The organism is Stenotrophomonas sp., from assembly GCF_032099025.1.
Lineage (GTDB): Bacteria > Pseudomonadota > Gammaproteobacteria > Xanthomonadales > Xanthomonadaceae > Stenotrophomonas.
The window spans coordinates 1-55,313 of record NZ_DAMCID010000024.1 but is presented as its reverse complement, the minus strand read 5'-3'; the positions used below and the strand labels follow the sequence as shown (position 1 = coordinate 55,313).

Genomic DNA, 55,313 nt, shown 5'->3' with positions numbered 1-55,313 from the left:
GATCGAAACTGTCGGACATCACCACCTCACCGGTGGCCGCGTTGATCAGGCGCAGGGTGATGCGCCCGCCGCCCGAGTACGAGGTCACCTGGCGGTCGGACATGCGCAGGTTGCGCACGCTGCGCGGGTATTCGAAACGCTCGATGGTGGGAATCAGGATCAGGTCGGTGGCCAGCTGCTGGCCCAGCCGCGCGGTGTCCTGCAGGCGCACGTTGCCGCTGTTGATGTGGTCGATCTCGGCCTGCATCTCCTCGCCGAACTCGCGGTCGAGCACGATGAACCGCTTGGTCTGGGTCAGCGTGTCGTTCAGGCGCGCGCGGATCGCCGCGGCCACGTCATCGCTGGCCACGCGGCCATCGCCCACCGCGTAGGTGCCACTGCGCACGTGCGGCTGGGCCACCACGATCTTCGGGCGGCCCTGCTCGTCCGGCGCGCGGTACTTGGCAATCTCGGCGCGCACGCGCACCTTCCAGTAGCTGCGCATCGTACGGCGGTTGACATCGGATTCGAACGACTGCGCGCCGCGCTTGGCGTCCACGCTGGCCTGTTCCTTGTAGCTTTCCTTGATGCTGGCCGATGCGGAACCACCGCCACCGGAAGCCTCGGCCTGCGCCTGCGCCGAGCCACTGGCCGAGGCAGACGCCGAATAACTGTAGCCGGCGTCGCTGGCGCGCACGCGGGCAATCACTTCCTCATCCAGCTGGTTCACTTCTTCCTGCGAGAGGATCTCGTAACCCAGCACCGCGCCCTGCGACGCGGCAATCATCTGCTGGGCGAACGCGTCGGCGCGGATATCGCCGACGTGTTCCCCATCCACGTCCACATGCAGGCCTGCACGCAGGCTCTGCATCTGGCTGGCCACGCGCACGCCATTGACCTGTGCCACTGCCGACTGCAGCGCTGCCAGCACCGCCAGCTCCGGCGTACTGCCGATGCCGTCGGCCTCGCGCGCCACCTTGGTGGTGCCGCCGAAATCCGGCGCGCCGCGCAGCGGTTGGTCCGCCGCCGGTGCTTCCAGCTTCGATTCGGCCTTGGGGGCGGCTGCCTCAACCGGTGCCTCCTGCTTGCCGCAGGCGGCAAGCAGGGTCACGGTGAGGGCCAGGCTCAACAGTCGGTATGAGGTCTGCATGCGTGGCGTTCCTTGTCGATTACAGGCTGTCGAGCATCGACTCGGCGTTGCCCGGCACCTTGATCTTGCTGGCGCGGGCGAAGGTCAGCGCCGCCTTCGACGAGGAGTACAGACCCTTCAGGTAGCCCGGCGATTCCTTGGCAACCCATGCACCGGCCGCCAGCTTGCGGCCGACGGTGGCCAGCTGCGTGCCGCTCAGGTTCTTCATGCCGCTGGCGAAGTTGCTGGCTTCACCGCTCAGCTTCTGGCCTTCGGCAGCCGACGCGACCAGCGCGATCAGGCCCTGGGAGTAATGCTGCTTGGACTCGGCGCTGAGCTCCGGCTTGGCCGCCACGCGCTCATCGATCGCTGCCTGGGCGGCTTCGCTGACCGACACCGACTTCTTCATGGCATCGACGCTGACCGAACCCGACGACAGCGCCTGGCGCTCGGCTTCCAGCAGCTGCACCTGCTCGGCCAGGCCGAAGGCCTTGGCGAACGAGGACTGCGCGTCCAGCGAATGCGACTGCGAGGACACGAAACGACGCACCAGCGCTTCCTGCGCGGCTTCGTCCGGGGCACCGGCCGACGCGGCCGAGGCGCTGTTGCCGCCACCGGCCAGGTCCTTCAGCTTGCCGAACTGCGCCTGGGCGGGCGCGGCGAAGGTGGTGGCGATGGCCAGTGCGATGAGGGTCTTGCGGATCATGATGTGATTCCTTGTAGAAAAAACGGTAGGTACCGACCGTTGGCCGGTACGCATGACGGTCGTGCGCTTAACGCACGGCCTTGACGTTCAATTCGTTGATCATCTGCTGCGCACCCTTTTCGGCCGCGATCTGCAGCGCGTTGGTGCGGGCCACGGTCTCGTTCGGACCGGTGCCGGAGAACTGCACCGGACCCACCGACGACACCGTCTTCGGGAAGCGGCCGCTCACGTCCAGCACCTTGCCGGTGACGGTGACGAACACGCGGGTGTTGCCGCTGACCGGATCACGGTCGCGCATGCCCACGTCCAGCGTGCCAACCGCCAGGTACGGAATGTTGGCGGCCTTGATGCCGTTGGCGGTGTCGCGCAGGGTGGCCGGCGACAGATCGTTGCCGGTGCTGAAGTCCTTGCGGATGCGCTCGATGCTGAGCAGGCCGCGCGACTCGCCTTCCACGTATTCCGCTTCCACCACTTCATAGCCGGCCGCGCTGAAGGCGCCGGTCATGGCGGTGTTCACTTCATTGGCGTTGGCAACCTTCCAGCTGATGTTGTCACTGCGCGCGGTGGTGCTGCCACCGGAGGTGACCGACACCGACGCGTTCTGGTTGATGCTGCCGTTGGTGCTCACCGAGTTGCCACGGAAGCTGTCGCCTTCGCGGGTCTTCTCGTCATAGCTCTGGCTGGCGTCGACGCGGCGGTATTCCTTGTCCTGGAACGACTGCACGGTGTCCTGCGAGCGCGCCATGAACAGGAAGGTCAGCAGCGAACGCTCGTTGCTGCGCGCACCGGCCGTGGCCGAACCGGCGTCCAGCTTGGTCTGCAGCAGCGTGGTGTTGATTTCGGCGCGGACGCTGACGGTGTAGGTCTTGGCCTTCTTGTCTTCGGTGTCCGACAGCGGCACCGCCGACAGCACGTAGCGGTCGATCTCGCCAATGAACTCGGCGCGGCGCGCCTCGAACAGGCGCAGCTTGGCCGCACCGGATTCGGCGATGTACGCCTCCAGTGCATTGACCTTGGCCTTGTTCAGGGCCTGGGCGCGGGTGTCGGCACTCAGGCGCAGGCCATAGCTGGCCGAACCGGTGCCGCGGGAGCTGGCGGTCTGCGCCGCCACGGGCGCGGTAACCATCAGTGCAATGAGAATCAGCAGTACGGCACGAATCAACGGCATGACTTGATCAACTCCTGGAGGGCTTGGGTCTGTTGCTGCAGCGGCTTGCCGCCGGGCTTCTGTTCGTCCAGCCAGGCGCGCGAATCGGCACGCTTGGCGGCGGCGCCGGCGAAGGCGTCCAGCCCGGCCAGCACGGTTTCGTAGCTCGCCGACCACTGGTCCACATGCCACTGCGTCGCCGGGACCACCTTGGTGGCGCCCTTGCGCAGCGGCTGGTCGAAGAACACCTTGCCCGAGAACGGCTCCACCACCGTGGCCTGGAAGAACGCGCCGAACAGCATCGTCTTCATGGCCGGGGTTTCATTGATCACGCCGTTCTTCAGCGCATCCAGGCGCAGCTTCACCACGTAGTCCGGCTCGGGAATCTTCAGCTGGTAGACCTTGCCGTCGGCAAAGCGCGCGGCCATCGCCCCGCCGATCGCCTGGCCGCTGGCCGGCGGCAGCAGGCCGATCCCGGTGTTGGACGACAGCGTCTTGGACAGTTCATGGGCCAGCGTGGCGCGCAGCACCTTCGCATCCACCTCGTCAGGCAGTTTGGCCTGCACGGCATCGGACAGGGTCACCTCGCCCACCTGCAGGCGGCGGGTCGACGCAGCCGGCAGCTGCGCCTTGGCCAGCGTATCGGCCAGCACCTGCGGCAGGCCGGTAGCGGCCTTGCCATAGAGCAGGTCGGCAACGATCGCGTCGATATCGTCGTCGTCCGGCAGGTACTCCATCACGTCGATGCGCTGCAGCGTGATCGGGTAGGACGCCACCACCTGGCGTTCGCGGAAATCGAAGAACAGCGCCTGCAACGCCACTTCCACCAGCAACTTGTACTGGCCGCCGATCGGCTCCACCGAGACCAGCTCGCGGTCCAGGGCGGTGGCCAGCACCGTGGCGCTGGTGGTGCCATCGAGCATGGCCAGCGGCTGATCGATCAGCTGCAGGCTGGCCGGGGGCTGCGCCTTCAGGCGTGCCCACAGGGCCTGGTTGAGCGGGGCCAAGCCGCGGCTTTTCAGCACGGCGGCCGCACGCGGGGTGCTGGCTTCCGCTGCGCTCTGGTCAGCGGTGTAGGCAAAACCGGCCCAATAGGCCTGCTGCGACTTGTCGGCGGCCTGTGCGGTACCGGCGAAGGCGGCAGTACCGGCGAACACAAACGCGCACAGCAACAGCCACGCTCCACGCGCGGGCTTCTTCCCTGAAAACATCGTTCCCCGTTCCTTCTTGGCTGGACGCCGGCGGACGCCGAGTCACTTTTATGAATGCGCCACAATAGACCCTGATTGCGACTCAATCAAGTCAAAAGCGTCACTTCATCCCGGCGCGCGCCCGCAGCAGCAGCCGTTCCCGGGGGTTGGAGGTCAGCCGCGCGGCGCGTGCGAAAGCCTCGGCAGCTTCGGCGTGCCGCCCCAACTGCGACAACAGGTCGCCCTGCACCGCAGCCAGCGGCGCGTAGTCCCGCAGCCGGGCATCGTCGGCCAACTGCTCCACCAGCGGCCATGCCACCGCCGCACCTTCCGCACGCGACACCGCCACCGCACGGTTGAGTTCCACCACCGGCGAGGACTGCACCATCGCCAGCCGTGCATACAGCCCGGCCATGCGTTCCCAGTCGGTGTCTTCCGCGCGCCGCGCACTGGCATGGCAGTCGGCAATGGCCGCCTGCAACACGTAGCCATCATCGCTGCCGCCCAGCGCCACGGCCTGTTGCAGCGCCGCCTGGCCGCGCGCCACCTGCAGGTGGTCCCAGCGCGTGCGGTCCTGCTCGGGCAGCAGGATCGGGTTGCCCTGCGCGTCCACCCGCGCGGCCGCGCGCGAGGCCTGCAGTTCCATCAGCGCAAGCAGCCCGTGTACCTGCGGCCATGCGGGGAGACGCTGCTGCAGGACCCGGCCCAGCCGCAATGCCTCCTCGCACAGCGCCGGGCGCATCCAGTCATCCCCACTGCTGGCCGCATAGCCTTCATTGAAGATCAGGTAGACCACCGCCAGCACCGAGCCCAGCCGCTCGGGCAGTGCCGCCTGGCGTGGCACCTCGAACGGCACCTGCTTCGCTGCCAGGGTGCGCTTGGCACGCACGATGCGCTGGGCGATGGTGGGCTCCGGCTGCAGGAACGCGCGGGCGATCTCGTCGGTGCTCAGCCCTCCCAGCAGGCGCAGGGTGAGGGCCACCCGCGCATCGGCCGACAGCACCGGGTGGCAGGCCACGAACATGAGCCGCAGCAGGTCATCGCCGATGTCGTCCTGCAACGCATCGCTGTCGTCGGGCAACGGCAGCGGTTGCGGTTCCAGTTCGCTGCCCCACTGCGCATGCTGGCCGGTCACCCGCTGGTGCTGGCGCAGCACATCGATGGCACGATTGCGCGCAGTGGTCATCAACCACGCTCCCGGATTGTCCGGAACGCCCTGCTGTGGCCAGCGCTCCAGCGCGGCCAGCCAGGTGTCCTGGGCCAGTTCTTCGGCACGCCCGACATCGCCGCCCAGCATCCGCGCCAGGCGTGCGATCAGGACCGGCGACTCCATGCGCCAGAGGGTCTCCAGTCGTTGCGTCAGCGCGGCATCCATGCGGTGAATGAGAGCATCCGTGACCGCGCCGCACAAGCGGCGGTACGGTCCTGGGCGGCGGTTGACCGCCCTTGGTTGCCGGCCAGCGGCCGGCACTACGTCGGTTCGCCGTCCATGTGTGCCACTTCCCAGAGATGCCCGTCCGGGTCTTCGAAGCTGCGCTGGTACATGAAGCCGTAATCGCGGGCCGGCGTCGGCTCGCTGCCGCCGGCCGCCAGGACCTTCTCCAGGGTGGCGTCCACCGCGGCGCGGCTGGGCGAGGACAGCGCGAGGATCACCTGCGCCTGCCTGCGTGCGTCGCCGATGGGCCGGTTGATGAACGTGGCGAAGAACGGTTCCAGCAGCAGCATCAGCATGATGGTCTCGCTGATGTTGAAGGACGCGGCCTTGTCATCGGTGTAGGTCAGGTTGGGGGCGAACCCGAGCGCGGTGAAGAACGCCTTGCTCCTGTCCAGGTCGCGGACGGGCAGGTTCACGAAGATCATCTGGGGCGTATCGGACATGATGGGGTTCCTGTGCTCAATAGGGCTTCATGCAGTTGACCATCCACGGCTTGCCGTAGCGGTCTTCAAGCATGCCCCAGCGCTTGGCCCAGGACGTCTCGCCGATCGGGAACGTCACCTTGCCGCCTTCGGACAGCGCCTTGAATACGCGTTCGGCCTCTTCCTCGGTCTCCACGTCGATGTTGATGGTGGTGCTGCCCTGACCCGGAGACGGCGGGCCATCGGCCGCCATCAGGATCGCGCTGCCCACTTCCACCTGGCTGTGCGCGATCAGGTTCGGATCGGCCGGGCCGGGGTTGTCACCGCAACCCTCCATGCCCTCGCTGGGTGGCATGTCGCTGTACTTCGTTTCCGAGGTGACGGTGCCGCCCAGCACGCCGGCGTAGAACGCCATGGCCTCGTGGGTCTGGCCGCTGAAGCTCAGGAAGGGAATCAGTTTCATGGAATTCTCCAGGGGTGTGATCAAAGAGTCAGTCGGCCTGGCCGATCTGGTCGCGCAGACGTTGTTCCCGCGCACGTAATTCGGGCGTGAGGGCATCGCCATAATCGTCCACGGTGTAGAACGGACGGATCTCCACCACGTCGCCCGGAAGGAACGGGGCGCGCTTGAGCCATTCGGTGGCCTCATCCAGCGAACGCACCTGCCACAGCCAGAACCCGGCCACCAGCTCGCGGGTTTCGGCGAACGGGCCATCCATCACCTGCGGTGCCGCGCCGGTATAGGCGACCCGCCGGCCATGCCGGCTGGGCCGCAACCCATCGCCCGCCAGCATGATGCCGGCCTGCACCAGCTGCTCATTGAAGGCCCCCATGTCCCTGAACTGCGCCTCGGTGGGCAACTGCCCCGCCTCGGTGGCCTCGGTAGCCTTCACGATCACCATGACTTTCATCGGCATGTCCTGTCCACGGACCCGGTTGCCGGGCCCTTCACTGGTTACGACGCGCCAGTGGAATGGAAATCGACACGCCTGCCAAAAAATTTTCCGATGCCGACATCGGTTGGCAAGAACGGCCTGAACAGGCACGCGACGCTGCACTGCAACAGCCCCGTCGCGCGGGCTGGGGCATCATGGCGACCCCCGCCCCCGCTGGAACGGCCATGCAATTCCTGCTGCTCATCTACATCGACGAAGGCCTGCTGCAGGCCCTGCCGGCCGACGAATACGACACGCTGATGCGCGGCTGCCTGCAGCACGCCGACGCACTGCAGGCGCAAGGCACATTGGTCATCGCCCAGCAGCTGGAGCCGGTCACCCAGGCACGCACCTTGCGCACGCGCCAGTCGCAGGCCCGCATCACCGACGGCCCGTTCGCCGAGACCCGCGAGCTTCTCGCCGGCTTCAACCTCATCAACGCGGCCGACCACGACGAGGCCATGCGCATCGCCCAAGGGTTCCCGTGGTCCCGCTACGGCAGCATCGAAGTGCGCCCACTGGCCGACATGGACGCCGAGCGCCAGCGCGTCGGCGCGTAGGGGCGGGTGTAGCTCGAGCCATCAAGGCAACAAGGTGACCTTCAACTCGCGCACCCCCACCCCCTCGTTCCCGCTGTAATCGCGCACACTGGCGCGGATGATGTAGTCCCCTGCCGGCAACGCATCCGGCTGCCAGCGCCCGGTGTCCACCCGCCCATCGCGCACCGTATTGGTCGCCAGGTAGCGGAAGCGCGTCACCGCGCTGCCATGCACCGTGATGCCGCTGTCCGGCGCATACGCCACCACCGTGGCGCTGTTCTCGCGCGGCATCCGGTTGAACACGATGTTGAAGCGCGGCTGCTCATAGCCCGTCAGCGGCGTGCCCGCCGCATCCAGGATCTGGTACCCCACCTGGTACGCACCCAGGCGGCGGCGTGGCAGGTTGCGGTCCACCTGGTCCCACGCCTCCACCACGATCTGCACGCCCGGGCCCTGCCGCGGCACCGCCACGCGACCGTCTGCCCCTGGCGTCATGGGATGGTCCGCATCATCCAGCAGCGCCACCTCGGTGATGCGCGGCGCGAACGTATCGGCATATCCCACGAAGCCCAGCGCCACCGCGTTGCGCTGGAAGCCGCCGGCACCCACGCTCAGGTGCACGTGCGCCATGCGGTTGATGCTGCCCAGCGGTTCACCGGCCTTGAAGCGCGTGCCACGACGCACCCGCACGCGCTCCAGCTTGCCATCCAGGTCCCGCAGCTGCGGCCAGCGCGTATCGAACGCGCGGTCGCCCGCATCGCGGCCTACCTTCATATGGATGTAGCGCAAGCGATCCAGCGACAGTCCTTCGGCCTGCCCGCCGAGCGACCAGCTGGGGAGCGGGCTGCTGACCTTGCCATCGGCAATCGCCAGCACCGTCTGCCCCACATCGCCACGGATATCGAAGCCGTCATGCAGGTGGTGGCGGCTCTCGCCACTGAAGGTGCCGCGCACTTCGCCCAACGTGCCAACCACTTCATGCCAGCCCAGCTGCGGGGCAAGCGGCCAGCGCCCACCGGTATCGGGCAGCGCGGCATCGGGCGCGGGGCCGACCAGCGCCGGTGGCGGCACGGCACCGGCAGCCAGCGCGCGCAGCCGGTGCACGCGGTACGACGCCGCATCCGACAGGTACAGCCCGCCCTCCGCATCCAGCGCCAGCCCGCCCGGCCGCGAGAACCGCGGTTGCGACGCCACGCCGGTAAGGTCCAGCACGTGCCCAAGCGCGGACAGCTGCACCACCTTGCCGTCGAAATCGCTCACGTACACCACGTCGTCATGCGTGACCGCCAGCGCCAGCGGCCCGTTGATGACGCTGCCCTGGGCCAACAACGTATCCACCGTACCGTTCGGCGCGAGCCGCCGTATCGCCCCGTTGAACAGGTCGGCAACCAGCAGGTTGCCGTGCGAATCCAGCGCCAGTGCCACCGGTGTATCCAGCCGCGCCCCCACGCCCGCGCCGTCCACATTGCCGGGCGCGTCGCCACCGGCCAGCGTGCGCACCTGGCCATCGGGATCGATCACGCGGATGCGGTCGTTCCAGGTATCGGCCACGAACACGCGTCCGCCGGCATCCACCGCCACGCCCATCGGTCCGTTGAAGCGCGCCTGCGCCGCCGGGCCATCCGCAAAGCCGGCACTGCCATCGCCGGCAATCGTGCTCACCGTTCCGTCGGTGCCAATGCGGCGGATCACATGGTTGCCGGTGTCGGCCACGAACACCGTGCCCGCCGCGTCGATGGCGATCGCCGACGGCGTGTTGAACTGCGCCTGCAGCGCCGGCCCATCCCGCCAGCCCTCCCCCTGCCCGGCCAGCGTGTCCACGCGCCCGTCCGGGTAGACGCGGCGGATGCGGTTGTTGTCGCCGGCATCGGCCACGTACAGCACGCCTTGTCCATCCACGGCCAGCCCATACGGATCGGCAAAGCGTGCCTGCGCACCCGGACCGTCGCGCCAGCCACCCACGCCGTCGCCGGCCAGCAGGCTGATCTCCGGCGTCCAGCCCAGCGCCGTGGCGACCGGTCCCGGCGGCGCGGTCGGCGCGGCCGGCTCGCGCAGGAAGGTCCAGGCCAGTGCCGCCGCCATCAGCACGGCGACCAGCACCGCCATCGCCCATCGTCCACGCGTCATTGCTTTCCTTGCCTGCTACCTGTTCGGGACACGACCTTAATCGCTCGCCGCCGCGCTGCAAACCCTTGCGCGATGGGCGCCGCTTGTGCCGATCCGTCGTTCCGGTTTCAATCAACGCCTACGCCAAGGAAGGAAACACCGCATGCGCTGCCGTTCCGGTACTGCTTTGATCGTGTTGCTGTCGCTCTGTGCCGCGCCCATCGCCGGCGCCAACGCGGCCGGGCACGGCAGCGTCGATGTCGCCCAGGAAGCGGCCCTGGCCATCGGGGGTTACCAGGACGCACTGGATGCCGCCACCGAGCAATGGCATCTCGGCGACACCTCGGGCGCACTGATCGCCTTCGAGCGCCTTCTCGCCGATCCGCGCCTGTCCATGCTCGACCCCGCGCGGCGCAGCGACACCTGGCTATCGGCCGCCATCGTGGCCGGGCAGCAGAACCAGCAGGCACTGGCCGAAGAACGACTGCAGACCGCGCTGTCGATCAATCCGCGCAACGCATTGGCGCGTCTGACGCTGGCGGGCAATCAGCTCGGCGACAAGCAGGTCGATGCCGCTGCCGACAATGTCATCCTTGCCCTGGACAACACCGAGGGCACGGCCGAACTCGACAAGAACATGGTCTGGCATCTGGACCGGTCGTTGAAGGATTCCCCGGCAAGGCGCCGGGCGTTGCTGCAGGCCCTGTTCGACCACGGCTGGAAGAGCGACGGCATCGAGCCGGCATCCTTGTGGGTGGCCCTGGCCACGCTCCAGTTGGACGCCGGCCAGCAGGACAAGGTCGCGGCCACGCTGGAGCGCGTGGATGAACCCCTCGCGCTGGTGAAACTGCGCAGTGACAGGCGCTTCGACCGTTACGTGCAGCGCAGCCGGTCGCGCTTCGATCCCGAGGCGTCGGCACAGCGCCATATCGACCGGCTGCGGGTGGAAACGATGCTGTCGCCCGGCATCAATGACGTGGCGGTCCAGCTGAGCTACGCCCTGCTGGTTGCCGGTCAGCCACAGGAGGTCATCGGCATGACCCAGACGCTGGCCGATGTCGCAGCGAAGTCCACCACGCAGCCGAGCGAGGCGCAGGCACGCTCGGTGGGCTGGATGCTCGACGTCCGTGCCCGCGCCCAGCGCCAGCTCGGCCAGAGCGACGCGGCCGTCAACACCCAGATGCTGGCCGTCCGCATGGCCGAGCCAAGTGGCCTGTCCGACCAGCAGTTCGGCCTGGCCCATCTTTACATCTCACTGCATCGGCCGGCGCTCGCACGCCAGACCGTGAAGGACCTGGGCGACCTCAACGCCTACGGGGAAGCTGCCCGCCAGCTGATCGAACTGGTCGCCGCGCTGCAGCTCAAGGACGCCGCAGCCGCGCAGCGCGCGCGTGACGCCCTGTTCGCCCGCCGCGACGATGCCACCGCCCATTACATGGCCGCGCTGGTCGCCGATGGTCGTCTCGATGCGGCCGCTGCCGTGCTGGCCACCCGGCTGGCCGATCCTCTTGAGCGCGGCGACGCATTGCTGGAGCTTCAGGAATTGAGCATCTCACCGCTGCTGCCCGGCGAGCTTGAAACGCACGCCCGCTGGGAGCAGTTCGTGCAGCGTGCCGACGTCAAGGCGGCCGTGCGTCGGGTCGGCCGCATGGACAGCTATGCGCTGTACAACGAGTAGCGCGTGCGCCTGCGCCTAGCGCGCAGGCGTTTCCACCTTGAACCCCATCGCCTCGCGGTAGCGCACGTACAGCGCGCTCACTTTCTCCACGTAGGCCAGCGTTTCGGCATAGGGTGGCACGCCCTTGTAGCGCGTCACCGCACCGATGCCGGCGTTGTAGGCCGCTGCGGCCAGCGTGCGGTCGCCCTTGTAGCGTTTCAGCAGTGCCTGCAGGTAGCGCGCGCCGCCGTTGATCGACTGCTCGGCCGACAGCGGGTCGGCAACGCCCAGCTCGGTGGCCGTATCGGGCATCAGCTGCATCACGCCCTGCGCGCCCTTGGGCGACACCGCACCGGCGTCGAAGCCGCTTTCGGCATGGGCAATCGCGCGCAGCCAGGCGTCTTCCACCCCGGTGGCACGCGCGGCGGCCTTGAACTGTTTCGCATGGCGGTTGAGCTGCGGCGCGCCCACCTTGCCCAGCCCCTCGTGGGCCGGCTCGCCGGGCGGCGTGGACACCGTGAACTTCAGGAAGACCCGCGACCCGGGCAGGTTGCGCGTGGAGTAGACCAGCTCGCCATCCTGCTCACGCTCGTACAGCGTGCCGCTGAACACCCCCATGTTGCCCCACAGGTTGGGCGCCTGCACCGTGTTGTCATCCACCTGCTGCGGCGTGCATTTCGAGCCCGGCTCCGGCGCGGTGGCCAGGCTGACCGTGTTGCCCTGCACGCAGCGGTACACCGTGCGCGCCGCCGCCGTACCGGGCAGCAGCAACGGCAACAGGGCCAGCAAGGCAGGCAGGAAGGGCTTCATGGCTCCGGGGCCGCAGCGCGCGGCCAGATCGTGGGGTGGCGCGATCATCCGGCGCAGGGCGCGAACCGCAGGTGAATCCAGCCGGGGCCGGCGGCGCCGCCGCACGCCTCGTCGGCTTCACCTTGCCAATGCGACCTGATGCCGACACTGGGGAAAAGCCGACAGGAATCTACATGAAATCCTGTTCCCATTGGCCGGTCCAGATGGTGATATAGCGCTCACCCATGCATCGGCGGCCCTTCCTCGGTTGCCTGCCTCCCACGCCCAGCCAGGAATCGAGGTCAGCTTGAAGCGCGCCCGTACCATCGCCGCCATCGTGCTCGCCGCCCTGCTTGGGGCGGCATTGCCGATCCTGGTCGTGGTCTTTTTCACCTGGAGCCGCGGCCAGGATGCCGAACAGCAGCGCCTGCACCAGACCGCCGAACGCACCCTGCAGCGCGCGAACCGTGCCTACGAGGCCGGGCTGCTGGCGCTGCGCAAGCTCAACCAGGCCCCGGTGGCGGGGTGCTCGCCGGAGCACCTGCGGCTGATGCGGAGCCTGGCCCTGACCACCAACTCGGCCGAGCAGGTCGGTTACTTCGAGGACGGGCGCCTGCGCTGCACCTCGTGGGGCATGACCGAGGACGTCATCGCCGAGCCCTCCCCGGACCACGTCACCGCCGACGGCGCCACCCTCACCCTCGGGGTCCGCCCGGTCGCGGGTGACAACGCCTCCCTGCTCGCGCTGCAGCTGGGCCGCCACGACATCCTGATGGACCCGAACCGCTTCGTCGACGTCATCACCGATCCCAACGTCCGCCTTGCCGTGGCCACCCCTGACGGGCGGCTCATCGCCCAGCAAGCGCTGCCCGACCAGGACCTGTTGGAGGAGTTGCTGCGCGAGCCACACGACGGCAGCACCGCGCGCAGCCGGTATGCCACCGCGCAGGACCAGGAATGGCTGGCCATCGCCGTCGCCCCGCGCACCGGGCTGCTCACCAGCTTCCGGCAGCACGGCCTGCGGCTGCTGCCGCTGGGCGCGTTGGGCGCGGCGCTGGCCGTTGCCGCGGCCCTATGGTTGTCGCGCCGGCGCCTGTCGCTGCGCAACGAACTGGCCAGCGCCGTGCGTCGCCGCGAGTTCCGCATGGACTACCAGCCCATCATCGAGCTGGACACCGGCATCTGCGTAGGCGCCGAAGCCCTGGTGCGCTGGTCGCGCGCCGACGGCACCCAGGTGCGTCCGGACCTGTTCATTCCGGTGGCCGAGGAAACCGGCCTGATCGAAGCCCTGACCGACCACGTGATGGACCTGGTGCTCAACGACATGCGCGAACTGCTGGTCCACGACCGCAGCGCGCACATCGCCATCAATCTTTCCGCAGGTGATGTCAGCAGTGGTCGGGCCCTCAAGGTCCTGTCCGGCAAGCTCGTCGGCACCGGCATCCATCCACAGCAGCTCTGGCTGGAAGCCACCGAACGCGGCTTCATGGACATCCAGGGCGCCCGCACCTCGCTGGCCGCCGCACGCCGCGCCGGGCACTGCGTCGCCATCGACGACTTCGGCGTGGGCTACTCCAGCCTGCAGTACCTGCAGCAGCTGCCGCTGGATGCGCTGAAGATCGACAAGTCCTTCATCGATTCGATCGGTACCGACAGCGCCACCAGCCCGGTCACCTCGCACATCATCGACATGGCCAAGACGCTGGGCCTGTTCACCGTTGCCGAGGGCATCGAGACGTCGGCGCAGCTGGCCTACCTGCAGTCGCGGCAGGTTGAATTCGGCCAGGGCTGGTTGTTCTCCCGCCCCTTGCCGGCACCCGAATTCGTCGCCTTCCACGAGCTGCGCCGCAAGCAGTACGGCAAGGCCCCCGAAGACATGCGCAACCCCAACAGCATCGAAGAGTAGAGCCACCCCGCGCCCCATGACCATCGGGCGCCATTCCCCTGGACGCGTCGCCACGCGCCCGGGCCTGTCCGCATCGGCAAGGGGCATGGTTTTGTCGGGTGTCTGCTCTTCCATCAGACAGCGCAAGCCCGCCATCGAGACAGCCACCCATGGGGTGGCTCTACGCCGCAGGCGACGCGCTATTCAACCGTTCATCGCTCCACGCCACCCGCACCCTATACTCCCCCCGCGGCATCCAGCCGCCCCCGTGATGAGGTATGCCTGCATGCGCCATTGATGCCGCCGTCGTTTGACGGCCAGTCTCCTTCCCGCCCTGTCCGCAGGGGGAGTCGTTGGCATCCATGGAGGTCGCATGACCGCATTTTCCCTCACGCTCGACCGCGTGACGTCCACCCTGCCCGACGGCCGGGTGTTGTTCTCCGAGCTTTCCGCAACGTTCGACACCACCCGGGTTGGCCTGGTGGGCCGCAACGGCGTGGGCAAGAGCGTGCTCGCCCGCCTGCTCGCCGGGCACCTCGCACCTGCCGCTGGCCACGTGCAGCGGCAGGGCCACGTGCACCTGTTGGCCCAGCACAGCGGCGTCATTCCTGGACGTATCGCCGACCTGGCGGGAGTCGCCCCGCTGCTCGACGCACTGGCCCGGATTGAAGCCGGCCACGTCGACCCGGCCGACTTCGCCACGGTCGGCGATCGCTGGGATATCCGCGAACGGCTGCACGCGCAGTGGCAGCGCCTGGGTCTGCCGGCACTGGATCCGGCACAACCCGCCGCACGCCTGAGCGGCGGCCAGGCCATGCAGGTGGCATTGGCGGGTGCCTTGCTGTCCGACGCCGACGCACTCGTTCTGGACGAGCCCAGCAACCACCTGGATGCCGCGCATCGCCAGCGCCTGATCGACGCCCTCGCGCAGTGGCGCGGTGGCCTCATCGTGATCAGCCACGACCGTGCGCTGCTGCGCCAGATGCAACGCATCGTCGAACTCGGTCCCGCCGGGCTGCGCAGCTACGGCGGCAACTACGACCTGTATGCAGAACAGAAGCAGGCCGAGCAGAGCGCCGCCGAAGCAGCACTGCTCCTGCGCAAGCGCGAGCGTCGCCAGGAGCAGGCCGCGCTGCGCGAACAACGCGAGCGGCTGGAGCATCGCCAGTCACGTGCGCAGCGCGACGCGCGTACCGCCAACCAGGCGCCCATCCTGCTCGGTGGCATGAAGAACCGCGCCGAGCATAGCGCCGGACGCATGCAGGCCCAGCAACTCGCACGCCGTGCAGTGGCCGACCAGCGCGTGCGCGATGCAGCGGCAGACATCGACGACGCCGTCCAGATCGCCATGCTCGGGCCCCGGCTGGCCGCACCTGGCCCGCAGCAGGTCGCCGAGCTTTCCAGCGTGCAGCTGCCGTGGGTCCAGGCCCCGTGGCAGCACATCGACCTGCGCATCCAGCGGGGCGACCGCATCGGCGTGCGCGGCCGCAACGGCAGTGGCAAGTCCACCCTGCTGCGCGTACTGGCTGGCGAGCTGACGCCGCTGGCGGGCCAGGTCAACCGCGCGGCCAGCGTCGCCCTGCTCGACCAGCACCTGTCCGCGCTGCCTGCGCACGAGACTGCGCTCGGCCTGTTGCAGCGGGCCAACCCACCGGCCAGCGAAGCCAGCCTGCGCACCCAGCTGGCCCTGCTCGGGCTGGACGCCGACCGCAGTCTGCGTCCGCTGTCCACGCTCAGTGGCGGCGAGCGGGTCAAGGCCGCTCTGGCTGCAGTGCTGTACGCGCAGGCACCACCGCAGTTGCTGGTGCTCGACGAACCGGGGAACCATCTCGACCTGCCATCGCTCACCGCCTTGGAGCAGATGCTCAACCAGTACCCAGGCAGCGTAGTAATCGTCTCGCACGACCAGGCGCTGCTCGATGCCCTGCAGTTGACCCACCTGCTGGATGCAGACGAGGACGGCTGGCAGCTGCGCCGCCTGTGACACGGATGACGCCGATAACGCCGACGACGCCGGCGTCAGCATGCGGCCGACCCCCACCCTGTGGGGGTCGGCGGTGCAACTGCAGATGGTGCTCTCCCTGACGCCTGACGCCTGACGCCTGACGCCTGACGCCTGACGCCTGACGCCTGACGCCATCAACGCTGCGCGTGCTCCTTCGGCCCGGCAATCCCCCATCCAGTCAGGAAGGCGAAAGGTTCGACGCCCACTCAAATGTTACTCTATAACACTTCGAGTTCCTGACCCCCGCGCCCATGAAGACCACCTCCGCCCTGCTCGACGCCGGTGCCATTGCCCTTTCCAGCCTGTGCCTGCTGCACTGCCTGGCCCTGCCGCTGCTTGCGGCCGCATTGCCGCTGATGGGTGTCTGGGCCGAGGCCGAATGGGTCCATGTGCTGTTCGTCGCCATCGCCGCACCCACCACCGGCTTCGCCTTATGGCGCGCCCATCGCCAGCAGCGGCTCCCCGCCGCCGCGTTCCTCAGCGCAGCCACCGGCCTCCTGCTGCTCCTGGCAGGCGCCGCAGGGTGGCCCACCCACGACGCCGAAACCCCCATGACAGTGGCAGGCAGCCTGCTGCTGGCCGCCACCCACCTATGGAACGCCTGGCGCCGCCACCGCCACTGATCACTGACACATCCAGCCGTGCCGCGCTCTGCTTGGCCGAGGCGCCGACCATATGTTCGCTGGAGCAAAAGCAGCCACTCCCCAAGGATGTCGCTGGCAAACGCCGTCAGGATGCGCCGGCGATTCCCTCATCGAAATAGCGACAGCCGGTCCTGCGGCGTATTGCCTTACCAAAGATGGGACGACAAGCTCAACACTACGGGCGCACTGAAATCGTGCCAGTGTCGTACCCGCAAACCCTTGGAACGCAGGCATCCAGACGGCTTGAAAGGAAGCCAGGGCCGTGTGCAAGGCAAGCTACGCCGATGAAACGCTGGACGTTGAAGGCACCCCCAAAGTGATGCACCCAATCCAGGCGGCAGCGGTTGTCCACCACCAGGAACGCCTTGGCTGCTCCCGCCTGACTGCTGCGAAACTTGACTTGGCCGTGAGCCGAAAAATTGATACCTGAGGGGACAGAGCCGGAAGGTGCCGTAGCAATCACCGAGTCCAGTGTCCTCTCACCTGCAGCTTGACCACAGACCCATGCACTGGAAGCCCCTTCAAACGTGGTTTCCCCATCCTGATCGGGCTCCATGCCCAATGCGTTGCAGTAGGCCCAGTGATACGCCTTGGTATCTTCACTCTGCTCTGTGTACCTGTACCGATAGTTTGCGTCACCGATTCGATCGAGCCGCTGCTCTACGTCCACGAACCCTCCTTGAAAGTCGTCCAGCACGCTAGTTCTTACAACCACTTCGTTGCCGTAAAGGTCCCTTTCAAACCTATCCGCAGCCGCGTCCCGAGTTGCCGCGTGCGTGGAAAATGTAGCCACCATGGCTATCGCCAGCATTTTCATTTTCATCTTCCAGTTTCCTCGTACGAATGGAGTACGAAGCTTGCATCGGAGGAACCGGATCCGTTGTGCTTCACCTCAAGGTACGGACCTGCCCCTAATCATTGTTCTGATAGAAGCTGACGCAATTCGAAATTCCCACAAATCGCGGCAGAGCCGAGACAGCGTCACCGCAGGAGACGGCCACAGGGACAGCGCCCTGCTGAGCGTTGCCTGCCGGCAGCCTTTCAATCCACCGAACGCCTGTTCTCACCGAGCGGCATCCATTACGACCAGGCCATTGCCATCGCCGTCGTGGGCCTGGCTCTACGGCGACGGCAAACGCCTACCCAGGCGACGTCAACCACCTACTGCCTCACTGAGATCGTCCCACGGTCGCTTCCACAGAGACGCGGTACGCAGCCCTCCATACCCGTCGTCAGGAAGCGCGAATCATGCGCAATGCAGTTGACGCGTGCCTCGTGGTTTCCGGAGAAAGGGGTCGAGTAGTGCCTGGACACGTCGGTTCTGCATCGCTGATCCACATGTACGGAAACCTTCATGGAGCCCGCTTGGCTGCTTTGGTAGCTTACATACCCCATTGCGAGAAAATTGACCCCGATTTGCGTAGTGCCTGATGGGGCGCGAGCCGTTACGAAGTCCACGCTCCGATCCTGACCAGTCACCGAGGACTGGGCATCGGAAGGCTGTTCACCGACCTCATGCAGCTCAACGTTACTGCAGTGCCACCCCGCAGCCTCGGGCGTGAATGTGACCTCACCACCGACGAACGGGTCAAGCCCTGATTCCGCACAGTAAGACCGATGATAGGCTTTTGTCCTCTCGTCCTGCTCGTCGTACTCATACCGAAGGTTTCCATCTGCATCCACCTGGAACCTCTGTTCAACTTTCACCATGCCACTCTTCGACTCAGGCCATAGTGCGCTTCGCACAACGACCCTGCTCCCAGCGACGTCAAACTCCACCCTGTCTTGGAAAACTTCCTGCTCTTCAGCGTGCAACGAGAACGGGATGACCATTGCAATCATCAAGAAAGTGCCCTTCATCATCGGACTCAACCTGTAGCCATTGGAGACTTCAGCCTGGCTTGGTTTGATCGTCAGATCTGTGCTGCGGCTCTCCCAAGGGCGTCTTCAAGGAAGTTGTTTTCAATCGATACGGCACCATCGGTCCGTCGACCCAATCGCGGTCCGGTGCGGCGCCCCAAGCAAGCGGGTCGTCATGGCCTCGGAGCTTCGTTCGGCACCAGGCACCCTATCCCGATCTCACGCGGCGACTCGCTGGCAGGCACAGCGCGGCGCTGCGATGGGATTCTGATGCGTCAAAGCCGCAACAGCATCCCCGCTAGGAACAACAGCAGCGGCAGCGCACTGATGATCGCGCCCACGATGCCCACCCATGGCCAGCGCTCGCGGCGCACCCGCGAACCCATGGTCAGTAGCAGACCCAGCACCGAAGACGCCAACACGCCGACCGATACACCGGCGTTACCGACCAGCAGCCGGCCCACATCCGGCGAGGCCTGCGACGTTGCATACGCCATGGCCAGCAGCGCCGGCGCCACCAGCCAACTGCAGGCCCCCAACAACGGCCAGCGTTGGCCGGCAACGGTGGAAGCGGGTTTCGATGGGGGGTGAGCGGTGGGTTGCGACATGGTCGTGCTCCGTAGGTCGCCCAACCGTACACCCAACCCCACATGTACACACGGCCTCGGCACGCAGCGGCGCACCATGGCATCAGACCTGTCCCTGGGGGGATCCATCGATGCGTACCATTCCGTTCCTGTTGCTGCTGCCCGGCCTGCTGCTGCTCACCTCCTGCCGCGATCGCGACACCGGCCCCGGCGTGTTCTCGTCCGACCCGCTGCTCGGCTGCTACGCCACCCACCCACGCAAACCAGCCGAGTTCCGCATCGAGCAGGAGCAGGGCGTGTACTTCGTGTCCTTCAACCGCGACGAGCAATGGCAGCGCGACACGACGCCGCTGCAGGTGTCCTCGCGCGCCGACATCGCCCGCTTCTTCAACGACGATGCCGACCAGATCAACAAGGCGCTGGTTCGCCCCAACGGGGGCTTCGGCATCTTCCACTTCAATCCCGGCGCCACCCTCAAGGGCAAGGCCAAGGACAGCGACTACATGGCCTTGGTCCTCATCGGCGCCGGGCCGGTCTTCCAGGTCGGCTGCGGCTAAGCGCCGCACCCAGGGCACGTGCCTGCGGCGAGCCCCGAATGTGCAACTGCGGCCTTGGTTTCCCCGTCGGTGCGTACCCCCAACGCACCTCCTCCAAGACCGGCAGCGGTCCGCGCCAACGTGCGCATCCGCGTCCCACTCCCCCGTGCTGCCGGGCCCCGCAGGAAGCAGAGGCCCCCTGGGCATCCCGCGCAGCCCCAATGCGCACCGCGCCAGCCCCCGGCGCAGCCGTCGCCTGCAGCGCGCGCGGGCGGCCGCGTGCTGACGCGTGCGCGAGCGGGCGCAGCGTCCTGCGCCCCTGCAGCATCCACCCCAACCGCGTGCCGGCCATGCAGCATGCCCACCGCGGCACTCGCCTGCCGTATTTCAGCATGGCGATCCCTCCGTACCGTTGCGGCGGTGAATGGAGCTGTACGGCCACTCGGCGGCCTCGCGCACCAGCCCATGCTTCACCGGGTTCTGGTGCACATAGGCGATGTGGCGCTGCACGTCTTCGGCATCCACCAGCCGGTGCTCGCGGAAGTCGCTGTGCCAGAGCGGCCGCGCGCAGCGGTCGCGGCGCACCATGGCGCGCGGTGGCTGGCCGGGCAGCTGGCGATCGAACACGGCCTGGATCTGCAGCCAGCGGCGATGCCCATCCTCGTCGCCCGCCGGCAGCGTCCATACGCCGTGCAGGTGGTCGGGCAGCACCACGATGGCATTGACCCGGAACGGCCGGGCCTGCTGCGCCACCCGGAAGGCCAGGCGCAACACCTGGGCCTGTTCGACCAGCAGGCGGCTGTGGTGATCGCGCAGGTGCGCACTGAAGAAGTACGCGCTGCCGGGTTGCCAGGAGTGGTTGTCGGTGACCATGCGCGCAGTGTGCAAATCCGCGCAGATCGCTGCGATCAGCCCAACCCCTGCACAGACGTCGGACCGCAGCCCAATGAAGGGTCAGGTTCCCTTCGACGCCCGCCTGCAGTCCTGCACGGCCGCATGCTCAATCGTGCTGGCCAGCGCAGTTGACTCATCACGGCCCAGACGGATGGCGGCCGACGACGCAGGCGGCAACAGCCGCCGCAGCGCATCGCTCATCGGCACCGACCAGTTCTGCGGTGCACGCTCCCCCTGCGCCGGTTGCTCGCCCAGCACCCATGGCAGCATCAACAACTTCTGCGAGCTGGAGGTGATCACCTTGGGCGGCCCGGTGTCGTACTCGATCACCACCCGCATCGTCGGGTAGTCATCGGTCCAGAAGCCATGCACGTAGTAGTCATCCAACTGCGCACGCAGCGCGCCACCCTGCAGGCGCGAATGTATTCTGTTGCGAATCTGGTCCGCACTGCAGCCCGGCACGCGTTCGCGCGACACTCCGGACGCATGCGCCAACACGGAAGCGGGACGCACGCGGCGCGCCACCACCTGCACCGCGCGCTCGCGCGGCCACGCCGGGGCCGACAACGCCCACAGCAGTTCGCCGACGCGCTGCGCAGGGACCGTAGCAGTTGCAGGGCTCACGCCATCAAACGTCGTGCCGCTGGATGTGCGGGTGTAGGTACGCTGTGACGCACCGCGTTGCAGGCGATGCACCTCGTCCGTGTGGCCCCAGCCATCGTGTGTGTAGCGGATATCCACCGCGCGCACGTTATGTACCGATACCGGTGAGGCTGCACCCGGCGGTACCGTGCAGGCGGTCATCAACACGGCCGGGATCCAGGCCAGTACCCAGGTGATATGGCGAAGCAGGGTGTGAGCAAGTGCGGGCATGCACGCATTCTAGGCGCGCCCGGCAGTGACGTGCTCCGCAGTGTTGGCATCTTCAATGGCGCCGATCCCTGCGGCTGGAATGGCGCGCACGGCGCGGCGAGACGGGCGTGGCCAGACTGGCCGCCATCGCATCGACCGGAGTTCGCCATGTTCGCCCTGCTGCTGTACCTGTTGTCCACCGGCACGGGGGAGCCCTTCCCGCCAGGGTTCAGTGACCGCCCCGGAACGGGTGCGGACGGGATCCCGGTGGTGATCCGAACGGGGCTCTGGCCGGACTTCCAAGGCCGGCACGCCTGGGTGGAACAGGTGCTGCTGCCTAACCCGGACGGCTCCTTCACCTACCAGTTCGCGCGCCAGACGCGTGCCACCCGCATGTACCACGCCACCTGGTGCGGCTACCGCGGACTGCATGCCGACGAGGCCGAGCTGACCACCAGCGGGCCCGGCACCTACGGCGGCTGGAGCTGCGCGGCAACCACCCTGTCGCCTGCGCGGCGCGCCGCCGGGCTGGCCCACCCCACCGAGCCTCCCTGACTCAGCCCACCGCCCATCTCGGGTACGATGCCCACCCCTCCTGCCTGTCGGCCGGCTGCCCTGCAGCACGGCCCGCCCCGATCCCGTGCCCCATTACACCGGCCCCCTGCTTACCCGTTCCCTTGCCGAAGCCCTGGTCCGCGCGCGCGACAGCGGCGCGGGCGAATGGAGCGGCTCGCTCGACCTGGCGCGCTCCACCGGCACCGCCGTGCTGGGTGCGGAGCGCTGGCAGTGGAAGGGTGAAACCTACGCCTACCCGGGCAAGACCCGGGACCGCACCCTGTACTACTGGGATGGCGAGGAATTCTCGGCGGTGTCGCGGTTCGGCTCGGCGCTGATCAAGCTGGTGCCCACCGAGTGGGACGCGCCCACCTTCGAGATCGACGGCATCAAGATGCTGCCCAGCGCGCAGGTCTCGCCGTTCGAGGACGCGCGCCGCAAGGTGGCGCTGGTGGCACCGGCCGGCAAGACCGTCCTGGATACCTGCGGTGGGCTTGGCTACTTTGCCGCGTGTTGCCTGGAGGCCGGCGTGACCCGCATCCAGTCGTTCGAGAAGAATCCGGACGTGCTGTGGCTGCGCACGCTCAACCCGTGGTCGCCCGACCCGGACGCGGCCAGCAGCGGCGGCCGGCTGTCACTGACCCAAGGTGATGTATCCCAGGCCATCGAAGGTCTGGAACCCCGTTCGGTGGACGCCATCCTGCACGACCCGCCGCGCTTCGGCATTGCCGGCGAGCTGTACTCGCAGGTGTTCTACGACCAGCTGGCCCGGGTGATCCGCGCTGGCGGGCGCATGTTCCATTACACCGGCGCGCCCAACAAACTCACCAGCGGCCGCGACGTCCCGCGCGAAGTGGCCAAGCGCCTGGAGAAGGCCGGCTTCAAGGCGGAGCTGGCGCTGGACGGGGTGCTGGCCGTCAGGCGCTGACCCCGCGCGCAGATGAACCATGCGCAGCGCCTCCACCACGGCTTAACCAGCCTGCCAGGCGCCTGACCTAGGCTAGGCATCGGCCCCACGTTTTTCAGGAACCTGCATGAGTCCGAGCCCCCCCGCCGTCGACGAGAACGAACGCCAGCGCGCCCTGGATGCGCTGCACATCGTGGGCAGCCTGCCCGAGCCCGCCTACGACGACATCGTCAAAGTGGCCGCGGCCGTCTGCGGCACGCCGATGGCGCTGGTGACCCTGATCGACCGCGACCGCCAGTGGTTCAAGGCGCGCACCGGGCTGGAAGGTGTACAGACCGAACGCAACATGGCCGTCTGCGACCACGCCATCCGCGAGCCGTCGCGCTTGATGGAGGTCGGGGATCTGTCCCTGGACGACCGCTTCGTCGACAACCCGCTGCTCAAGGACATCGACGCCCGCTTCTATGCCGGCATGCCGCTGGTGACCGACACCGGCGCAGCTGTTGGCGCGGTGTGCGTGCTGGACGTCAACCCGCGCGAGCTCAGCCCGCTCCAGCGCGATGCACTGCAGGCGCTGGCCCGGTTGACCATGACCCTCATGGAGGGACGTGGCCGCGAGCGTGAGCAGGCCGTGGCGGCGATTCTGGAACAGGGCGTGTTGGAAGAGACCGCCGCCGCACCCGACGCGGCCGGCGCATACACCGTTGTGGTGCTGGAACTGCAGGATCTCTCCGCACTCGCCCAGCGCCTCGGCGACCGCGCCCTGGATCGACAGCTGCAGCAGCTCGACCAACAACTGGAGCAGTGCCTGCAGCCGGCGCGCGGCGACAGCATCAACCGCGTTACCGGCAGCGGCGAGTTCATTGCGGTGCTGGGCAGTTCCGATGCGGCCGACACCCTCGCCCGGTTCGAACAGGTGGCCCGTGAAACCAGCCAACGCCTGCAGGCCGCGCTGTTGCTGGGCGCGGCGTCGACCACCACGGCCGAGGCCACTACGGCCGTGTTCCTGCGCGCCGACCAGGCACTGAGTGCCGCCAAGGACGCGCTGCGCTGATCAGGCGTTGCGGCACCAACGAGCAACGATGCGGTGGGAATGCCACACCGCATCGCCTTCAGCATCAGTCGCCGCGCGGCAGCTTCGCCGCCCACATATTGTCCACCAGGTTCGGATACGCGCGCCCATTTTCCTCGGCGCGCTGCCGCGCTGCATCCTTCTGCAGCTGCGACAACGGCTGGCCCTTACCTGTCTTCTTCGGGTTGGGCTTCTTCCAAGGCGGAGCAGCCGTCTTACGCATGCAAGTTCTCATCGTTCCAATTGCGCGGCGCCACGCCCCACGTAGCCGTGACGCCGCGTGATACATGGCGGTAGAGCCACGCCATGCGTGGCTGACGGAGAAGGCGCCCGCCTACTTTGCCAGAAACGCCACCAGCGCCGCATTGAACTGCTCGGGGTGGCTGGCATTGCACCCATGCGGTGCGTCCTCCAGCACCACCACCTCGCTGCCGGCAATGGCGGCATGCGTGCGCTTGCCGGAGCCTTCGAACGGCACCGTACCATCGCTGTCACCGTGCAGTACCAGCGTCGGCACCGTCACCTTCTTCAGATCCTCGCGGAAGTCAGTGGTGCCGAACGCCTTCATGCAGCCCAGCGCAGCCGTCTGATCGGATTGCTCGCACAGCGCGATCGCTTCCTGGCGCTGCTTCTCGCTGACCTTCAGTTCGCCCTTGGCACTGAAGAAATCCGTGGTGAAACCATCGAAGAACGTGTCGCGATGATTCTGCAGGCCCAGGCGCATCTGCTCGGCCTTTTCCTCGGTGAGCGGGCCGTCGGGATTGTCAGCCGTCTTCAGCAGGTACGGCGGCACCGCAGCGGCAAAGACCACACTGCGCAGGCGCTGCTCGCCATGGTTGGCGATGTAGCGCGCCACTTCGCCGCCGCCCATCGAGAAGCCCACCAGCGTCGCATCACGCAGGTCCAGGTCTTCCAGCACACCGGCCAGATCGTTGGCCAGCGTGTCGTATTCGTAACCGTCGGCTGGCTTGTCCGAACGGCCGAAGCCGCGGCGGTCGTAGGACACCACGCGGTAGCCCGCGGCCTTCAGCACCGGTACCTGCGCCTTCCACGATTCGGCGGACAGCGGCCAACCATGGATAAGCACGACGGGGCGGCCGGTGCCGCCAGTGTCTTCAACATGCAGGCGAACGCGGGGTGCAGCCATGGGACAACCTCGAGTGTGCGAAAAGGAGCGTTGACCATAGACAAGCCGCTGCACCGCACCCGTGAAAATATCCGCCCCTGCGATGACGTCACGTGCACACCAAACCCGTGTGGCCGCGCAACCCGGCCTGCCACCGACGGCCCATTACTAATTACATAGTTGACACCCTGAACCCGGCGGGCGCAGGATGCGATCATCAACTAACGAACCAGTAGACAGCCCATGGCCCGCCCGCCCTCGCCCACTCTCACCGATTCCGAGCGCCGCATCCTCGAAGTGCTGTGGAAGAAGAAGGAGGCCTCCGTGCGCGAGGTGGCCGACGAGCTGTCCAGGAAGAAACCGGTGGCCTACACCACCGTGCTCACCATGTTCAAAGTGCTCGACAAGAAGGGCCTGGTGACCCATCGCAGCGAGGGCCGCGCCTTCATCTACAGCGCCGCCATCAGCCGTGGCGAAGCGCGCAAGCAGGCGCTGGAAAACCTGCTCAAGTCGTTCTTCAACGATTCCCCCAACGTGCTGGCCCAGCACCTCATCGACGAACACGCCATCGACGCCGACGAACTGCAGGCCCTGCAGAAGCGCGTGGAGGATGCCGCCCCCTCGAGGAAGCCCAAATGAGCGTGCACGGGACCGAACTGCTGGCCACCTTCGCGCTGCAGCACCTGTGGCACAGCGCCCTGTTGTTCGCACTTGCCGCACTGCTGGTAGCGCGCGCCCGGCTGAGTGCCGAAGTGCGCTCCTGGCTGCTGTGCGGCGCCTTCGCGCTCGCCACCCTTTCCCCGCTGCTGGTGCTGCTCCCCGCACCCCCGCACACGCTGGCCACCACCGTCGCACTGCCCGCGCAAACGGCGCCCACCACCCAACAGTCATCGCAAGCCGCGCCACCGGTAGCGCCGGCCGTTGGCCAGCCCTCCGCAACCCCAACGTCAACCTCGCTGCTGCAGCAAGGCGCCGCCCTGGTCTGGCTGCTCGGCACCGTGGTCGCCCTCCTGCAACTGCTCCGTGGCGCGTTGCAGGCCAACACCCTGCACCGCACATCCCGCCCCGCACCGGCCTTGAACGCCCTGCTGGGCCGCGAGCTGCCCTACGGCAGCACGGTGGCACTGTCCGACACCGCCTCCGGCCCCATGGTGGTCGGCCTGCTTGCCCCGCGCATCCTCGTCCCGACGCACCTGGCCACCGCACTGGCACCGGCCGCCCTGCGCGACCTGCTGCTGCACGAAGCGGCCCACATCCGCCGCAACGACCTGTGGATGGCGGCGGCACAGCGCGCGGTGCTGGCCGTGTACTGGTGGAGCCCGTTCCTGCGCCTGCTCGGCAAGCGCCTCGACCTGGCCCGCGAGATCGCGTGCGATGCCCGCGCCGCCGCACAGGGCGACAGCGGCCGCAGCTATGCAGATTCCCTGCTCACCGGCATCGCCGGGCTGATCAACACCCCGCCACGCGGTGCACCGTTGGCGGTGGCCATGTCGGGCAGCCGCAGCGGTCTGTCCCAGCGCATCGACAGCCTGCTGAGCCTCGACACCCGCACCACCGCCTGGACCACCCGCATCGCCTGGAGCGCGCTGTGTGGGCTGGCACTGGTTGCGCATGTCAGCGTCACCGTCGCCGCCACCCCGCGCCTGGGCACTGCTCCCGTACGCATCGTGGATGAAGAAGCTGCGCGCACGGTGTCGCCGCAGGCAGAGCGCCTGCTCGATGCCGCCGCCGCAGGCGACGTGGCCGAAGTGCAGCAGCTGGTGCAGGCCGGTGTCGCCGTGGACAGCGCCGTGCGCGGCGATGGCACCGCATTGATCAGCGCCGCACGCAACGGCCAGCTCGCTACCGTGGATGCCCTGCTCACCCTTGGCGCGCAGCCCGACCTGCAGGCCACCGGCGACGGCAACCCGCTCATCGCCGCCGCCCGCCGCGGTCACCTCCCGGTGGTGGAGCGGCTGGTGGCCGCCGGCGCCGACGTCAACCGCATCGTGCCCTTCGATGAAACGCCGCTGATCAACGCCGCCCGCTCCGGCGACGTGGCCACCGTGACCTTCCTCATCGACCACGGCGCCGACGTCAACCTGGGCGTGGTGGCCGACGCTGGCCAGTGGCGCTCGCCACTCAACCAGGCGCGCAACCCGCGCGTGCGCGAGACCCTCGTGCAGCGCGGCGCCATCGCCGGCCGGCGTTAAACCCCAGGGCGCGTAGCGCCGCACCCGCAGCCCCCACCCGGTGACCGGCAGCGGTCACCCACGGCCCACTGCTGCCTGCCGATCCGCAGGCCCACCCCGCCTTCCCCACGGCGTGCACCCGCACGTCTCCGCTTCGCGCTGCCCAAACCCTGAGAGGCCCCGCATGGACCACGCCCCCACCTCCCGCCCCGCGGCAGCGGTCGTCCGCACCCTGTGCACCGCGCTGGCGTTGCTGCTCACCGCATCGGCCTACGCTGCCGACCGCGGAGACGCCGCCATCCAGGCCGCGCTCGCCAACGGCCTGCGCCCCACCGTGCTGCCGCCGAACGCCGCGCTACCGCACTGGTCGCTGCAGCAGCGCATGGCCCAGCACCACGTGCCGGGTGTGGCCATCGCCGTGTTGCGCGACGGCACGCTGGTGCACAGCGCCGGCTACGGCACCCGCCAGGCGGGCACCCACGACGCCGTGAATGCAGACACCCTGTTCTCGGTGGGCTCGGTGAGCAAAGTGGTCACCGCCGCCACCACCCTGCGCCTGGTGGCCGACGGCACACTCGCACTGGACCAGGATATCAACGGCTACCTGCGCAGCTGGAAGGTACCGGCCACCCCAACCGTGCCCGCCCCGCAGCTCACCCTGCGCATGCTCATGTCGCACACCAGCGGGCTGGGCGTGCATGGCTTCGCCGATTACCTGCCCGGCGAACCGCTGCCCACCCTGGCGCAGACGCTGGATGGCATTGCACCGGCCAAGAACAAGCCGGTGCGGTTGATCCACACCCCGGGCCAGCGCGGTGACTATTCCGGCGGCGGCGTCATGGTGGAACAGCAGGTGCTGGAAGATGTGACCGGCCAGCCGCTGGACGTCATCGCACGCACGCAGGTGTTCGTCCCCTTGGGCATGCAGCGCAGCCGCTACAGCGACCCGCTGCCGGGCACCGACAACATCGCCAAGGCGCACGATGGCGACGGTGCGCTCACCGCCCTGCCGCGCGGCTGGCAGTCGTTCCCCGAACAGGGCGCCTCCGGCCTGTGGACCAGCGCCAACGACCTGGCCGCCTTCGTCGCCGCGCTCACGGCCAGCTATCGCGGCCAGGGCAGCTTCCTGCCGCGTGCCATCGCCACCGACATGATGACCGAGGTATCGCCCAGCTGGCACGGCCTCGGCCCGCGCCTGGACGGTACCGGGCAGACCCGCATCTTCCACCACGGTGGTTCCAACGACAGCTACCGCGCGTGGATCGAGGGCTACCTGGACACCGGTGATGGCTTCGTGATCCTCACCAACGGTGAGAACGGTGCACAGCTCGCCGCCGAGATCCGCAATGCGCTCTCCGATGCCATCGACCGTGGCGTGAACACGCCCGTGCACACGGTGGCGCTGGACCTGCGTGACGCCCGCTATGCCGACTACGCGGGTGTCTTCGAACGGGATGACGCCATCCCCATGGACCAGCGTCGCGCACTGGCCGACATCTTCGACATTCCGGCGCTGCAGGTGAAGGTCGCCAATGGCGAAGTGCGGGTGGGCGTGGCGGGTACGCCGCGCGATGGGCAGGTGCTGCCGCTCACGCCGAACCGGTTCGTGTCACCGGATATCGATGGGCTGCAGATCGAATTCCATCGGGATGGGCGCGGGCAGGTGAACGCGCTGACCGTGGTGCATGGGGAAGGGCGGGCGCGGTATGTGCGGAAGCGGACGTGACCGCTGAACGGCGCAGGGTGACGCCGCTGGGCGTCACCCCATTCGCCGGGCGGTCGCGTCACGCTCCTGGGATTGCACCTGGTCATTCTGCTGCTGCGCCAGCTGGCTGTTGTTCGTCAGCTGCTCACCGCGTTCCATCGACACCTCAACCGGCGTCTGCGCGGCCTGGGCAGTTGCCATCGCCGCGCGCAGATGCCCCGGGTCGCCGCGCTCGCCCTGCACCACGAAGATGTTTTCGGCCGCGGGCGATTGCGCGGTGCGCTCGCTGAGCATCACATGGTCGACGCGCGACAGGCCGTTTTCCTTGGCCAGCACGAACAGGCTGGCGCTGACGCGCTCGCTGGTGGGGTCAAACGTGCGCCCGTTGGCGGCGTCCAGTTCTGCGACCTTGCCGCGAATCTGGGCCATCATCGGGTCGCCTTCCACACCTTCGTACGGTCCGTTTTCAGAGATCCACTTCTGAAAGTTTGTTTGCTTGGGCATCGGGTTTTCGTGTTCGGTGTTCAGCTTGCTCCCGGGAACTGGAGCGGGAATCTTCTTAATTTCCTGCTTGTTTTCCAGAGGTCTGACAGCACCCTCGTAGTCTTTATCCTGACCCGACTTGGACTGACGGTGTAGGCCGGCATAGTTCAGCGCGCTCCAAGTGAAGTCGATACAGCTATTGGAGAGGCCGTTGTATTCCATGTCGAAGCCGTGCTTTGCGGCATCGCCTCCATAGGCAAGGATTTTTTCGTACTGGTCCTTCGTTATTTCCATCGTTCGTGCGTAGTAGGGCTTCACATAGTCGCTGACATCGTCGTTAGTGACCGCCCCCGGTCCGCTGCTCGCACCGTGCTTCGCCGGCGCAAAGCCGAAGCTTTGAGTCAAACCGTCATGCTTGACGGCCAGGTACATGTGTCCCGCTGCAGAGGTCCCACCCGGGACAAGCGGAGTTCCCGGAGCTGCAACGTAGACGGTAAGGGTGTAGGGCGCATCCTTGCTCATGACTTACTTTCCGCGTTTCGAGTAGGCGACCAACAGCTCGGCCTTTTCGGTCTGAAGTTCTGGCTGCTCGCTCGTCAGCTCTACCGTCAGTCGGTAGTGTCCAGGCTTGATGTTCAGGGCGACCGCAAACTTGAATTCCATCTGGTAGAGGGTCGAACTCGTTAGGCCAGCCGCCTCAAGAAGTGTCGAATCGGGGGTGGCAACGGTAACCCCGGGCACAGAACCGTCGGCGGAGACGGCAACCCACTCGCTCAAGTCTGGAGTAACTCTGGTGAGCGGCACCATTTCTACTGCACCTTCTTCGACACGCAGAAGGCGAACCTTCGCCGCCAGCCCCCCGCGGAGAACCTTTTCAGTCAGCGCGATTCCGGACTCCGAGTCGACACTTTCAGTGCGAAAGCCCAAGATCAGCGCACTCGAGGCATTGGGCCCCGGTGGCGGAAGCTCAAAGTCCACGTTCACCACCTCCCCGGCCTTGCCCAAGGCAATCGCTCGAGTAAGAGGAACTTCAGTACGCATCTCAGCGTTCTCCTTGTTGACCTCCACGTTGGGTTGCGCGGTATCAGCTCCGCGACTGCACCCGGCCAGCGCCGCTATCGCGATCAAGCTCACAGCACCCAACGCAATTGATCTATAGGCCTTCAGCATCATGGTCACGTCTCTTCCTGATACGGGCGATCGTATCGCGCGCCTAGTGTGGCGGAACCTGCGGGAGCGAAGAATAGGAAAAGTCCTAGGCGCGCCGCAGCATCTGCGCGCAGCTGCACGTGCCTCTCAGGCCTCTCCTGCCTGCTCCTGGTTCTTCCGCTTGTAGGCACTCCCCCAATCACGCATCGCCAGCAACACGGGCACCAGCGTCTGCCCAAGCTCCGAAAGCCGGTACTCCACCTTCGGCGGCACCTCGGGATACACATGCCGCACCACCACGCCGTCGGCCTCCAGCTCGCGCAGCTGGCTGGTCAACATCGATTGCGTGGCGTTGGGGATCAGCCGGGTCAGCTCCATGAAACGCTTGGTGCCGGACACCAGGTAGAACAGGATCACCGGCTTCCACGTGCCACCCATGACCGAAAGCGTAGCCTCCACACTGCAGCCGGTTTTGCCATATACGCGCCGTGCCATTACGGGATACTCCTGAAAACCATAGTACCTATGGAAAAGCATAGTTCTTGTGGCAACCACGGCACGACCATAGCATGCAGCTCATGTCCCCCGAGGTGATCAACGCCATGAAATTCAATGCCCTGCTGGCCAGCAAAGAAGACGGCCAGGTCTCCACCCAGCTCGTGAGCTTTGACGACGCCGATCTGCACGACGGCGACGTGCTGGTGCAGGTGGACTACTCCACGCTGAACTACAAAGACTCGCTGGCGATGACCAACCGCTCGCCGATCATCCGCAACTTCCCGATGATTCCCGGCATCGACCTTGCTGGCACCGTGGTGGAATTCAGCCATGCCGAGTTCCGCACCGGCGACCGCGTGGTGCTCAACGGCTACGGCCTCAGCCAGACCCACCACGGCGGCCTGGCCCAGCGCGCGCGCGTTCCCGGCGAGTGGCTGGTGAAGCTGCCCGACAGCATCAGCAGCAAAGACGCCATGGCCATCGGCACCGCCGGCTACACCGCCATGCTGTGCGTGCTGGCGCTGGAACATGGTGGTGTGAAGCCGGAGCACGGCGACATCCTGGTCACCGGCGCCAACGGCGGCGTGGGCTCCATTGCGGTGGCGATTCTGTCCAAGCTGGGCTACCGCGTGGTGGCGTCCACCGGGCGACCGGAGCACGCGCAGTACCTGAAGGACCTGGGCGCCGCCGAACTCATCGACCGCAACACCCTGGCCGCGCCCCGCACCCGCGGGCTCGACGCCGAGCGCTGGGCGGGCGTGGTGGATGTGGCCGGCAGCCATACGCTGGCCAATGCATTGGCGCAGACGAAGTACCGTGGCGTAGTGTCCGCCGCCGGGCTGGCGCAGGGCGATGACCTCACCACCTCGGTACTGCCCTTCATCCTGCGCAACGTGACGCTGGCGGGTATCGATTCGGTGCAGGCGCCGCGCAGCGTGCGCATTGAAGCGTGGACGCGGCTTGCGACCGATCTGGATCTCGGCAAGCTGGCGAGCACCGTCGAAGTGATCGGCCTGAAGGACGTGCTGGAGGTATTCCCGGCGTTCCTCGAAGGCAAGGTGCGTGGGCGGTTGGTGGTGGATGTGAACGCCTGACCCGACCTAATGCCCTGGCCCAAACTTCGGCATCCAATTGATTAAAAAGCACTTTATTGGCCTATAGCACCACTTTGCACTGTAACACTCAACAGTGTTACAGTGCATTTTCATGGTATTAGGCACACGCTCATGGCTTCATTGCTGCCAAGCGCACAGCACTACCTCGCAGGCCTGCTTCCTGGGATTGTTTCATCCGCCGCACCGTGGCAGTCCACTGCGCTGCCTTACTTCCTGCGCGATGCCTTCGAGCTTGCCGAGCTGAAGTTGCACGGGCACCCGGTGATCCTGGCTGCGACCAAGGAGACTACGTCTCAGCAGACGCTGCGCAAAATGCTGCACCGGCTGCAGAACATTGCAGGGTGCAGGGTGCTGTACGTGGCGCCCCACTTGAGCGCATACGAGCGTAAGCGGCTGCTTGCAGAACGCGTGGAGTTTGTCGTGCCCGGGAGCCAGCTGTTCGCCCCCAGCCTCGCCATGGACCTGCGCGAGAACACCAGCTCCTCCGCCCCACTCACTGAAGTCCTGGCACTCCTCCCTGCCACACAAGCAGTGCTTCTGACCCTGCTGCTCAAGAGCAACGGCGCGATGCCGACGTTGGCCGTTGCGCGAAGCCTGGGGTATTCGCCGATGACCGCGAGCCGTGCCAATCGCGAACTGGAGGCTGCAGGCCTGGCCACGGTCAATCGGATCGGCTCCAAATCCACGCTTACCTTGGCTGATACCCGTCAGGAAATCTGGGAACGGGCCAGGCCGCTCATGCGCACCCCCGTTACCAAGTCGCTGCATGTCATCGGTCCCAAGGACCGGCTGAAACTGGCGGGCGAGACCGCGCTAGCCGAACTCACTCTTCTGACCCATCCATCGGAAAGTGTCTTTGCCATTGGACCAAACGATTGGCGCACCAGGCAGTCCGAATTCACCATCAGTCCTGAGGCGGATACCAACACCTTCATGCTACAGATCTGGAGCTATCACCCGTGGCTTCTGGACGACGAGGCCACGGTGGATCCGCTGTCGCTGATCCTCAGCCTGCAGAACGAAACGGATGAGCGCGTGCAGATCACGCTTGAAGCGCTGGAGAACACCACGTGGCAGAAGTTCGAGGGCTAGCGCTGTAAGGCGGTTACGCGCTAGGGCAAGTCTGCCAGGATGCGTAACGAACCTCCTACCGCTTTCAGTAGCCGGCCGATCCTGAATATCCCGCAATGCTGGAGCTCTCCGGCCGCGCGCCGCGCGGGGTTTCTGCAGCGTGCGACAAGGATGCTATGGGCAGCAAACCCAGACTATCTCACCGCAGCCCCTCCCCAGCGCTACGGTGAATCTGATCACTAGGAGGCGTCCTGGACTGCCTTCTTGGCCTTTGCCGCCCTTAAGCCATAAGCAAGGTTCGCGTGGTACTTAAGGTGCTCCAATCGGGGCCAGTCTTCCGTCTTAGCTGGCGCAATCAAGACCTTGTCATGAAGGTACCCGTACTCACCATCGCGGAGCTTTGGCGCCAACTGGACAGCGCGCTGCGAATCAATCCAAAGCATCCCTAGGTCAAAGAGCGTGTGGATGTCTGAGCGGAGCAACAGTCCGTTGTCCACGCGATGGGTGTGTTGGCCCTTGTAGGGAACAATGTGTGCGGCCTCCAAGATGTCTGCTACAGAGCAGGCTGTAACCGCGCATTGTCCACCGTATGCCTTGAGGAGCTTTGCACGAAACCCCTTCTGTCCTCGCCTCACCGCGACAGAACGCAGCATCAGACCGCGGGCATCCTTCTCGGTATCCACCGCTGCCATCATCCTATCGGCAGCTACGTTAGCCTCTACGATGGATCTGCCCAGCTCATCGCTCGGAAGGTCCGGCTTCCAGGCGTACAACGCTTGGAGGTCGGCATTTGGATTGAATGGCTGGTCCAGCATCCGGAAGCGGCAGTTGACCGGATAGTTTCCGCTCTCGATGCGGGACCAAGCCAAACGGCCACAGTAGATGAACTTCTGAGTCTGACCTCTCAGCTTTCGGCGCAGGCGAGCGAAAAGATGTGCCTGCGATCGGCCAGATGCCAGGTTCAGGATGAGCGGCGACTCCTGGCTGTGCCGGTACTGACTCTGCCAGTGGAGCTCGTCGCCGTCGAAGAAATCGTTGTACCCCTCTTCGTCCTTGTCCAAGGTGACTAGCAGCAGGACGGCATTGTCAAACGGCAGGATACCCGTTGCCCAGTTGCCCGCGCGAAAGCTTGAGGGCGCCGTGACGTTGCCAATCTTGACAATGTCTTCCTTGTCATAGGCTTCGCCAACCGCGAAGCCGCTCAAATCTATGCTTTCCTTGACGTTTGTCACAGCCACGATCACCGGTGATAGGTGTTTGATATTAGACCGTGACTAGCGATTGCTCCAGCCTACCTTCCGCCCACCCCTGCCTGTGGCCGTCCCACCGTCCACTACATTGGCGCTAGCTATTAGAATGCCAATCAGATGAACCTATGGCTATGGCTGGGGAGAGACGCAATTGGACCTCGATAAGATCCAAACTCGCATCCGCGAGTTCCGAGATGAGCGGGATTGGATGCAGTTCCACAACCCCAAGAACCTCGCCATTTCCTTGGTCCTTGAGGCCACGGAGGTTCTAGAGCACTTCCAATGGAAATCTCCGGAACAAAGTGAGGCGCACGCGGTTAAAGCACGCGACGAGATCGCAGACGAGATTGCGGATGTGGCCGTCTACCTGATCGAGTTGGCAGACAACCTTGGGATTGACATTGAGCAAGCGATTCTCAGCAAGCTAGACAAAAACTCAGCCAAGTATCCGGTCGAGAAGGCTAAGGGAAACTCGAAGAAGTACACGGAGCTTTAGGATGACTCAGCTCGTACTTCAGCCTTGCGCGGATGATGACGCGGTCGAGCATTACGTCGATACGATCCAGAACCCTGTTCCGGTTTCACGAATTGCTCGCTTCCTTCCGCAAGAGGATCTTAGCCGGGTTACCGCGACGTTCGGTGAAGCCGTTGCCATTTGGGGCGTCACGCCCGGAAAGCGCGATGTGAATGCGAACAAATGGCACCGCATGGTGCTTGGCGACATTGCGCTTATGTATCGGAACAAGCGCTTCTTCTTTAGGGGCGAGGTCGCCTACAAAGTTCATTCTGCCGAACTGGCGAAGGAGCTTTGGGGTGAGCGTGAGGATGGCGCCACCTGGGAGTACGTGTTCTTCCTCACCGATCTCGAGGAAGTTGATATCGACGTGCGTCGCTTCAACTCTGCGGCGGGGTACAAGGATAGCAACGTAGTGCAGGGCTTCGATGTCTTGCCGAGCTCGAAGAGCGGTGCAGTATTAGATGCCCTTGACCTTTCGAACGCCGTTGGCGCTGTGGTGGTGTCAGATTCCGATGCTGACGCAGCTAGGCTGAAGCTGCGTCAGCTTGGGCAGCAACTGGACTTGCCCAGTGCAAGCAGAAGGCGAGCGGAACAGTCTCTGCTTAGAGAGATCATGCTTGGCAGCAGGCGGCAGGCACCCTGTGCTATCTGCGCCCGGACCTTACCTATTGATCTCTTGGTTGTTGGCCACATTCGCAAGCGGCACTCATGCGATTCCGCCCAGAAGCTGGACGAGGCAAACACCATGCCTGTTTGCCTATTGGGCTGCGACAAGTTGTTTGAGAACGGCTACATCCACGTGGATGAATCCGGCACCATCTGTATGGCAACGGGCATCAATCCAATGCATTCGCTAAGAGATGCGTTGGACACAATAGTTGGCAAGCGCTGCTCTGCCTGGTCACCGGTTTCCGAAGATTACTTTAAATGGCATCGCGAGCATCGGCGCCGCTTCCTCTAACCGGGGAAGGACGCCTTTAACTAAATGCACGGCCACCCCACGGTGGCCGTGCACGGGCGATCGGATTGCGCTTACAGCGCAATCCGCGCCACAGACTCCTCACTACCCTTCTCGTCCTTGTCACCATTCTTGATGGTCACGTACAGAACGTTTTTCTTCGCATCCAGCGCCAGGCTGTTCGGGTGCGTCGGCACGTCATACGTGCCCACCTTCTTGTAGCTCTCACTGTCATACGCCGTTACCGTGCCCGCCTCGCGGTTGGTCACGTACAGGCGCTTGCGCGGCGCATCCAGCAGCAGGCCCAGCGGGCCGGCATCCGTGGCGATGCTCGCCAGTTCCTTGCCGGTGGTGGGGTCCAGCACCAGCACGCGCTGGCCCGGGTGCTTGGAGACGAAGCCCGGAATGCTGTTGCCCTGGTACTTGCGGATCATTTCCAGGCCCTGGTCGGTCACGAACAGGCGCTTGCCGCTCGGGTCCAGTGCCAGGTTCATCGGCTGCTCGGCGCTGACCTTGAAGCGCTGCTCCACCTTGCCGCTCTCGGTGCCCACCGTGACCACCTCACCCAACAGGTTCGAAGTGAGCACGCGCTTGTTGGCCGCATCCAGCGTGAGGCCCGGCGCCTTGGCGTTGCCCAGGCCGGGAATGGTGTTGATGAGCTTGAGCGACTGCGTGTCCACCACGAACAGCACGCTGCCTTCGCCGGAGTGACCGGTGACGTACAGGCGGTTGTTCGGGGAATCGACCACCAGCTCGCGAAGGTCGTGGGTGTAGCCGGCCTTGCCGTCCTTGCCCACCTTCTTTTCCATCAGCTGCACGATGCCCACGGCCTTGTTGGAGGCGGTGTCGACCACGGTCACCGAGGTGTCCACGGTGTTGCCCACGTACAGGCGGTTGTGGGCGTCGTCGAGGACCACGCCGAAGGCCTTGCGCTCCAGCGGGATCTTGGCTTCAACGGCCAGCGAATCGGGGTTGAGGCGCAGCACCTGGGCAGGGCCGGCCGCGTCGCCGAAGCCGCCCGATGAGGCCACGAACAGCGCGTTCTGGGTGGGGCTGAAGGCCAGCTCATACAGGCCCTGCGCCACAGCGGAACGCTGGACGGAAGTGGTGGCTGCAGCGGTGAGGGCCTTTTCGGCGGCGAAGGCGGACGGGGCGCCGAGGGTCAGGCTGACGGCCAGCGCCAGGGCGGCCGAACGGAACAGGGAACGAGGGTGCATGCGAGCGTCCTTGTGAGAGGCATAGGAAGGATCCTGGCTCGCGTGGCCGCTGGAAGGCGGCCAACCACACGGTCGTTGGACGTGGGAAGGCTGGCTGGCCCGGACATGTTAACAGGAGCGGGTTCGCGAGATCGGCCACAGCTATGGAGGGCGGTGAAACGAGAGGTTTCCCGCGATCTGAGGCCTTGGTACGCCTGCGTCCCATGCTGTGAGACGCCTCTGCGCGATCCTGCCCTCCGCTTCGGAGGATCCACATGAACAAGATCGACACTGAATGGCTGGAAGAGTTCGACCAGGCCATGCTTGGCCTGTTTGCCATCAACCACAGCGACGCCGGCATGGATGAGCAGCTGCTGGTGAGCTACTACGACCTGGAGCCGCGTGAGGCGGCGTTGGCGTTTGGCAATGACTACGATCTGGATCGGGCCGATCCGTTGTGGCCGCCGGCGGGGCTGGCGTTGAACAGCTGAGCCGCCAGCAGGAGCAGGAGCCAAGGGCCGGGCGGCAGAGCGCGGCTATGATCGGACAGTCAAACTCGCTCTGTAGCGACCAGCTCTTCCAGACTGATTGCACCGATCGCAAACATGCGCGCCAGCTCTTCGGCCTCGTTGCTGACAGCGAGGCCCTCTAACGCTAGTGACGCCGCAGCGAACCGTACCGCGTCGACCCGCCTTGCCTGGCTGATGTCATCAAAGTTCTGTCCAGATTCCATGTGGTCTCGCATGAGCTATGAAACGAACTGAGGAGGCTGGGAGGTGCGTAGACAAGCCATAGCGGTCTATTCTGTGTCGCTGCTGGGTGCCTGCGCGGCTGCGTCGAGCTGCTCCAGCAACTCTTCAGGGCGGGGCTGAACCGCAAGTACGGTGCACATGCCTGCGCGCAGGTGGCCAGGGTTGTCCAGCTCGCCCTGCACCACGAACACATTGTGCGCGCCGGGCTGGTCTGCGGTGGGGTGGCTGAGCACCACGTGGTCTACCCGCTTCAGACCGTGGTCCTTGGCCAAGGCAAGCAGGCTGCCGGTGAGGCGCTCGCTGGTCTTGTCGTAGGTGCGGCCGTGGGCTTTGTCGAGCGCGACCACTTCGCGGCGAATCTGCTGGTAGAGCGCCAGATCGGCGGTGTCAGCTCCGTTGTGTTCCTTCACGTTCCTAAGTCCTCCCGAGACTCGTATCGGTTTGCTGTGCCTGCCGAACCGCTTGGGCTCCAGATTATCACGGGCACTTCCGCATACGGGCTGGATGCGTCACGCCTCGCCGCGTGGGCCGTACCCGGCGGCCGCGCTTGGTGTGGCCGTCCGCCGGCCGCAGTGACCCGGTTCCTGTCCCGTTGCCAAGACTTTGCCTATAGTTGGCCCCAATCAATGCAATGGAATGGCCCATGAGCGTGTTGTCATCCGGCCGGTGCCTGACAGTTGCACTTGCCGTCGCCCTGAGCGCCAGCGCATGTGCACGGACGCCGCCTACGGAACAGGAAGGGAAATCGAACATGTCGGAAGCAACTGAAACCGGTCGTACCATCAATGGGCATACCTACACCAATGCACCGGTAGAGGTGAAGCTGGGGCCGAATACCTTCCGGATTCCGGCGAACTACTTCGACAGCCAGATTGGCCCCTTCGACGAGGGCATGGACCTTAAGCTGGAATGGCCGGGCATGACGCCCACGGCGCCTGGGGCTCGAGCTGCACCGAGAACCAATGACTTCTTCCGCGAGATCGCGATTTCTGTTGACTACATCGACCGGCTTCCGATCGAGGGGGCCATGGCCAGGCGCGTGACCAACAACGGTCACACCACCGAAGGTTCGCTTGAGCGTCAGGATCCCTCTGCTCGACTGGATCTCAGGGTGGCGCAGCCCGAACGCATGGGACTCACGCCTTATGCAATCGATGAGGAACTGCGCGTGGCATACGCGCACGCGCAGGAAGCGAAGACAGGGCGCCCGTTCCCGCGGAACCTTTCGTTCGAGCCTGACTGGTACATCGCGCGCTCGGAGAATGGCGACATAGCCACATTCATCAGGTGCGACAACGCGGCATATCGGGAAGATGGTGTTGTACTGGAAGGCGAACAGGCGACGCCGGTGGAGGGCGCTGTCTCAGCGCTGTGTACGCACTACTTTGTTGATGTAGAGAACAGCCTTTCCATCACGCTGAGTTACAAACGCGTATTCCTGAAAGACTGGAAGCGCATTGAGGACGCCGTTCGCGGCATTTTGACCCGCTACAAGGTCAAGTGAGCCGCGGAACTACAGGGAGCCGTAGATGAGTGGATTGACCAATCAAGACGTCAAGGTCCTGGAGAGCTATGTCCGGGCCGGGAACCGAGAGCTTTACTGGAACTATCTCTCGCAGTTGCCAGGAGCGGATGGCTATGGAACGCTGGCACTTGGCGTAGTACGCAATGACAGCCTTCCGGGAGCCGTCGCCAACAGCTATGCGCAGAGCTACGCCAGGGAGCAACACGACAACGGGTCGCGCTTTCCAAATGCGACGCTGTCAGAGCGTCAGTGGGACAGTTTTGGGCAAACGTTGCTCGAGCAGGATCTTCAGCGCCGCCAGTTCTGGATGGACGAGCTCAGGCCCGACCTGGCACTGAACCTTCCTGGCAGAGATGTAATGAAGGCGCACGATCTCGCATTCGAAGCCCACCACCTCGACCCGAATTGCTGGACCCCGCGCGTTCTCCTGCAGGCTGCCCGTGAGAACAGCGGCCCAGAGAAGGTCGAGCAGATCTGGAAGAACATGCTCGACAACGAGAACTGGGGCCTCAATCGCGCAGGGAAGACCGGGCTGGATGCCGTTGCGGAAATGGGGCGGTGGGAAGGCGGCAAGTACGTCGTCAAGCTCACTGCGCTGGAGGTTACGACATTTGCCGAGTCCCGCGCTGCTGTTGATCCAAACTTGGTCGGCGCCAAGAGCTTCTACTCCACGTACTCCGAGCAGGGCAAGAAGTGGTTCAACGTGGGTGTAAGCGACGGCCACGTTTACTCGAGGGAAGAAACCAATCCTGATCGGATTTCCGAACTGAACGATACCCGCAAATTACGGCTCGAGCGCCAGGAAAAGGCCACGCAGTTCCACGAGGAAGACCCTTACCGGACAATCACTCCAAGCCCGAAGACCGCATCTATTGACGGGGTCAATGGCGAGAGGCAGGCGCCCACCCGACTGGCCGATATCGGCCCAGGCCATCCCGAGTACGCGTTGCTCCAGCAGGTCAGGGAAGGTGTAGCCGCCATCGACGCCAAGCACGGCCGCGCCCCTGACGAGAACAGCGAGCGCCTGACCGCCAGCGTGATGGCACTGACCCGCCAGAACGGATTGGACCGTGCGGACCACGTGCTGCTTAGTGCGCAGACCACCGACAGCGCTTCCGGGCGCAATGTGTTCGTGGTGCAAGGTGATCTGGTTGACCCGGCGCACCGCCGCGCATCCATGCCAACGGACGTGGCGGTGCAGACCCCGGTAGAGCAATCGCTGCAGCGCTTGGACGTTGCCGGGCAGGAGCAGCGGGCGTTGGCAGTGCAGACTGAGCAGCTCAGCCAGCAGGATCAGCGCGAGGTTGAGGCACGCAGCGTGCGGGTGGGTTGATTTGCTTGGAAGGAAAACCAATGACCAGTATTTCGCAGCAAGAGCCACGCTCCGCCATCGAGAACGAGAGCGGCGTCAGAATCCTGCTTTCCAGATTGCAGGGCGCGTTGCCGGACGGTGGTGATCCGGCCGAGTACCAGTACGTGTTCCTTCGTGGCAGCGAGAGGGTAGGCTTCCTTGGTCTCAGAGGCGGTAAAGATCGCTTTCAGTTTGAGCCGCGGCGGGAGTGGGCGTACTCCCTGGACATGACCCGTGAAGTGACACTGAAGTCCATGCTGAAACAGAAGCCCGTGTTCATGAGTGCAGACGGCGACTTCGAATTTCTTTGCTCTCTCGCGTACGGTCTTCTCTTCTCTGCCAACGAAGGCGGATCGTCCCATGACGATGTGCGTCACCTCGCAATTACTACGCTCAACGCTATAAGCGGTGTCGGCATTCTTTCCGTCCCCCCCGAAGTCGTTTCGCCCAATGGCACAGTCGTCCTGGCAGAGATATTCATCCCCGGGACCGCCAACTGACAAGGACGGCGCCCCCTGCCAATAGCATTGGAATCGCTCATGAATGCAATGTCGTCGCCTTCCGGATGCTGCCTGACAGTTGCACTCGCCGTCGCCCTGAGCGCCAGCGCCTGTGCAAAGGCGCCGCCTACGGAACAGGAAGGAAAATCGAAGCTGTCGGACGCAACTGAAACCGGTCGCACCATCAATGGGCACACCTACACCAATGCACCGGTAGAGGTGAAGCTGGGGCCGAATACGTTCCGGATTCCGGCCAACTACCTGGACAGCCAGATTGTGCCGTGGCCTGGTGAGGGGGTGAGCTTGGTGATCGAATGGCCGGATATGAAGCCGACGCCGCCAGGAGCGCGAGCCAACCCGCGCACCAATGATTTCCGCAAGGAAATCCGCGTATTGATCGACTACATCGACAGGGTCCCGATCAGAGATCTGTTGGGGCGGTATGTGACCAACGATTCCATCACAGAGGAAGGCTGGATTGAGCGCCGGGATCCATCAGTCCGCCTGGATCTACGCGTTGCCCAGCCAGACCGGCTAGGCCTGACCCCCTACGCCATCAACGAATCGTTGATGGAGGACTATGCGCGTGCGTATGAGGCCAAGTACGGCCACCCACATCCACGCAACCCTGCCTTCGAAGACGCCTGGTACGTTGCGCGGGCGCCGGATGGTGCGATCACTACCTTCATCAAATGCGACAGCGCCAAGTACTCAGCCGACGGCCTTGAGATCGAGGGTAACGATATCGTTGATGCAGAAGGCGAAACCGTTGCAAGCTGCAAACATTACATAGTGGACATCGAGAACAGCCTTTCCATCAGCCTCAACTACAACCGCGTGTTCCTCAAGGATTGGAAAGCCATGGAGTACGCCACGCGCGACGTGCTAAGCCGGTCACTAGTCAACTGAGCTCCCTGCGGATGGGTAAAGTCTCGAGAGGGCGTGCCCGCTTCGCACTGGCTCTTAAGACAGCACCATTCTGGGCGCGTCGTATGTGTGTACCTTCGGCTATGTGTCCGCAGCAAGCTGGATGCGTCACGTCGTAGTGAATCCGCCGCCCTTCATCCATCGGCCATCTCCCCGTAGTCCTGTCCTGTTCCGCGGACTTTGCCTATAGTTGACCCCAACCAATGCAATGGAATGGCCCATGAGCGTGATGTCATCCGGCCGGTGCCTGACAGTTGCACTTGCCGTCTTCCTGAGCGCCAGCGCATGTGCACGGACGCCGCCTACGGAACAGGAAGGGAAATCGAACATGTCGGAACCAGCTGAAACCGGTCGTACCATCAATGGGCACACCTATACCAATGCACCGGTAGAGGTGAAGCTGGGGCCGAATACGTTCCGGATTCCGGCCAACTACCTGGACAGCCAGATTGCGCCGTGGCCTGGTGACGGTGTCAGCTTGGTGATCGAATGGCCGGATATGAAGCCGACTCCGCCGGGAGCGCGAGCGAATCCGCGCACCAATGATTTCCGCAAAGAGATCTCTGTACTCATAGACTACATTGATCGGGCTCCCATTGAGACTTCGCTGGAGCGACTTTCGTCAAACAACGCCGTCACGGAGGAAGGTTCCGTAGAACGTAGAAACCCCAAAGACCGTCTCGACCTTCGTGTTGCCCAGCCCGAGCACATGGGACTCATCCCCTACGCCATCGACCAGAACCTGATGGATGCCTACTCGCGGGACTATGAAGCCCGCTACGGCCGGCCTTACACGCGCAATCCCGCATACCAGGACGACTGGTACATCGCCCGTGGCGCGGGTGGAGAGCTCACCACGTTCATCAAGTGCGACAACACCGCCTTCCGCAAGGATGGCGTTCGCCTTGAGGGTGATCAGGTCATCAGCATAACGAAGGAAGTCGCAGCGAGCTGCGATCACTACATGTCCGATGTGGCGAACAGCCTGTCCATCAGGCTGAGCTACAAGCGCGCGTTCCTCAAGGATTGGAAAGCCATGGAGTACGCCACGCGCGACGTGCTAAGCCGGTCACTAGTCAACTGAGCTCCCTGCGGATGGGTAAAGTCTCGAGAGGGCGTGCCCGCTTCGCACTGGCTCTTAAGACAGCACCATTCTGGGCGCGTCGTATGTGTGTACCTTCGGCTATGTGTCCGCAGCAAGCTGGATGCGTCAAGTTGTAGTGAATCCGCCGCCCTTCATCCATCGGCCACCTCCTCGTAGTCCTGTCCTGTTCCGCGGACTTTGCCTATAGTTAGCGCAACCAATGCAATGGAATGGCCCATGAGCGTGTTGTCATCCGGCCGGTGCCTGACAGTTGCACTTGCCGTCGCCCTGAGCGCCAGCGCATGTGCACGGACGCCGCCTACGGAACAGGAAGGGAAGTCGAAGATGTCGGAAGCAACTGAAACCGGTCGTACCATCAATGGACACACCTACACCAATGCACCGGTAGAGGTGAAGCTGGGGCCAAGTACCTTCCGGATTCCGGCGAACTACCTGGACAGCCAGATTGCGCCGTGGCCGGGTGACGGTGTCAGCTTGGTGATCGAATGGCCGGATATGAAGCCGACGCCGCCGGGAGCGCGAGCGAATCCTCGGACAAATGATTTCCGCAAGGAAATCCGCGTGCTGGTTGACTACGTCGACAGGGTTCCGATAGAGAGCCTGCCGGAGCGGTTTACGTCAAACGATGGCATCACCCCCGAGGGCTCCCTTGAAAGGAAGAATCCTTCGAAACGCCTTGATCTTCGCGTCCCGCAGCCAGAGCAGTTCGAATTGGTTCCCTACGCGATCAACGAAGCGTTGATGGACGACTATGGACGCGCGTATGAGGCCAAGCATGGCCGGCCGTATACGCGCAATCCGCGATACGAGGACGATTGGTACATAGCTCGAGGCCCGGACGGCGCGCTTACCACTTTCATCAAGTGCGACAGCCCCAAGCACTCTGGCGACGGCTTGGAGATCAAGGGTAGCGACATCGTCGATGCGCCGGGTGACACAGTTGCCAGTTGCACCCACTACATCGCCGACATCGCAAACAGCCTTTCCATCAGCATCAACTACAACCGCGTGTTCCTCAAGGATTGGAAGGCCATGGAAGTGGCCATTCGGGACATCTTGGATCGCTCCAAGGTCAAGTAATCCCCGCATTTACAGGAGTTGGATATGAGTGGATTGACTGCGCGCAATCTGGAAGTTTTGGAGCAGTACGCGGATACCGGCAACCGGGAGCTTTACTGGAACTACCTTTCCCAGCTTCCTGGAGCCGATGGCTACGGAACGTTGGCACTGGGCGTGGTTCGTAACGACAGCGCTCCGGGTCAGGTTGCCAACAGCTATGCCCAGCCCTATGCATCTTCGCAAGGTGACATGGCCTATAGTTGACCCCAACCAATGCAATGGAATGGCCCATGAGCGTGATGTCATCCGGCCGGTGCCTGACAGTTGCACTCGCGGTCGCCCTGAGCGCCAGCGCCTGTGCAAAGGCCCCACCCACGGAGAAGGGACACAAGGAGACTGCCATGTCTGAAGATTCGAGCCAGAGCCACGCAGTCGATGGCTATACCTACACCACGGCGCCGGTGGAGGCGAAGCTGGGGCCGCACCGCTATGCCTTCCCCGCCAACTTGTACGACGACCAGATTGGCCCTTCCGTTGGCGGTGGCATCGCACTGACCTTCATGTGGCCCGGTCTGCAGGCAGCTCCTCCCGGTGATCGCCCAACACGCAGCATGGAAGATCACTACCGGGCGATTACCGCCTCAATCGACTATCTGGATGCGGTTTCGGCATCGGAGCTGCTCCCGCGCCTGACCGATACGCAGGCAACCACCGAGGAAGGGTCGGTCAATCGCAATGATCCCCGACGTCGTCTGGATCTGCGCAAGGCTGGCACCAGCAAGTTTGGCCTGACGCCCTATGCCATCGATGAAGATCGCATGGCGTTGTTTGCCAAGGAATACGAGACGAAGCGTGGGCAACCGCTCACACGTAACGCCCGTAAAGAGGACGAGTGGTACATCGTCCGGGCGCCTGACGGCCAGCTGGCGACCTTCATCAAGTGCCACCACCCTGAAGGTGGGAACGAAGGCCTCGCGATCCAGGGCGACCTGCTCGTTCCCGATGCCACGGTCAAGGTTGCCAGCTGCACGCATTACTTCGTCGATACCAAGGACAACCTTGGCGTGACCCTGTTCTATCCACGGGTGCTGCTGAAGGATTGGAAGGTGATGGAAGAAGCCACCCGCGCAGCATTAGCGCGCTACAAGGCGCAGTAACCCAAGGATGTTCTGGAGGAACAACGCATGAGCGGATTGAATCAAAAGGATATCGATATCCTGCGGGAGTACGCCTCCAAGGGAAACCGTGAGCTTTACTGGAACTACCTGGCGCAGACCGAGGGCTCGGACGGCTATGGGCTGCTGGCGCTCGGCGTAGTACGCAACGACAACCTGCCCGGGCAGGTGGCGAATGCCTACGCGCAATCGAAGGCCAGTGACCAGCACGATCGCGACCCAAGGTTTCAGAACCGCGTACTGACAGAGCGTGAGTGGGAGGACTTCGGACAGACCCTGCTGGATCGCGACCTTGAACGGCGCGAGTACTGGATGGGCTCGCGCCGGCCAGACCTGGCACTGAACCTTCCAGGCAGAGATGTACAGGTTGCGCATGACAAGGCCTTCGTCGAGCACGGCCTGGATCCCAACTGCTGGACACCTCGCATCCTGCTGGAAGCTGCGCGGAAGAATCTGAGCGAAGATGCCGCCGAGGACGTCTGGAAGCAAATGCTCAACAACGGTATGGGCGGAACTGCGCGAGCGTGGAACACAGCCAATCACGCGTTCGACGCCATGCCGAAAGTGCAGGCAGGCGCCTACGTGGTAAAGCTGGGCGTGTATGAAATGGCGATGATGGATCAGGCACTTCCGGCCGTTGATCCTAATGTCATCGGTGTCCGCAGCTACCATCACATATACGACGAGAAGGCGGGCACATGGCAACGCTTTACCGAGGGTGGCGTCCCAATGCAGGAGCGCAACGCACGGGTGATTGAAGGCCTGAACGAAGCGCGCGAGGTGCGCCTGGAGCGCCAACTCAAGGGAACCCAGTTCCATGAGGACGACCCCTATCGGCAGCGCATCGAAACACCCAAGGTGGTTCTTAATGACGCACCCGGGCAGGAGCAGAGCACCCGCATCGCTGGGCTGAAGCCGGGCGATGAGCACTACCAGCTGTATCAGCAGATTCGCGAGCATGTGGCAGCGCTGGACGCCAAGCATGGACGCAGTTTTGACGAGACCAGCGAGAGGCTTTCGACTAGCCTCACCGCGCTGGCCGTGGAGAACAAACTCGACCGGGCTGACCATGTGGTGTTCAGCCAAGCCACCACCGACGCTGCGGCGGGGCGCAACATTTTCGTGGTGCAGGGCGACCTCGGCAACCCCGCACACCTACGCGCTGCGATGCCGACGGAGGTGGCTGTACAGACGCCAGTTGAGCAGTCGCTGCAACGGCTGGAGGTGGCTGGCCAGGACCAGCAGGCGCTGGCGATGCAGACCGAACAGCGCACCCAGCAGGATCAGCGCGAGGTTGAGGCACGAAGCATGCGGATGGGTTGACTGTGCGCGGAGGACCGGTCACTGCCCCTCGACCAACCTCAGTATCTCCGTCACCCTGCGTTCCAGGTCCCTGCGCTCCGCGTTACTGCGCAGATCCCTCTTCAAGTAGGCCTCGAAGTCTTCGCCAGTACATCCGTTCTGGACGAGACACAGCGTCCCCATCAGCGTGCTGGAGGGGCCGCAGTCGTACCCCATGCGGCACGCCGCCACCATCCATGCCCAGCTGGCCTGCTCCCCTGTCGTCAGCGCCGCAGTGGGATCATCCGGGGTGACACTGTAGTTGGTCCCCAGCGTGCCCCCCATGGCGAACACAGCCGCAGGATCATTGGACGCCAGTACCTCCTCAAACAGCCGGGCAGATTCGGCCGGATCCGGGCTCTTCTGCTTGAACGCATTGTCCATCAGACGAGAGGGCAGGTCGCCGTTCTCGGCAGCCTGCGCGTACCAACCACGGATAAGGTCCACCGGCACGATGGCCCCGCCATCCACTGCGTCACACTGTGCGACACGATCGTGCAGTGCCTGCTCCAGCACAGCGGGCCGTGCGGGCTCTCTCATCATGCGTCTGTTGAGGTCGAGACCTTTGATGAACCCCTCGCGGTCAAGGTTGACCATGAAGCAGGCGTCATAGGCCTCCGCGAGTTTGCGTTGCGCCACGGCGTCACCGGCCTTCGCACGCTGCTTGAGCTCTTCGAAGGCCCTTACCCTGTCGGCCGCTGCAGGGCGGCCGCGGGCGGCCTGAGCGCCCGTGCCATCACCGAGCATGCCTGCTGAAGCTGGCGACTGTACTGCCGCAGCCTTCGGACTCTGTTCGGTCGGCACCGCAACACGCGTTGCAGGAACCTGCCGCCAGAGTGCAAAGCCCACCAATGCCGCAACAGCCACCGCCCCCAGCAACAGCCGCGCTCGTCCATCCATGGCGCCAACTCCCTTTGTCTTTGTGGGCGCGACCCGTTTAGTCCTGCGAGTGTAACCTCCACCAGGCCGGGCGTTTCCCAGGGTGCGCGTCGCCCAAAACGGCCGAATGAAGACGGACCCGTAACCGAGCAGCGCCTCCGTCAGCGCCCTTGAATCGCGTTCAGCCTCGCCGGCAGAAGCTCATAGGCGCTGTCATGAACGGCCTTTGAGATGTAGCGACCGTAGCCTTCGTTATGCACGCCATCTGTAAATCGCACATCCAAGGTGACCTCGCTTTCCAACCGGTGCGCCGCTACGGCGCGCAGCTCCACGGCGTAGCCACGGTCTTTCATGCCTTTGACGAGGTACGGAGAAACGAGCGAGCCATCCGTGAAGGAGAGGTCCAGGATCACATGCTTCATCAGGCTGGCAGTGTGGTACATAAACCGAGACTATCGGGAAAGTCTGTTATGGCAGCGTGCAATGCATGAGGCACGCCGCAGTGTGGCTACCCCATGCGCATCGCAGACCGCTGCACCTCCTGCTGGTCTCCCATCTCACGCTGGCGGGTCAACTGTTGTGCTTGTTCCTGCTCCTTCGCCACCACGTCAAACTGCGCCATCGACTGCTCGAACGGCGCCGTCACCGCCTGCTGGGTCGGCATGCCCGCACGCAGGTGTCCGGGGTCGTTCAATTCCCCCTGCACCACAAAGACGTTCTGCCCGCCAGGTTGGTTCGCCGTGGGACGGCTGAGTACCACGTGGTCTACATGGTCCATGCCGTTGCCCTTGGCCAATACCAACAGGCTGCCGGTGAGGCGTTCGCTGGTCTGGTCGTACGTGCGGCCATGGGCGGCGTCGAGCGCTGTGACCTCCTTGCGAATCTCCTGGTACAGCCCGTGATCGGGGTGGTTCGGGTTCGTCGGCGTCCAAGGCACCGCCTCGACCGCTGGAACTTCCCGGACCGGGGCCGCCTGCTGAACTGGAGCAACCGCTGAGGGCACTGCATTTGGCGCATGCGGTTCCTGCGCGGGCATCTGTTCCGGCCTTGGCGGCTGACTCGGCGCGTTCACCGTCACCGCGTCCAGGGTGGTGATGTGGGCTTCATCGCGCGCAGCCGCGGTGACAGCCGGTTGCTGGTGCAGCGACTGGATCTTCGCCACGTCCTCCATGGTGGTCGTGGCTGTAAGCACCATGCGGCCACCCGCGTCGCCGAACGCCGCGATGGCGCTCTCGGCGCTGGGCGCATGGGTGCGTGGGTCTGGCATGAGCTCGAGCACCAGGTCGCCCTGTCGTCCGCTGCTGGCAAGGTTCTGCTCCACTGCGGCCGCCGTTGCCGCCAGCTGTTGCTCGGTGCGTTCGATGCCGTGCTGCTTGTACAGCGCGTCCACCTGGCCACGGATGCCCTCAGGTGCAAGCTGGACGTTGGCCTTGATTTCCTCGGCCATGTCATTCAAGCCCGCCACGCCAGCCTTCTGACTCTGCCAGGTGACCTCGAGCTCTTCGCTCACGTTGCGGTTGGCGGCGCTGTGGAAGACAAGGCCCTCGCTGGCCCACTGCCCGGCCGGGTCGCGGGTGTAACGATTGCCGTCACTTGCGCGCAGGGTGTCTGCGCCGTCCCGTGCATTCTGGATGGCCAGCGGAATAGACGGATTCTCTGAATCGCCAAAGTCGCTCCAGCGCCCCTGCTCGTACGCCACCATGTAGCGTGCGGCCATGGCCGCAGGCGTGTTGGCGGCGTTCTGGGCGATCACCGCACGCGACTGTTCGTCCAGTTGCAGCGACTGCTCCGCGGAAACCGGGGCCGTTCGCGTGATGGGCACATGGCCGTCAACCATCTGCTTGATTTCCAGCTCCCATTGCCGGGACGCGGGGTCGCGCACAAAGGCGCGCCCGGTCTCGAATGGACCCGGTGCTGGACCCTGATCGTCCCTCGCCCTCAGGCGGTACGGGTCCTGCGCAGGCGGCGGGTTGGTCAGGCCCAGCTCGTACGAGGCCTTGGCGGCCTTCCAGTCCAGCTGCCGCTCCAGCGTGCCGGTGGCCACGTAGTGCGTGCGGACCGTGACGTCCTCGCCCAGGGCGGTCTGCACCGGCCTTACCTCCACCCCACTTCCGAGGTCGCCGCTCTGCACCTGCTGCTGATCCGAGGCACGCAGCCAGCGTCTGTCCGGGTTGGCAGGGTCGCGCGTCCACACGCGCCCCATGGGGTCTTCCTGCTTGAAGATGCGGTCGATGTCACGCTGCTCGGCCCATCGGTCGCCGAGGTGGGCACCGAGCACACCGCCGCCGATGCCGGCAACGATGGCACCGGGGCCGGTCCACGAACCCGTTGTGAGGCCGACGCCTGCGCCAGCGACGAAGCCGCCTAGCGCACCACCGACATTGGCGCCGACGAAGTGGGCAGCGGTGGAGTCCGCGCCTGCCGCATTGCCTTGCGAATACAGCTCCACCCATTTGTGACCGGTGGTGCCGAACTCATGCGCCATCAGCGCCACGCCGGCAATACCGGCGACCTTCATGCCGGGGCTGAGGCCCGGGTGCGCGGCACGGGGCGCGGACTCTGCGGCCACCTCGGCGAGGGTCGCCGCTCCGCTCGGAGGGCCGCGCGGTGCGCCGGGCTGAGATGGCGCGTGTGGTACGGGTTCTGCAGCATCCGCATGCAGCCGCGGACCCGTCGCGAGACTACCGCGTGCGACGTGCCACTCCGCGCGGGTAGCCGCCATCTCGCTGAGATTGAAGGACTTGAATTCGTGAAGCGGTCGATCGAAGAGAACCTGGTCTACAGCGTCATAGCCATCGATGGGCTTGAGCTGAAGACGGACCTCGGCGACGGTGACTGGCTGACCGCTGTTGAGACTGGCCGCCTCGGCCAGCGACCGCTCAAGCGCCTGATACTCAGCGGCAGACTTGCTCACAAACGCCAGTGGTTCTGGCCCGAAAGCGCTTACTGGATACCCGTTAATCCTTACGTCGGGATGTTCGAGCGCGGTGGTGAGCTCAAAGTTGCTGAAGCCCCGATTGGCTGGTGCATTCTCGACCAATGCAAGCAGGGGATTGCCAGTACTGATGGCATTTTCAAAGAACTTGGGGCTACCAGCGTTCCACATCATGTCCCGCAAGGCGGCGGCGTGGTCACCAAACAATGGCTCCACGCCACTGGCATCCATATACCTTTGCAGCTTCTCCCCGGCAGCCATGAAATCAGGATGCCGCGCTGGGTGGGACTCCACGTCCGTTATATACACCCCCCAGGGAGTGTCACCAATGATTCCGGCCTTACCGCCCAGATCACGTCCGTAATTGACCGCGTTCTGATAGTTCGAAACGTTTAAACTATCAACACCCGAAAATGCCACGTAGTCAACGCCAGCGGGTAGCCGTGGCGGGAGTGCTTGCATCTTTGCTGACACGAACTCCGCGTAGCTGGATGCGCTATCAGGACCGGATCCAGCGGATTTTAGATAGTGGACGACGCTGTCGATCTGCTGCGGAGACAGCGGGCTGCCGTCAGAGATATTCGTTGCACGGGCTAACGTGGTTCGCGCGAAGTCATCGAAGACGAAGTTGGTCATGAGGGCTCGCTTCAGGCTTCACGCGCGGGCACGAACAGTTCGGCGAGCACGATCGTTCCATCGGGTAGCGAAGGGACGCCGCCAGGCACTGCAATCCCCGCGCCTAGTAGCGCGTCGGCATGAGTGATTGCGATGTAGCGCCGGCTGAATCTTGCCCGCCCATGCCGGACGAAGACGTTCACCAAGCCTTCCGCAAGGCTTTGCAGGAAGGCAAAGTCGTCATCGCTGTTGCACAGCGTCCTCTTGAAGCCAAGCACGGCCTCCAGTACCCATGCCAGCGTCATATCAAGTGGGTAAACCCTGGCAGGCTGAGTCGAACCCGCGACCGCGTCTTCAGTACCGAAGAGCCCCAGACCTCCTATGCGAACGTCGTCTCGTAGAAATGCGTACTGATACTCAATCCCTTCGCGCCCATCCGTGAACGCATGGGGAACCATCCTGGGAAGAGCAATGGTCACGTCATTGCGCACTTCAAAGAGAGACGGCGTTGATGGGACGAAGTCGATTGTCATGTCTCTTCCTTTAGAAATCCTGTCTGTCGGCACGCCGATCACGGGCGGGCAAGCGCAACCTTTGAGGCCGCCGCCTATCGATCATTACTTTGCAGCCAATGGTCATCGATTCCAAGGCCGTGGGCAAGGCGGGCAACCCGTACCCTCGTCACCCATCACACTTCAGTGGGCCGCTTCTCTCAGAACTGGCTAAAGCCGACATACCAGCAACCGCAGATCGGAACACGAGCATCGACGTTCTTCTACAGACGCCCAGCTAGCCAAAGGTGCGCCTGAGCAGTACGACGCCACGCCGAAGGGATTGCCCACCGGTTCCCGTCAGACAGCACGCCCAGGAACAGATAACTGGGCGAGCACGATATTGCCGTCAGGGGGTGCAAGGTAGCCGACAGGTACGGGCGCACCAACCTGCGCCAAGTCTTCGGCGCTGGCGACGACCAGATAGCGTCTGCTCTCGGAATTGGCGGTTTTGCCCGCGAAAACATTCACCAGGCCCTGTGCCAGGCAGCGGACAAAGACGAATTCATCGCTTGCGTCGCCCAGGAACCTCTTGAACTTCAGCATATCCGTCAGTATTTCAGACGGGCGCAGATCGAGTGTGTAGATCAAGCCGCGCTTCCCATCCATCTCGGAATCGACTGCGGTTCCGAAAAATCCCATTGCACCCACCCGCTCATCGCCTCGGCGGAATGTGTACTGGTACTCGACGCTGGCACCCCCTTCCAGCCGCTCATCCAGAAGAATTCGAGGGTGCGAAATCCTGACGCCACTGCCCTCATCAAATGAGGTGTTTGCGCTTGGCTTGAAGTTGATCGACATCACTCTTCCTTGGTTTGCTTCAGTTCTGGTGACACCGCCTCCGTGCTTGACTCCAAACCCGCCAAGCCAAGGATGATTGTCACAGCTTACCTGCGAGTCGTACTGGCAACCTGCGCATGTACATGCAACTGGACCAGCCGGTGTCTTTCCAGGCCTCAACCAGCATGCGCGGGAACCACCACCTGGGCCAAGACGATCACGCCATCGCCTGTAACATCTGTTCCGCCTGGCATCTCCACGCCAGCCTGAGCCAGTGCTGCAGACGTAGTGACGGCCACGTATCGCAGGTTGTCTTCATTGTCGACCTGCCCTGCGTATGCCATCACAAGTCCGTTTGCGAGGCAGCGCACAAAGGTGAAGTCGTCATCCGTATCACCCAGCGTCTGTTTGAACTCGACCATCGACGAAACAAGCCAGTCGTGGCCAAGATCCAAAGTGAACACCCACTCTTTGAGTCCATCCGTCTCGACTTCAGCGTCCGTGCCGAAGAAGCCCAATCCCCCTATCATTCTTCCGTCGCGGATGAACGCGTACTGATACTCCGTACCCTGCTGGCCGTCTGGCAACACGGCAGGAAGGATTCGAGGCTCCGGAATTGACACTCGATGGATCGGATCAAAGGAAGATTGCAATCGGGGTTGAAAGATCATCAGTTGAGTACTCCGTGTAGCTCGTCGCTTCGTGGGGGCTGGATCCTGGTGGTTCTGGGTAACCGACGATTCCGCTTAGGCACCCCCTCCGTCCGATTGCTCAGGGCGCCGTAAGCTGCGGCAGGATCAGGCGCTTCGCTGGTCAGTGCTGGCCAGAACCGTCACGGCAGCCAGGACAAGCTGTCCATCGGGCTGGATCAATGAATCGTCCGAGATGAGAACGCCGGCGCCTTCCAGCGCACCGACATTGGTCAAAGCGACGTAGCGGAGATTGTCGTCGTTGCCATTGCAGCCTGCATAGGCAAGCACAAGACCTTGCGCAAGCCCGCGCAGGAAGGTGAAATCGTCGCCAGTCACTCCGAAGTCCTGCTTGTATCGGAGCATGGACCTGATGATGGCCTCTCGACCAAGATCAAAGGTGAACACCCACTCCCGAAATACCCCATCTACCACAACCTCATCGGGTCCCTCGAAGCCGAGTCCACCGATCCGGTCGTCAGCGCGATAGAACGAGTACTGGTACTCGGTCCCAGCCCTGCCACTGGCTAGAGTAGTTGGAAGAATTCTTGGCCGCGGGATCGAAACATCGCTGGCCGGATCGTAAGAGGAATGTGATCTGGACTGGAAACAAAGAGGCATCGTTCTTCCTTGGGGTGGTGCGTCAGCCATTCAATTTGCTTCTGTGCTCATGGCCTGCGGGCTCGATGCATATCCTAAAGGCTCTGCTTAATTACCAAAGTATTCCCAGAGGCCTTCATCGGTCTGCCATACATGCTTCCGGGCAATTTGGGACATCAGCCGGGCTTTCGCTTCCGCTGCGGCCGTCAACTCGGCATCACCCGTCGACTTTGCTGCCTCCAGCTCGCGTCGTGCCTCCAGCAGAAATGACTCAAGCCTCCCCTCCAACGCCCAGACGGCAAGCTCAAATGGCGCCGCAGCACCACCTTGTCTCTGGGCTACCGAATCAAGCACTTCTTGAAGGCGCTCGATGTGACCCGGGTATTCGCTAAGCAGTTCCTGCAGGTTCACGGGCACCGGAGGTGGTACAGCATGCATGACTGGGCTCCCCTTCATAGAATTTGATGCACGGCGTTGCGGTTGCATATCATCAATGGCTCCGCCACCACCTCCAACCCTGAAGATGCCCGCAAGCATCAGGTGCAGCATGCGGGAGATGGACAGTGCACCTGTAGAGTGCAGTTCGGGCAGTCTTTCGCCGCACCGTATCTGCCGCCACATACCCCGTGCCAGGGAGCAGGGTGTCATAGCCCTTACCTTTGGGGTATCGGAATAATCTGATCCGCGGCCTAACTCGGACTAGGCTGCGCCTTACTTTGCAGTCCGCCTGGCCGACCCCACACGTCCGAGCCAGCCGCCTCGCGACGTGCGAATCAACCCTAACCAGGATCTGCAGCTACCAAAGTCCACCGCACGGACGGAACCGCCCTCGACACGGACAAGCCAATGCGCCCTCAGCATGACGCAGGACCACCGGAACCGCACGGCGCGGCCCTCCGGTGGTCGCGGGCACTTATAGGTCGCCGGAGGGAGAAGTGCTCCACCCATGCTGCCGCCGCCCCATCTCATCCACGTCCCGGTCATCGTCCGCGAACCGGGCCACCGCGTCTGGCACGTGGTTGGATGCCATGACCGCATCCAGGGCGACAATCGCCGAGACGCGCTTGGCCGATTCCAGTCGCTTCGCCTCGTTGTGCGCCTCCGTGCGGCAGTGCATGTACACGTACTCCCGCATCAGCTGCCGGAGCACCTGCGCTCCGGTAAGGTTTTCGGTTGCCGTTGCTGCCTCGAACTTGGTGAGCAGCGCTTCATCGATCTCCAGCTGGATCAAGACACTCTTCTTCATGACGTCCTCCTACTGCTTCGGGTTGAGCGGGCATGCGCGTACGCACCGCACCTGCGGTGCAATGGCATGCTCGTTGGTGAAATTCAGAGCGGGGGTCTACGGAGGCTTGGCGTTCAATGTCGCCAGGCTTCGAGCGCTCTGTAGGGTGTAGCGGGTGCTGAACCTGCCCCCTTGAATCGGACGCCTTAAAGCACGGATTTAGGCGGCGGATTT

58 protein-coding genes and 1 pseudogene (1 of these 59 running past the window's edge) are annotated in these 55,313 nt (G+C 64.5%); 26 read left to right on the top strand and 33 right to left on the bottom strand.

Annotated features, from left to right (window positions below):
* The 8 genes from RT456_RS15625 to RT456_RS15590 all read right to left on the bottom strand — a co-directional run.
* Positions 1-1,129, bottom strand: partial view of a CsgG/HfaB family protein gene (locus RT456_RS15625; RefSeq protein ID WP_313347957.1) — the 5' portion only. The gene continues 509 nt to the left of window position 1, outside the view; 1,129 of the gene's 1,638 nt are visible here — the first part of the coding sequence; the start codon lies at positions 1,127-1,129; its stop codon lies beyond the left edge, outside the window.
* Between the two features lie 19 nt (positions 1,130-1,148).
* Positions 1,149-1,814, bottom strand: coding sequence for a hypothetical protein (locus RT456_RS15620; RefSeq protein WP_313347956.1), 666 nt, complete (start codon positions 1,812-1,814; stop codon positions 1,149-1,151).
* Positions 1,815-1,881: 67 nt separating this feature from the next.
* Positions 1,882-2,982 (bottom strand): hypothetical protein, encoded by a 1,101-nt coding sequence (locus tag RT456_RS15615; RefSeq protein ID WP_313347955.1) that lies wholly within the window; start codon positions 2,980-2,982, stop codon positions 1,882-1,884.
* A complete protein-coding gene (locus RT456_RS15610) occupies positions 2,973-4,172 on the bottom strand; it encodes a hypothetical protein (RefSeq protein ID WP_313347954.1) in 1,200 nt (399 codons plus the stop codon). The genes RT456_RS15615 and RT456_RS15610 overlap by 10 nt, the downstream gene beginning before the upstream one ends.
* A 100-nt stretch (positions 4,173-4,272) precedes the next feature.
* Positions 4,273-5,526: an RNA polymerase sigma factor gene (locus RT456_RS15605; RefSeq protein WP_313347953.1), complete on the bottom strand. Its 1,254-nt coding sequence runs from the start codon at positions 5,524-5,526 to the stop codon at positions 4,273-4,275.
* A gap of 95 nt (positions 5,527-5,621) precedes the next feature.
* Positions 5,622-6,032 carry a VOC family protein gene (locus tag RT456_RS15600; RefSeq protein WP_313347965.1) on the bottom strand — a complete coding sequence of 137 codons (411 nt, stop codon included), beginning with the start codon at positions 6,030-6,032 and terminating at the stop codon, positions 5,622-5,624.
* A 13-nt stretch (positions 6,033-6,045) separates the two neighbouring features.
* Positions 6,046-6,471, bottom strand: a complete 426-nt coding sequence (locus RT456_RS15595) for a VOC family protein (RefSeq protein ID WP_313347952.1) — start codon at positions 6,469-6,471, stop codon at positions 6,046-6,048.
* Between the two features lie 28 nt (positions 6,472-6,499).
* Entirely contained in the window at positions 6,500-6,919 is a 420-nt protein-coding gene (locus tag RT456_RS15590) for a YciI family protein (protein ID WP_313347964.1), read from the bottom strand.
* Positions 6,920-7,128: 209 nt separating this feature from the next.
* On the opposite strand from RT456_RS15590, the gene RT456_RS15585 reads away from it, so the two are divergent.
* A complete protein-coding gene (locus RT456_RS15585) occupies positions 7,129-7,503 on the top strand; it encodes a YciI family protein (protein ID WP_313347951.1) in 375 nt (124 codons plus the stop codon).
* A gap of 21 nt (positions 7,504-7,524) precedes the next feature.
* On the opposite strand, the gene RT456_RS15580 is transcribed toward RT456_RS15585, so the two are convergent.
* Positions 7,525-9,609 carry an NHL repeat-containing protein gene (locus tag RT456_RS15580; RefSeq protein WP_313347950.1) on the bottom strand — a complete coding sequence of 695 codons (2,085 nt, stop codon included), beginning with the start codon at positions 9,607-9,609 and terminating at the stop codon, positions 7,525-7,527.
* Between the two features lie 142 nt (positions 9,610-9,751).
* Between RT456_RS15580 and RT456_RS15575 the strand changes: the two genes are divergently transcribed.
* Positions 9,752-11,266, top strand: coding sequence for a hypothetical protein (locus tag RT456_RS15575; RefSeq protein ID WP_313347949.1), 1,515 nt, complete (start codon positions 9,752-9,754; stop codon positions 11,264-11,266).
* A 15-nt stretch (positions 11,267-11,281) separates the two neighbouring features.
* Here the strand turns inward: RT456_RS15575 and RT456_RS15570 are convergent, their stop codons facing one another.
* Positions 11,282-12,055: a lytic transglycosylase domain-containing protein gene (locus RT456_RS15570; protein WP_313347948.1), complete on the bottom strand. Its 774-nt coding sequence runs from the start codon at positions 12,053-12,055 to the stop codon at positions 11,282-11,284.
* Between the two features lie 286 nt (positions 12,056-12,341).
* On the opposite strand from RT456_RS15570, the gene RT456_RS15565 reads away from it, so the two are divergent.
* The 3 genes from RT456_RS15565 (at position 12,342) to RT456_RS15555 (ending at position 16,547) form a co-directional block, all read left to right on the top strand.
* Positions 12,342-13,940, top strand: a complete 1,599-nt coding sequence (locus RT456_RS15565) for an EAL domain-containing protein (RefSeq protein ID WP_313347947.1) — start codon at positions 12,342-12,344, stop codon at positions 13,938-13,940.
* Between the two features lie 352 nt (positions 13,941-14,292).
* Entirely contained in the window at positions 14,293-15,903 is a 1,611-nt protein-coding gene (locus RT456_RS15560) for an ABC-F family ATP-binding cassette domain-containing protein (protein ID WP_313347946.1), read from the top strand.
* A 272-nt stretch (positions 15,904-16,175) separates the two neighbouring features.
* Positions 16,176-16,547 carry a MerC domain-containing protein gene (locus tag RT456_RS15555; protein WP_313347945.1) on the top strand — a complete coding sequence of 124 codons (372 nt, stop codon included), beginning with the start codon at positions 16,176-16,178 and terminating at the stop codon, positions 16,545-16,547.
* 196 nt (positions 16,548-16,743) lie between these two features.
* On the opposite strand, the gene RT456_RS15550 is transcribed toward RT456_RS15555, so the two are convergent.
* The 3 genes from RT456_RS15550 to RT456_RS15540 form a co-directional block, all read right to left on the bottom strand.
* Positions 16,744-17,391 (bottom strand): hypothetical protein, encoded by a 648-nt coding sequence (locus tag RT456_RS15550; protein ID WP_313347944.1) that lies wholly within the window; start codon positions 17,389-17,391, stop codon positions 16,744-16,746.
* A 338-nt stretch (positions 17,392-17,729) separates the two neighbouring features.
* Positions 17,730-18,428, bottom strand: coding sequence for a hypothetical protein (locus tag RT456_RS15545; protein ID WP_313347943.1), 699 nt, complete (start codon positions 18,426-18,428; stop codon positions 17,730-17,732).
* A 275-nt stretch (positions 18,429-18,703) separates the two neighbouring features.
* The gene (locus RT456_RS15540; RefSeq protein ID WP_313347942.1) at positions 18,704-19,036 is read right to left on the bottom strand and encodes a hypothetical protein; all 333 of its coding nucleotides are present in this window, start codon (positions 19,034-19,036) and stop codon (positions 18,704-18,706) included.
* 110 nt (positions 19,037-19,146) lie between these two features.
* Between RT456_RS15540 and RT456_RS15535 the strand changes: the two genes are divergently transcribed.
* Positions 19,147-19,572 carry a hypothetical protein gene (locus RT456_RS15535; protein ID WP_313347941.1) on the top strand — a complete coding sequence of 142 codons (426 nt, stop codon included), beginning with the start codon at positions 19,147-19,149 and terminating at the stop codon, positions 19,570-19,572.
* Between the two features lie 366 nt (positions 19,573-19,938).
* Here the strand turns inward: RT456_RS15535 and RT456_RS15530 are convergent, their stop codons facing one another.
* Positions 19,939-20,424 carry a transposase gene (locus RT456_RS15530; protein WP_313347940.1) on the bottom strand — a complete coding sequence of 162 codons (486 nt, stop codon included), beginning with the start codon at positions 20,422-20,424 and terminating at the stop codon, positions 19,939-19,941.
* A gap of 81 nt (positions 20,425-20,505) precedes the next feature.
* Positions 20,506-21,318, bottom strand: a complete 813-nt coding sequence (locus RT456_RS15525; RefSeq protein ID WP_313347939.1) for a hypothetical protein — start codon at positions 21,316-21,318, stop codon at positions 20,506-20,508.
* Between the two features lie 147 nt (positions 21,319-21,465).
* On the opposite strand from RT456_RS15525, the gene RT456_RS15520 reads away from it, so the two are divergent.
* The 3 genes from RT456_RS15520 (at position 21,466) to RT456_RS15510 (ending at position 23,813) form a co-directional block, all read left to right on the top strand.
* Positions 21,466-21,852 carry a hypothetical protein gene (locus RT456_RS15520; protein ID WP_313347938.1) on the top strand — a complete coding sequence of 129 codons (387 nt, stop codon included), beginning with the start codon at positions 21,466-21,468 and terminating at the stop codon, positions 21,850-21,852.
* An 85-nt stretch (positions 21,853-21,937) separates the two neighbouring features.
* On the top strand, positions 21,938-22,780 hold the full coding sequence (locus tag RT456_RS15515) for an MnmC family methyltransferase (protein ID WP_313347937.1): 843 nt from the start codon (positions 21,938-21,940) through the stop codon (positions 22,778-22,780).
* A 106-nt stretch (positions 22,781-22,886) separates the two neighbouring features.
* On the top strand, positions 22,887-23,813 hold the full coding sequence (locus RT456_RS15510; protein WP_313347936.1) for a diguanylate cyclase: 927 nt from the start codon (positions 22,887-22,889) through the stop codon (positions 23,811-23,813).
* A gap of 64 nt (positions 23,814-23,877) precedes the next feature.
* Here the strand turns inward: RT456_RS15510 and RT456_RS15505 are convergent, their stop codons facing one another.
* On the bottom strand, positions 23,878-24,054 hold the full coding sequence (locus tag RT456_RS15505) for a hypothetical protein (protein ID WP_313347935.1): 177 nt from the start codon (positions 24,052-24,054) through the stop codon (positions 23,878-23,880).
* A 111-nt stretch (positions 24,055-24,165) separates the two neighbouring features.
* Entirely contained in the window at positions 24,166-24,978 is an 813-nt protein-coding gene (locus tag RT456_RS15500) for an alpha/beta hydrolase (RefSeq protein ID WP_313347934.1), read from the bottom strand.
* Positions 24,979-25,200: 222 nt separating this feature from the next.
* Here RT456_RS15500 and RT456_RS15495 point away from each other — a divergent pair, with 222 nt between their 5' ends.
* The 3 genes from RT456_RS15495 to RT456_RS15485 all read left to right on the top strand — a co-directional run bounded on the left by RT456_RS15495 (position 25,201) and on the right by RT456_RS15485 (position 28,854).
* Positions 25,201-25,596: a BlaI/MecI/CopY family transcriptional regulator gene (locus RT456_RS15495; protein WP_313347933.1), complete on the top strand. Its 396-nt coding sequence runs from the start codon at positions 25,201-25,203 to the stop codon at positions 25,594-25,596.
* A complete protein-coding gene (locus RT456_RS15490) occupies positions 25,593-27,149 on the top strand; it encodes a M56 family metallopeptidase (protein ID WP_313347932.1) in 1,557 nt (518 codons plus the stop codon). The genes RT456_RS15495 and RT456_RS15490 overlap by 4 nt, the downstream gene beginning before the upstream one ends.
* A gap of 163 nt (positions 27,150-27,312) precedes the next feature.
* Entirely contained in the window at positions 27,313-28,854 is a 1,542-nt protein-coding gene (locus RT456_RS15485; RefSeq protein WP_313347931.1) for a serine hydrolase domain-containing protein, read from the top strand.
* 33 nt (positions 28,855-28,887) lie between these two features.
* On the opposite strand, the gene RT456_RS15480 is transcribed toward RT456_RS15485, so the two are convergent.
* The 3 genes from RT456_RS15480 to RT456_RS15470 all read right to left on the bottom strand — a co-directional run bounded on the left by RT456_RS15480 (position 28,888) and on the right by RT456_RS15470 (position 30,960).
* A complete protein-coding gene (locus RT456_RS15480; protein ID WP_313347930.1) occupies positions 28,888-29,838 on the bottom strand; it encodes an XVIPCD domain-containing protein in 951 nt (316 codons plus the stop codon).
* 3 nt (positions 29,839-29,841) lie between these two features.
* Positions 29,842-30,495 (bottom strand): hypothetical protein, encoded by a 654-nt coding sequence (locus RT456_RS15475; RefSeq protein WP_313347929.1) that lies wholly within the window; start codon positions 30,493-30,495, stop codon positions 29,842-29,844.
* A gap of 117 nt (positions 30,496-30,612) precedes the next feature.
* Positions 30,613-30,960: a helix-turn-helix domain-containing protein gene (locus RT456_RS15470; RefSeq protein ID WP_313347928.1), complete on the bottom strand. Its 348-nt coding sequence runs from the start codon at positions 30,958-30,960 to the stop codon at positions 30,613-30,615.
* 107 nt (positions 30,961-31,067) lie between these two features.
* Between RT456_RS15470 and RT456_RS15465 the strand changes: the two genes are divergently transcribed.
* Positions 31,068-32,057, top strand: coding sequence for an MDR family oxidoreductase (locus RT456_RS15465; RefSeq protein ID WP_313347963.1), 990 nt, complete (start codon positions 31,068-31,070; stop codon positions 32,055-32,057).
* A 132-nt stretch (positions 32,058-32,189) separates the two neighbouring features.
* On the top strand, positions 32,190-33,170 hold the full coding sequence (locus RT456_RS15460; RefSeq protein ID WP_313347927.1) for a hypothetical protein: 981 nt from the start codon (positions 32,190-32,192) through the stop codon (positions 33,168-33,170).
* A gap of 218 nt (positions 33,171-33,388) precedes the next feature.
* Here RT456_RS15460 and RT456_RS15455 read toward each other — a convergent pair whose 3' ends face one another.
* A complete protein-coding gene (locus tag RT456_RS15455) occupies positions 33,389-34,381 on the bottom strand; it encodes a DUF3427 domain-containing protein (RefSeq protein WP_313347926.1) in 993 nt (330 codons plus the stop codon).
* A 226-nt stretch (positions 34,382-34,607) separates the two neighbouring features.
* Between RT456_RS15455 and RT456_RS15450 the strand changes: the two genes are divergently transcribed.
* Both RT456_RS15450 and RT456_RS15445 read left to right on the top strand, forming a co-directional pair.
* Entirely contained in the window at positions 34,608-34,895 is a 288-nt protein-coding gene (locus RT456_RS15450) for a nucleotide pyrophosphohydrolase (protein ID WP_313347925.1), read from the top strand.
* A 1-nt stretch (position 34,896) separates the two neighbouring features.
* Positions 34,897-35,877 (top strand): hypothetical protein, encoded by a 981-nt coding sequence (locus tag RT456_RS15445; protein WP_313347924.1) that lies wholly within the window; start codon positions 34,897-34,899, stop codon positions 35,875-35,877.
* A 71-nt stretch (positions 35,878-35,948) separates the two neighbouring features.
* Here RT456_RS15445 and RT456_RS15440 read toward each other — a convergent pair whose 3' ends face one another.
* Positions 35,949-37,091 carry a YncE family protein gene (locus RT456_RS15440; RefSeq protein WP_313347923.1) on the bottom strand — a complete coding sequence of 381 codons (1,143 nt, stop codon included), beginning with the start codon at positions 37,089-37,091 and terminating at the stop codon, positions 35,949-35,951.
* 254 nt (positions 37,092-37,345) lie between these two features.
* Between RT456_RS15440 and RT456_RS15435 the strand changes: the two genes are divergently transcribed.
* Positions 37,346-37,561 (top strand): hypothetical protein, encoded by a 216-nt coding sequence (locus RT456_RS15435; RefSeq protein ID WP_313347922.1) that lies wholly within the window; start codon positions 37,346-37,348, stop codon positions 37,559-37,561.
* Between the two features lie 59 nt (positions 37,562-37,620).
* Here RT456_RS15435 and RT456_RS15430 read toward each other — a convergent pair whose 3' ends face one another.
* Positions 37,621-37,803: an antitoxin VbhA family protein gene (locus tag RT456_RS15430; RefSeq protein ID WP_313347921.1), complete on the bottom strand. Its 183-nt coding sequence runs from the start codon at positions 37,801-37,803 to the stop codon at positions 37,621-37,623.
* Positions 37,804-37,869: 66 nt separating this feature from the next.
* The gene (locus RT456_RS15425; protein WP_313347920.1) at positions 37,870-38,232 is read right to left on the bottom strand and encodes an XVIPCD domain-containing protein; all 363 of its coding nucleotides are present in this window, start codon (positions 38,230-38,232) and stop codon (positions 37,870-37,872) included.
* Positions 38,233-38,465: 233 nt separating this feature from the next.
* Between RT456_RS15425 and RT456_RS15420 the strand changes: the two genes are divergently transcribed.
* The 9 genes and pseudogenes from RT456_RS15420 (at position 38,466) to RT456_RS15380 (ending at position 46,787) form a co-directional block, all read left to right on the top strand.
* On the top strand, positions 38,466-39,326 hold the full coding sequence (locus RT456_RS15420; RefSeq protein ID WP_313347919.1) for a hypothetical protein: 861 nt from the start codon (positions 38,466-38,468) through the stop codon (positions 39,324-39,326).
* A 25-nt stretch (positions 39,327-39,351) separates the two neighbouring features.
* Positions 39,352-40,680: an XVIPCD domain-containing protein gene (locus RT456_RS15415; RefSeq protein WP_313347918.1), complete on the top strand. Its 1,329-nt coding sequence runs from the start codon at positions 39,352-39,354 to the stop codon at positions 40,678-40,680.
* A 20-nt stretch (positions 40,681-40,700) separates the two neighbouring features.
* Positions 40,701-41,198, top strand: a complete 498-nt coding sequence (locus RT456_RS15410; protein ID WP_313347917.1) for a hypothetical protein — start codon at positions 40,701-40,703, stop codon at positions 41,196-41,198.
* Positions 41,199-41,237: 39 nt separating this feature from the next.
* Entirely contained in the window at positions 41,238-42,107 is an 870-nt protein-coding gene (locus RT456_RS15405; RefSeq protein ID WP_313347916.1) for a hypothetical protein, read from the top strand.
* Positions 42,108-42,345: 238 nt separating this feature from the next.
* Positions 42,346-43,209: a hypothetical protein gene (locus tag RT456_RS15400; protein ID WP_313347915.1), complete on the top strand. Its 864-nt coding sequence runs from the start codon at positions 42,346-42,348 to the stop codon at positions 43,207-43,209.
* A 237-nt stretch (positions 43,210-43,446) separates the two neighbouring features.
* The gene (locus RT456_RS15395) at positions 43,447-44,310 is read left to right on the top strand and encodes a hypothetical protein (RefSeq protein ID WP_313347914.1); all 864 of its coding nucleotides are present in this window, start codon (positions 43,447-43,449) and stop codon (positions 44,308-44,310) included.
* Positions 44,311-44,334: 24 nt separating this feature from the next.
* Positions 44,335-44,532: pseudogene (locus RT456_RS15390) on the top strand (hemolysin); the annotation flags it as partial.
* Between the two features lie 158 nt (positions 44,533-44,690).
* Positions 44,691-45,446 (top strand): hypothetical protein, encoded by a 756-nt coding sequence (locus tag RT456_RS15385; RefSeq protein WP_313347913.1) that lies wholly within the window; start codon positions 44,691-44,693, stop codon positions 45,444-45,446.
* Positions 45,447-45,473: 27 nt separating this feature from the next.
* A complete protein-coding gene (locus tag RT456_RS15380; protein WP_313347912.1) occupies positions 45,474-46,787 on the top strand; it encodes an XVIPCD domain-containing protein in 1,314 nt (437 codons plus the stop codon).
* An 18-nt stretch (positions 46,788-46,805) separates the two neighbouring features.
* Here the strand turns inward: RT456_RS15380 and RT456_RS15375 are convergent, their stop codons facing one another.
* From RT456_RS15375 to RT456_RS15335, 9 genes are all read right to left on the bottom strand, one after another.
* On the bottom strand, positions 46,806-47,705 hold the full coding sequence (locus RT456_RS15375) for a hypothetical protein (RefSeq protein ID WP_313347911.1): 900 nt from the start codon (positions 47,703-47,705) through the stop codon (positions 46,806-46,808).
* Between the two features lie 140 nt (positions 47,706-47,845).
* Positions 47,846-48,127, bottom strand: coding sequence for a zeta toxin family protein (locus RT456_RS15370; protein WP_313347910.1), 282 nt, complete (start codon positions 48,125-48,127; stop codon positions 47,846-47,848).
* Between the two features lie 65 nt (positions 48,128-48,192).
* Positions 48,193-51,255, bottom strand: a complete 3,063-nt coding sequence (locus RT456_RS15365) for an XVIPCD domain-containing protein (RefSeq protein WP_313347909.1) — start codon at positions 51,253-51,255, stop codon at positions 48,193-48,195.
* 11 nt (positions 51,256-51,266) lie between these two features.
* Positions 51,267-51,767 carry a hypothetical protein gene (locus RT456_RS15360; RefSeq protein ID WP_313347908.1) on the bottom strand — a complete coding sequence of 167 codons (501 nt, stop codon included), beginning with the start codon at positions 51,765-51,767 and terminating at the stop codon, positions 51,267-51,269.
* 318 nt (positions 51,768-52,085) lie between these two features.
* Positions 52,086-52,586 (bottom strand): hypothetical protein, encoded by a 501-nt coding sequence (locus tag RT456_RS15355; protein ID WP_313347907.1) that lies wholly within the window; start codon positions 52,584-52,586, stop codon positions 52,086-52,088.
* Positions 52,587-52,741: 155 nt separating this feature from the next.
* Entirely contained in the window at positions 52,742-53,236 is a 495-nt protein-coding gene (locus RT456_RS15350; RefSeq protein ID WP_313347906.1) for a hypothetical protein, read from the bottom strand.
* Between the two features lie 126 nt (positions 53,237-53,362).
* On the bottom strand, positions 53,363-53,593 hold the full coding sequence (locus RT456_RS15345) for a hypothetical protein (protein WP_313347905.1): 231 nt from the start codon (positions 53,591-53,593) through the stop codon (positions 53,363-53,365).
* Positions 53,594-53,962: 369 nt separating this feature from the next.
* Positions 53,963-54,403: a hypothetical protein gene (locus RT456_RS15340; RefSeq protein WP_313347904.1), complete on the bottom strand. Its 441-nt coding sequence runs from the start codon at positions 54,401-54,403 to the stop codon at positions 53,963-53,965.
* A 364-nt stretch (positions 54,404-54,767) separates the two neighbouring features.
* Positions 54,768-55,100 carry a hypothetical protein gene (locus RT456_RS15335; protein WP_313347903.1) on the bottom strand — a complete coding sequence of 111 codons (333 nt, stop codon included), beginning with the start codon at positions 55,098-55,100 and terminating at the stop codon, positions 54,768-54,770.
* Positions 55,101-55,313 lie beyond the last annotated feature (213 nt).

What these genes read in the sequence shown, in the direction of transcription:
- RT456_RS15620 (WP_313347956.1), bottom strand. Translation starts at nt 1,814, where the DNA reads ATGATCCGCAAGACCCTCATCGCACTGGCCATCGCCACCACCTTCGCC.
- RT456_RS15615 (WP_313347955.1), bottom strand. Translation starts at nt 2,982, where the DNA reads ATGCCGTTGATTCGTGCCGTACTGCTGATTCTCATTGCACTGATGGTT.
- RT456_RS15610 (WP_313347954.1), bottom strand. Translation starts at nt 4,172, where the DNA reads ATGTTTTCAGGGAAGAAGCCCGCGCGTGGAGCGTGGCTGTTGCTGTGC.
- RT456_RS15605 (WP_313347953.1), bottom strand. Translation starts at nt 5,526, where the DNA reads ATGGATGCCGCGCTGACGCAACGACTGGAGACCCTCTGGCGCATGGAG.
- RT456_RS15595 (WP_313347952.1), bottom strand. Translation starts at nt 6,471, where the DNA reads ATGAAACTGATTCCCTTCCTGAGCTTCAGCGGCCAGACCCACGAGGCC.
- RT456_RS15590 (WP_313347964.1), bottom strand. Translation starts at nt 6,919, where the DNA reads ATGAAAGTCATGGTGATCGTGAAGGCTACCGAGGCCACCGAGGCGGGG.
- RT456_RS15585 (WP_313347951.1), top strand. Translation starts at nt 7,129, where the DNA reads ATGCAATTCCTGCTGCTCATCTACATCGACGAAGGCCTGCTGCAGGCC.
- RT456_RS15580 (WP_313347950.1), bottom strand. Translation starts at nt 9,609, where the DNA reads ATGACGCGTGGACGATGGGCGATGGCGGTGCTGGTCGCCGTGCTGATG.
- RT456_RS15575 (WP_313347949.1), top strand. Translation starts at nt 9,752, where the DNA reads ATGCGCTGCCGTTCCGGTACTGCTTTGATCGTGTTGCTGTCGCTCTGT.
- RT456_RS15570 (WP_313347948.1), bottom strand. Translation starts at nt 12,055, where the DNA reads ATGAAGCCCTTCCTGCCTGCCTTGCTGGCCCTGTTGCCGTTGCTGCTG.
- RT456_RS15560 (WP_313347946.1), top strand. Translation starts at nt 14,293, where the DNA reads ATGACCGCATTTTCCCTCACGCTCGACCGCGTGACGTCCACCCTGCCC.
- RT456_RS15555 (WP_313347945.1), top strand. Translation starts at nt 16,176, where the DNA reads ATGAAGACCACCTCCGCCCTGCTCGACGCCGGTGCCATTGCCCTTTCC.
- RT456_RS15550 (WP_313347944.1), bottom strand. Translation starts at nt 17,391, where the DNA reads ATGAAAATGAAAATGCTGGCGATAGCCATGGTGGCTACATTTTCCACG.
- RT456_RS15545 (WP_313347943.1), bottom strand. Translation starts at nt 18,428, where the DNA reads ATGAAGGGCACTTTCTTGATGATTGCAATGGTCATCCCGTTCTCGTTG.
- RT456_RS15540 (WP_313347942.1), bottom strand. Translation starts at nt 19,036, where the DNA reads ATGTCGCAACCCACCGCTCACCCCCCATCGAAACCCGCTTCCACCGTT.
- RT456_RS15535 (WP_313347941.1), top strand. Translation starts at nt 19,147, where the DNA reads ATGCGTACCATTCCGTTCCTGTTGCTGCTGCCCGGCCTGCTGCTGCTC.
- RT456_RS15530 (WP_313347940.1), bottom strand. Translation starts at nt 20,424, where the DNA reads ATGGTCACCGACAACCACTCCTGGCAACCCGGCAGCGCGTACTTCTTC.
- RT456_RS15525 (WP_313347939.1), bottom strand. Translation starts at nt 21,318, where the DNA reads ATGCCCGCACTTGCTCACACCCTGCTTCGCCATATCACCTGGGTACTG.
- RT456_RS15520 (WP_313347938.1), top strand. Translation starts at nt 21,466, where the DNA reads ATGTTCGCCCTGCTGCTGTACCTGTTGTCCACCGGCACGGGGGAGCCC.
- RT456_RS15510 (WP_313347936.1), top strand. Translation starts at nt 22,887, where the DNA reads ATGAGTCCGAGCCCCCCCGCCGTCGACGAGAACGAACGCCAGCGCGCC.
- RT456_RS15505 (WP_313347935.1), bottom strand. Translation starts at nt 24,054, where the DNA reads ATGCGTAAGACGGCTGCTCCGCCTTGGAAGAAGCCCAACCCGAAGAAG.
- RT456_RS15500 (WP_313347934.1), bottom strand. Translation starts at nt 24,978, where the DNA reads ATGGCTGCACCCCGCGTTCGCCTGCATGTTGAAGACACTGGCGGCACC.
- RT456_RS15495 (WP_313347933.1), top strand. Translation starts at nt 25,201, where the DNA reads ATGGCCCGCCCGCCCTCGCCCACTCTCACCGATTCCGAGCGCCGCATC.
- RT456_RS15490 (WP_313347932.1), top strand. Translation starts at nt 25,593, where the DNA reads ATGAGCGTGCACGGGACCGAACTGCTGGCCACCTTCGCGCTGCAGCAC.
- RT456_RS15485 (WP_313347931.1), top strand. Translation starts at nt 27,313, where the DNA reads ATGGACCACGCCCCCACCTCCCGCCCCGCGGCAGCGGTCGTCCGCACC.
- RT456_RS15480 (WP_313347930.1), bottom strand. Translation starts at nt 29,838, where the DNA reads ATGAGCAAGGATGCGCCCTACACCCTTACCGTCTACGTTGCAGCTCCG.
- RT456_RS15470 (WP_313347928.1), bottom strand. Translation starts at nt 30,960, where the DNA reads ATGGCACGGCGCGTATATGGCAAAACCGGCTGCAGTGTGGAGGCTACG.
- RT456_RS15465 (WP_313347963.1), top strand. Translation starts at nt 31,068, where the DNA reads ATGAAATTCAATGCCCTGCTGGCCAGCAAAGAAGACGGCCAGGTCTCC.
- RT456_RS15460 (WP_313347927.1), top strand. Translation starts at nt 32,190, where the DNA reads ATGGCTTCATTGCTGCCAAGCGCACAGCACTACCTCGCAGGCCTGCTT.
- RT456_RS15450 (WP_313347925.1), top strand. Translation starts at nt 34,608, where the DNA reads ATGCAGTTCCACAACCCCAAGAACCTCGCCATTTCCTTGGTCCTTGAG.
- RT456_RS15445 (WP_313347924.1), top strand. Translation starts at nt 34,897, where the DNA reads ATGACTCAGCTCGTACTTCAGCCTTGCGCGGATGATGACGCGGTCGAG.
- RT456_RS15440 (WP_313347923.1), bottom strand. Translation starts at nt 37,091, where the DNA reads ATGCACCCTCGTTCCCTGTTCCGTTCGGCCGCCCTGGCGCTGGCCGTC.
- RT456_RS15435 (WP_313347922.1), top strand. Translation starts at nt 37,346, where the DNA reads ATGAACAAGATCGACACTGAATGGCTGGAAGAGTTCGACCAGGCCATG.
- RT456_RS15430 (WP_313347921.1), bottom strand. Translation starts at nt 37,803, where the DNA reads ATGGAATCTGGACAGAACTTTGATGACATCAGCCAGGCAAGGCGGGTC.
- RT456_RS15420 (WP_313347919.1), top strand. Translation starts at nt 38,466, where the DNA reads ATGAGCGTGTTGTCATCCGGCCGGTGCCTGACAGTTGCACTTGCCGTC.
- RT456_RS15415 (WP_313347918.1), top strand. Translation starts at nt 39,352, where the DNA reads ATGAGTGGATTGACCAATCAAGACGTCAAGGTCCTGGAGAGCTATGTC.
- RT456_RS15410 (WP_313347917.1), top strand. Translation starts at nt 40,701, where the DNA reads ATGACCAGTATTTCGCAGCAAGAGCCACGCTCCGCCATCGAGAACGAG.
- RT456_RS15405 (WP_313347916.1), top strand. Translation starts at nt 41,238, where the DNA reads ATGAATGCAATGTCGTCGCCTTCCGGATGCTGCCTGACAGTTGCACTC.
- RT456_RS15400 (WP_313347915.1), top strand. Translation starts at nt 42,346, where the DNA reads ATGAGCGTGATGTCATCCGGCCGGTGCCTGACAGTTGCACTTGCCGTC.
- RT456_RS15395 (WP_313347914.1), top strand. Translation starts at nt 43,447, where the DNA reads ATGAGCGTGTTGTCATCCGGCCGGTGCCTGACAGTTGCACTTGCCGTC.
- RT456_RS15385 (WP_313347913.1), top strand. Translation starts at nt 44,691, where the DNA reads ATGTCTGAAGATTCGAGCCAGAGCCACGCAGTCGATGGCTATACCTAC.
- RT456_RS15380 (WP_313347912.1), top strand. Translation starts at nt 45,474, where the DNA reads ATGAGCGGATTGAATCAAAAGGATATCGATATCCTGCGGGAGTACGCC.
- RT456_RS15375 (WP_313347911.1), bottom strand. Translation starts at nt 47,705, where the DNA reads ATGGATGGACGAGCGCGGCTGTTGCTGGGGGCGGTGGCTGTTGCGGCA.
- RT456_RS15370 (WP_313347910.1), bottom strand. Translation starts at nt 48,127, where the DNA reads ATGTACCACACTGCCAGCCTGATGAAGCATGTGATCCTGGACCTCTCC.
- RT456_RS15365 (WP_313347909.1), bottom strand. Translation starts at nt 51,255, where the DNA reads ATGACCAACTTCGTCTTCGATGACTTCGCGCGAACCACGTTAGCCCGT.
- RT456_RS15360 (WP_313347908.1), bottom strand. Translation starts at nt 51,767, where the DNA reads ATGACAATCGACTTCGTCCCATCAACGCCGTCTCTCTTTGAAGTGCGC.
- RT456_RS15355 (WP_313347907.1), bottom strand. Translation starts at nt 52,586, where the DNA reads ATGTCGATCAACTTCAAGCCAAGCGCAAACACCTCATTTGATGAGGGC.
- RT456_RS15350 (WP_313347906.1), bottom strand. Translation starts at nt 53,236, where the DNA reads ATGATCTTTCAACCCCGATTGCAATCTTCCTTTGATCCGATCCATCGA.
- RT456_RS15340 (WP_313347904.1), bottom strand. Translation starts at nt 54,403, where the DNA reads ATGCTGCACCTGATGCTTGCGGGCATCTTCAGGGTTGGAGGTGGTGGC.
- RT456_RS15335 (WP_313347903.1), bottom strand. Translation starts at nt 55,100, where the DNA reads ATGAAGAAGAGTGTCTTGATCCAGCTGGAGATCGATGAAGCGCTGCTC.